Genomic DNA, 57671 nt, shown 5'->3' with positions numbered 1-57671 from the left:
ACCGTGCCGAACTTGTTGACGGCAACAGCGATAGCCTTCTCGACCGATTCGGTATCCGTCAGATCAGCCGACGTCAGCAGACGATCAGCGGATTCGATCGGATAAGCCGCATGAAGCGCCGCTTCGTCGACGTCGATCACCACCCGTCGGCTTCCGGTTTGCGCGAAAGCGCTCTCGACCGCACGACCAAGCTGGCCCGCACCTCCCGTTATCACGACAACCCGGCTATTGGACGCGCTCATCTCATTCCTCGCAAAAGAAAATGCGCTGCATCGAGCAACGCCGGCTAAAAATCGGTGCCACCGTCGATATTGACCGTCGCGCCTGTCACGTACGAAGCCCGGGCAGACAGCAGATAGACAATGAGATCGGCAAACTCTTCATGGCGCCCCGCCCGCTCGAGCGCAACCGACATGCCAGACTCGCGGCGTACCTGCTCATAGCGCGCCCTGCACTCGGGCACACCATATCGAGCCGCCAGTGCCCGATTGGTTTGCGCATCCCTGTCGATCACCCCTGGCGCGATGCAATTGGCGCGCAAACCCCGTGATCCATAAGTCCGAGCGATATTTTTTGCCACGCTGGCTACGGCACTTTTCATCGCCGTGTAGGCGACGAGACCCGATTTCTGCGCGCGGATCGAAACGGCAGACGTGAGAACAATAGCGCTATCGGGTGTTCCCAGCAATGCTGGAAGCGCTGCGCGACAACTGCGAACTGCCAGCATCAGGCTCTGCTCGAAATACGACGCCCAGTCGCTGTCGTCGAGTTCGTGCAGCAGCGCGCGTGTGCCCATGGGACCGGCGACAACGGCCAGACGATGCAGACCGCCGAAATGCGACACCGTCTGCGCCACGGCATCGTCCATGAAACCGGCGCTCCCAGCATCACCCGCAATGCAGAGAACCTCCACCCCGTTTGCCGTCAGTTCCGTGCGGATCCCTTCAAGCTCGCGCCGACGGCGCGCCACCAGAGCAAGCTTCGCCCCTTCCCGGCCAAGCACCCGTGCAGTGGCCGCGCCGATCCCGCTGCTGCCTCCGACAATCAACACAACCCGACCGCTGAGATCAAGTTCCATCTCAGATCTTGAGAACGGCACCGCCGTCGACGCACCATGTCTGTCCGGTGACCCAGCCCGCATCGGTGGATAGCAGGAAAAGGCAGGTGTTCACGATATCCTGCGTGGTCCCGATCCGGCGCAAAGGCAACGTCGATAGTAGTGCCTGAAGGCGCTCTGGTGGGACACTGGTGCGGGTCGCGGTGGTGTCCGTCGGGCCGGGCGCGACACCATTGACGCGAATATTCAACGGCCCCAGTTCGCGCGCCAAGCCGATCGTGATGGCATTCAGGCCGGTCTTCGCAATCTTGTAGTAGTTGCCTGCTTCGTACGCCGCAGTCGACGACTGGTTCACAATCGCCCCGCCGCCGCGCTCCACCATCAATTTATAGACCGCGCGCGTAACGATCAACGCTCCGTTCATGTTGACCTCCATGAACCGCTGGTAATACGCGTAGTCGACTTCGAGCAGGCTTTCGCGCCGCATCCCCGCAAAGATCGCCGCATTGTTGATCAGCAGGTCGACCCCGCCGAACACTTCGACCGCGCGTGCCGCCAGATTTGCAGCCGACTCGGGCGATGAGACGTCGGTCTTGACGAACAGCGCGCGGCCTCCCGTGCCGACGATTTCCTGTGCGACGCGCTGACCGTTTTCCTCGCTAATCTCTGCCACCACGACCGCGGCCCCCTCGCGCGCCAATGCGCGCGCGTAGGCTTCACCGATACCTTGTCCGGCGCCGGTCACGATCGCGATCTTGTTCTCAAAACGCATGTTGATTCTCCCGCCATTCTCATTCAAGTTTGAGATCCGCGGCACGGACCTCTGACCCAGCTTGTATGGTCGGCTTAACCTGACGACCGCAACTCAAGCAGATCGATATTGGCCTCGCGCGGCAAAGCCAGCACATCCATTACCGCCCTCGCGGTAATCTGCGGTGAAATCGGCTCGCCCGAGGACGCGTGATAGCCTTCCGCCTTCACGATCTCGCGATAGCGCGCCCGGCGCTCCTCAGGCCAATCCCGATTGAACCCGCTTTCACTCATCCGGCCCGAACGCAGGACCGTGATCCGGATACCCTGCCCTCGCAATTCCGTACGCAGCCCCGCCGACAGGGTTTCCATCGCGCTTTTGGTAGCTGCGTACACCGTCAGAAACGGGTAGGGGCGGTTCACCGACTCCGACGTGACATTGACAATGCCCCCTGCGCCCCGTGCCTTCATCAAAGGAATGGCTGCGCGGATGCAATAGATGGGACCGAGCAGATTTGCGCCGACCTCTTGCTGGAGCAGTTGATCCTCTGCCTCTTCGATCGTCTGCAGATGGCCTATCGCGGCGTTGTTGACAAGAAAATCGACGCCGCCGAAGCGCTGGTGTATCGCATCAAAGCTTCGACGTACGGCCGAAGGGTCAGAGATATCCGTTGGAAGGGCCACCGCCATCGCGCCCAACTCTGCGGCAGCCGCTTCCAGTGCAGCGACGTTGCGACCCATCATCGCCACACTGCCGCCCTCGCTTACGAAGGCCTCGGCGATACGTTTGCCAAGGCCACGGGCGGCGCCGGTCACCACAGCTACTTTGTCCCGAAAGCGCTTCAGTTGATCCGTGCTCATCGGCCACCCTCGCTCAACCAGCGGGCGGCCGCCTCTATGCGGCTCTTTTCCATCCGGCTCATGTCGTCCTCCTCCAGGCATGTCGTTGCATGATCGAGCGAGTTCAGATTGGATCCCACGGGGTGATCGCCATCGACGGCACGTTCTCATAGAAGTTGGACGCGAGCGCCGGGATCGCATGTTCTGCGATGGTCTCAGGCGTCCATCCATCACTTCTGTGCAAGGTGCGCAGGATGCGCGGTTGACTGAAGAGATAGATCTCATTTGCACGCACGCCGAATATCTGCCCCGACACGTCAACCGCCTGATCGCTTCCGAGGTACACGGCAAGCGGTGCAATCTTCGCGCTTTCCATCTTCTTGAGCTTCTCGATCCTGGCCATGTTTTCGGGCGTATCGGCTGGGATATTCGCCGTCATCGAAGTCCATGCCCACGGCGAGACGCAGTTTGAACGCACCTTGAATTTGGCCATGTCCATCGCTAGCGACTTCGAAAGGCCGACGATACCCATCTTTGCCGCAGCGTAGTTGGCTTGTCCGACGTTGCCGACCAACCCGCTCGTCGAAGTCATATGGATATAGCTTCCGGAAGCCTGGCTTTTGAAGTGCGGCGCGGCGGCGCGCGCGACATAGAATGAGCCATTCAGGTGGACGTCCAGCACGGCCCGCCACTCCTCTTCGCTCATATTGAAGAAAATGCGGTCACGTGTGATACCCGCGTTATTCACCACGCAGTCGATCCGGCCAAAGTGGTCGAGCGCGGCCTGAACAATGCGCTGCGCAGATTCGTTGCTGGCCACGCTTTCCACTGCCGCAGCCGCCTCTCCTGCGGCAGCCCGGATCTCTGCGACAACCTGTTCGGCGGCGAATCCGTCACTGTCCACTGCCCGACCGGTGTCGTTGACGATAACTTTCGCACCGTTCGCAGCGAACGCCTTTGCGAGATCGCGGCCAATGCCGCTTCCGGCACCGGTTACGACCACCACCTTCCCTTCTACCATTTTGCCCACCGCCCATCTCCTGTTTTACAGCGTATCAATCGATTTCGATCACACCGTTGTCCAACACGATCGTGTCACGCGCCACGACCCGCGCGCGAAGCCGCAGTGTCCGGTCGTCTATGTGCCACAGTTCAAACCGGATTTCCTCGCCCGGGTACACGGGCGCCGTGAAGCGTGTGGCAATCGCGCGAAGTCTCGTGGCGTCATATGACAGGGCCGTGCGTAGCACCGCGTGGCATGCCATGCCGTACGTGCAGAGTCCGTGGAGGATCGGTTGACCGAAGCCCGCCGCAGCGGCTATCTCCGGGTCCGCATGCAACGGATTCAGATCGCCAGTCAGCCGGTATAGCAACGCTGCCTGAGGCAAGCTTGAAATGTCTATGACGACGTCTGCTGGCCCCTCGGGCATCGACGGCAATGGATCAGGAACCGGATCCGAGACGCCGCCGAATGTGCTGAAGCCCCCATCCCCCCTTAGAAAGCTCACGTTGCGGCTCTGCGCAACCAGTTCTCCCGTTCCTTCATCGACGAGGTCTCTCAGCACGACGCCGATTGCACCGCGACCTTCACCCTTGTCACTCAGTGAATGCACGCGGTTTCTGGCGATCAGGCATCCCTGTGCGGGCACAGGCCGGATCATCCGCAGGGACTGCTCGCCGTGCACCAGCCTCAACGCATTGGCGCCCGTGCGCGGATCACGCCACCATGCACCTGGGGCGCCCATCACCGTGGCCATTGTCGGAACCGCGTGCAGGTCTTTCTCATACACGTAGCGCAACTGCCCGCGGTCTGTCGGCTCAGCACCAAGCCCCACACTCAGCGCATAAAGCATCGAATCACGAGCGGTGTAGGGATAGCGAACATCTTCGAATTTCCACGCTTTCACAACGTGATAGTCGATCATGGCTGTGCTCCTCTCGGTTTCGGGCAATCACGTAGTGGCTCATCATCTGCGCGCTGCTCGCCCTGCCAACGAGGAAGGCGCCGTTCAGCGAACGCCCGCGGCCCTTCGGTAGCATCCTCGGATGCATACATCGCCATCACTGCCGGATATTGAACCTGCAAACGCAACGCCTCACTCAGTCCGGGTTCGTCGAGTCCGCGCAGGATCGTCTGCTTTGTTGCGCGCACCGCCAACGGACCGCTGAGCAGGATCTCGCCCGCCCAACGACGCGCGACGTCGAGGGAAGTCCCGGTCGGCGCAACTTCGTTAACCAAACCGAGATGCTGGGCCTCGGCGGCATCGATGCGACGCCCCGTCAGTGCGATCCCCATCGCAGCCTTGAGGCCAATTTCCCGGGGCAGACGGTGCAGTCCGCCAGCCAGCGCGGCAAGCCCCACCCGCACCTCCGGCAACGCGAACTGCGCACGCTCATCTGCCACGATCACATCGCAGGCGAGCGCCAGTTCAAAACCACCCCCGACGGCCAGACCGTTGACCGCCGCCAGCACCGGCTTGTCGAGCTCGAAACGCGCCGTCAGACCGGCAAAGCCCGACTGCGGCATGCGCTGCCGCCCTTCGGCGACGCGAAACTTCAGGTCGTTACCCGCGCAGAACGCACGGTCGCCCGCGCCGGTGATAATTGCAACCCATTGGCTAGAGTCGCGTTGGAATGCGTCGAAGGCCGTGGCGAGTTCGTGGTGCGCTGGCGGATGCAGCGCATTGAGCACGCCGGGACGGTTTATCGTAATCAACGTCAGCCGGCCTTCCTGCATAACGGAGATAAACTCGTATGGCATGACGGCCTGGCTCAGACTTTTTCGAGGATATGCACCGCACAGGCGCTGCCAAGCCCGACCACGTGCGTGAGGCCAAGCCGGGCACCTTCCACCTGCCGCTGGCCGGCTTCGCCGCGCAACTGCGTCACGATCTCATAGATGTTCGCGATGCCAGTTGCACCAAGCGGATGTCCTTTTGACAGGAGTCCTCCAGAGACATTGACCGGGATGCGTCCACCGAGTGCCGTCTCGCCCTTGTCGATCAGGCTTGCGCCTTCTCCTTCCGGGCATAGGCCCAGGTTTTCGTAGTGGGGAATCTCAGCCGTGGCAAAACAGTCATGCAGTTCCACAAGATGCAGTTCGTCTGGTCCAATTCCAGCCATTTCGTACGCTGTTTTCGCCGCAAGACGCGTCACCGTGTTGACATCCTGCATCACCAGATTTCGCTCCGACCACGCGTCGCTCGCGAGGGCCGACGCCCTCACTCGCGCGGCTCGCCGCTCGAGCCCAAGTTCTCGTGCTTTCTTTGCGGACATCAGCACCGCCGCCGCCGCGCCGTCGACATTGACCGAGCACATTAGCTTCGTGTTCGGGTAGGCGATCATCTCCGCGTTCATCACTTCCTCGAGCGGCGTCTCTTTCTGGTACATCGCCTTCGGATTGAAGGTCGAGTGATGGTGGTTCTTTACCGACACCTTGGCAAACTGCTCAAGCGTGGTTCCATATTTACGGGCATGTTCCATGCCCATCATGGCGAAAACCGCCGGCATCGTTTCCGAACCGATGAGACCCTCGACCGGCAGCGGCTCATTACCCACCTTCTTCTTGACGATCATGCCAGGCTGCATTTTCTCGACGCCGATGCAAAGCACGACGTCATAGAGTCCCGCCTTGATTGCAGTCCATCCTTCACGCAATGCGGTCGCTCCGGTCGCGCACGCGTTGGTGCAATTGACGACCGGAATTCCGGTCTGTCCGATCAGTTGCAACGTGCGTTGCCCCGTCATGGTTTCGCCGATGTTCCCGCTATAGAGTGCCTGCACGTCTCCGATGGCAATGCCGCAATCATCGAGCGCACCTAGCGCCGCTTCGGCAGCCAGTTGCACGACGGTACGGTCGGGATAGCGCCCGAACCGGATCATGTCGATACCTACCACATATACGTCGGACATATCAGTCTCTCAAGCAGGAACAAAGAAATGGGCAAGATAGCCAAGCGCGTCGGCGTTGGCCGTTTCGGCGCCGCGAAATACCATCTTTACCGGCATTCCGAAGGCAAGCGCGCTTGCCGCAGGCTCGACCCCGAGCAGGTTGCCTTTGACGGACGTTCCGTCGTCAAGGTCAACCACGGCGGAGACGAAGGGCACAGCGATACCCGGATAACTTCGGTACACAATCGTGTAGTTGTACAGACGACCGTACTCACTCAACGCATAGTGCTCCATGAATCCCCGCACGCCGCAGCGCGCGCAGTTCTCGCGGGCGCCAACGAAACGCGCCCCGCACGCCCGGCATTTACTTCCTTCCAGATAAGCCGAGCCGTCCTCGCCTACTCTCGTGTACGAGGTGGCGGGCTTGAGGGCTTCGAAGCTGCAATGTTCCATGGTGTTCTCACTATTAATTGATCTACGCGAGCGTTGCTCTACCGTTCCTGATCACCTTGACGTCCCGGGCGCGCACACCGACTTCGAACCAGACATCGCGCGCATCGCGCCACAGGTCCACCGTAAGGAGATCCCCAGGAAACACGGGGGCCGAGAAACGAACTGAGAATTCGCGAATACAAGCGGGATCGTAGTCACAGAATGCCTGCAGGACCGCGCGGCATGCCATTCCATAAGTGCACAACCCATGCAGGATCGGCGTTTCAAAACCGGCCGCACGCGCTACTGCCGGATCCGCGTGCAGCGCATTCCGATCGCCGCACAGGCGATAAAGCAGCGCCTGATCGCGCCGCGTCGGCAATTCAATCGTGACATCCGGCTGCCGCTCGGGCGCGACGGTTATGGCCCGTGTATCGGGCGGGCCGCCGAATCCACCGTCCGCTCGTGCAAATGCAGTTCGGGTAAGCGTCGCGAGCATCTCTTTCGAGTCGGGGTCGCGCAGGACGGTCTCCCTCTGAATGACCGCCCCCTTACCTTCGCCCTTGTCGTAGACCGCGAGCACCCTGCTGTCCGCGATCACACTGCCGGCGACCGGAATCGGCTGATGGACGTTCAGTGCTTCTTCACCGTGCAGAGTCTTGCCGCGATTGAGACCAATCCGTTCGGGTGTGATCCCGGCGCCCCAAGCCGCGATCGCCGCGAATGTGGGCACGCTGCGCAGTCGCTCCTCGTAGACAAACGGTAACTCCCGTTGGTCGAGCGGATCGGCTCCCATGCCAATGGCGAGCGCGTATAACATCGTGTCCCGCTCCGTCCAGGAAAAATGCCGCCCCTCTTCCTTGAGAGCGAGCACGGCGGGGTACTGGATAGCCATGGATGCATCCTTCCTAGTGGCTCTTTTGGGCCGGCCCGTAGGCGTTGACGAAGTTGAGGTCCCGTTCCGGCAGCATGACTTCGCCCGCTGCCACGGCGGCGGCCAGGGCATGGGCGTCGAACTGTTCCGGCGGAACGATCCCCGGACCGATCTCCATCCGGATCTCGCCGACATAGCCACCGCCAGCCAGAAGCGTCTTGCCGGTCTGTTGGCCAGACAGATCGCTAACCATGTACAGCAACACCGGAGCGACGCGCTCGGGCGTAAAGACCTTCTTGTACTCGTCCGACACCATGCCGTCGATGAGCTGGCTGGCGGCCGCGGGCGCGATCGTCCAGACCCGGATGCCGTACTTCGCCCCTTCCTGAGCAAGCGAATTGGAGAAACCCCAGATCCCCGCCTTGGCTGCGCCGTAATTGGTCTGGCCGAACTTGCCCCGCAGGCCGGAGGTTGACGTCGTATTGACGATCACACCGCCGCGCCCCGACTCCTTCATCTGGCCGAAAACAGCCCGCGTCACACAGAAGGTTCCCTTCAAATGCACCCGAATTACCGCATCCCAATCCGCTTCACCCATCTTCAACAGTGATTTGTCGCGCAGAATGCCAGCGTTGTTTACGAGGATATCGACGTTGCCAAACGCCGAAAGCGCATCCTGGAGAATGCTTTCCCCGCCTTCAACGCTACCGACGTCCGCCACGCTCGCGACAGCCGAGCCGCCCGCTTCGCGAATGCCCGTTGCGACTTCCTCAGCGGGCTCCCGGGCATAGTCGTTCACGACAACGGCCGCCCCCTCACGCGCCAGCAACTGCGCATAGGCACGTCCCAGCCCAGCGCCAGCACCGGTCACTACCGCCACCTTACCGTCCAGCAAACCCATTTCGTCACTCCGTTGTTTGGCAACGCGGTGTCAGGGCGCGGGTGCGCGCCAATCGTCGTGAGATGCACGCGTGTCTGAGCAGCGCGATCCGTTCGCCTGCCCGCCGTTTAACCGGCCTGAATCTCGATCAGCTTCGTTTGTGTAAATTCATTCAGACCGTCCTCGCCCAATTCCCGACCGTAGCCAGAACGTTTGACACCACCAAACGGGCCATCTGAAAGCTGGGTGCCGGCACCGCCGTTGAGCGTCACGCCACCCGTACGAATCGCGCGAGCCATCTCGAAGGCGCGACCCACGTCCGCACTGATGATTCCACCCCGCAGACCAAAGCGTGAGTCATTGGCAATGGCAATCGCCTCATCGTCATTGTCGAAGCCGATCACGACGCCGACTGGTCCAAATATTTCGTCCTGTGCGATCGTGGATTGGCTTTCGACGTTGTCAAAGAAAGTGGGCTCGTAGTAAAAGCCCTTGATCAGATCTGCCGGACGCCGACCACCGGACATGAGCGTCGCTCCACTGTCAACACCCTGCGCGACATAGCGCTCGACCCTCTCACGCGCGGAGGCACGGATCAGAGGCCCCATCTGGGTGTCTGAGGCACGCGGATCCCCAACCTTCACCGCTCGTGCCATCGCTGCCAACTGTTTGACGAATTCCTTGCGCAGCGAGTTGTGCACAAGCACGCGCGTATTCATGGCACATCCTTGCCCTGCATGACTGGTGAATCCCCGCAGCGCCTGACCGAGGGCCATCTTGACGTTCGCATCCTCACGCACGATCAGGGCGGACTTGCCGCCCAGCTCCATGACGAGCCGCTTCAGTGTCGGTGCGCTCTGCGCGACAATGGCCGCGCCCACCTGGTCGGAGCCCGTGAAGGTCACCATGTCGACCCTGGCATCCGCTGTCAGTTGCTCACCGACTTCCTTGCCGCCGGTGATGACGTTCAGCACGCCCTTCGGCAATCCAGCCTCTGCCGCTGCACCAGCCAGCACCAGGGCCTCGAAAGGTGTAAAAGGCGATGGCTTCAGTACCACGGTATTACCGGTGACCAATGCAGCAGCAACCTTGACCACATTGAGGAAATACGGATAGTTGTAAGGCGTGATCGCCGCAACCACGCCAACCGGTTCGCGCACAACGAAAGCGGTCCCCAGCACAGTGCCGGATCCACCGCCTCGGGTCAGTTCCGGCGCAAGCGCCCGGATGTCCTGGCGCAAGGCGAGGTCCAGGATGCGCCGAAAGTGCTTCATCGGCACATCGAACTGGCGCGCTTTCGCATTCGACTGAACGGAACCTGCTTCAAGCACAATCAGATCGCAAATCTCTGCGGCTCGCGACTCCAGCACGTCAACCATTTTTTGCAGGTAGGCAACGCGCTCACGGATACTCATGATGGGCCACGAACCGGTGTCGAACGCCGTGCGTGCGGCGACAATGGCCGCCTCCCCATCGGCGAGTCCACCTAATGGCGCCATAGCGATCACTTCTTCGGTGGCCGGGTTGAACACCGGGTCTTCGTACCCCTCGCCGGGTGCAACGAACGCGCCATCGATATACAGCGCCCCAGGTTGCTGCAATGGCAAAATCAAAACTGTTCTCCTTGTCTTCAGGTGCAATCGACCGCAGTCGCATCCGATCCGGCCGCGAATCAGGTCTCGCGTTACTGACACACTAAGCCCATAGGCAAACTGCAGCGAAGCATCCGGCCATTCAGTCAGACGTGTGACAGGATTTTCTTGATGTCAGCGGACGTCACAGGCTTATCCGACGATGCGGAAGGGTTCAGACCGCCTCGCGAGATCGGTCGTGTGTCGACCGTTGCTGCCAGTTTCCGCAACGCACCCACCGTGCAGTTTTCACTCCCCAGGATTGAAAACGGGTCATAGCTAAACTCCCGCATCGCATTCAGGTGAGTGATCTTATTGATATCGGTTGAGGGAAGCGCACGGATGCTCTGCCAGAGGTGCTCCGGAGAATTGGGCCAGGTCGCGTCTGAATGCGGATAATCGGCTTCCCATGTGATCATGTCGATGCCGACGTCCTGCCGGTTGCGCAATCCGAATTCGTCGTCGATAAAGCAAGTAATGATGTGACGCCGAAAGACGTCGCTCGGTTTGTCCTTGCCGAAGTTCGCGCGTGTCCACGCGCTATGCTGCTGGTAAGTAAAATCGGCCCGCTCGAGCAGGTACGGTATCCATCCAATGCCACCCTCAGAAAGCGCCATGCGCAGACCAGGGTAACGGCGCCAGAAACCGGCAAACAGCCAGTCCGCCGCAGCGTTCGCAATTGAAATGGGCATCGACGTAATCCACGCATCGATCGGCGATTCGTCTGATGGATAGGGCGCGTTCCCGCCCGAGCCAATGTGGCAACAGATCACGACGGCATTTTCCTCGCACACCGCCCACAGCGGTTCCCAACATTCGTTGTGCAGACTCGGCAGACCGATCATCGACGGATTGTCCGGAAACGTGATCGCGTGACAGCCGAGTGCGACGAGTCGCTTCACTTCATCCACCGCGAGCTTGACGTCCCAGAGTGGCAGCATGCCGAGCGGGATAAAGCGACCGGGATGCCTGCCACACCAGTCGTGGAAATGCCAGTCGTTGTAAGCCTGAATCGTGGCCAACGCAAGTTCCTTGTCCTGCATTTTCTGGAAGCGCGCGCCTGCGAATCCCGGAAACGACCCAAAACAGATGGAGCCCAACACGCCGTTGGCGTTCATGTCTTCGATGCGGGCGTCGACGTCATAACACCCTTTGCGCACCTGATCGAAAGAAACCGGCTCGAACCCGTACTCCTCTTTAGGCCGTCCAGCGACAGCATTGAGCCCAAGACCAGGCGCGCGCTGCCCCTCGACCACCCAATGGTGCGCCCCGCCCGTCCCGCGAACCACTTTCGGCGCCCGCTCCCTGAACGCCGCACGGATGTGACGCTCGAACATGTCCTCGGGCTCGATCAGGTGATCGTCAACGCTAACCAGAATAAGATCCTGCAGTTCCATGTGCGTCTCCTGTTGTGTTTCATTGTCATAAACTGACTTAGATTCATTTTATTTACCAAACTCATGGATGTCAACGTCCGAGGCAAACAGCGGGTAAACATTAGGATGAGACCGAGAAAACAGCAGTGGACAAAAGCTGACAGTTCGTCCATTATAAAATCGTGATGTATCGAGACGTTGTCGCAAACCTGCCCAAGCGAACCCTTGATGACTCAACCTGCAGCGGAGATACGGATGCGCCGGGCAGTGCGCCAACTCCCATAGACCAACCGCGCGGCTCCTGCGAGGGCCATCGAACGCGAGCAAGCTTAAGACGACGACACATGGATGAGCACAAGATCTGGTCCCGTGGAAGACAGGACACCGTAACGGCGGCGATTGCCCGTTCCGCAATACAGTATCGCGACCGCACGTTTCTGGATTTCAGCGGCGAGCTGTATACCTATGGCGAAATTGATCGCGCCTCAACCCGTCTGGCACACGGCCTGATTGCGCTGGGCGTGAAGAAAGGCGACACCGTGGTCAGTATTCTCGACAACAACGTCGAGGCGGTGCTGAGCTGGTTCGCAATCAACAAAGCAGGTGCGATCAGTGTTCCAGTGAACACGGCCTACAAGGGAGAATTTTTGCGGCATCAGTTAAACGACTGCGGTGCGAAGATTGTCATTGCGGAGGATGACTACGCGAGACGCGTAGTCGACATCGAGGACGGACTCGATCATGCAACAACGTTGTTGCAGCGCCGCGGTTCGCTGGCCCAGGCGTCCCGCCTGCAGGTCGCCGAACTCGATTCCGCGTTTGATGAGTCATCGGAACCGCTCCCAGACGTAAATGCTCCAGCCGATCTTTCGATGCTCATCTATACAGCCGGAACAACCGGCCCGTCAAAAGGCTGCATGATCAGCCATAACTATGTGTGCAACCTGGGTAGACAGGTCGTGCAGATGGAAGACCGGCGCAGCGAAGACTGTAACTGGACCGCGCTCCCGCTCTTTCATATGAACGCCACGGGCGGCTCGATCCTCTCCTGCATGTTCGTAGGTGCGCGCGTGGCGATCTTTCCGCGTTTTTCGGTATCGCGTTTCTGGCCGGACATTCAACGCAGCGGAGCGACGGTAGCGAGTCTGCTTGGCTCGATGATTACCTTTCTGGCCGAAGCGGAAGACTCCGAAGCATCGCGGGCATGTTTTGGCCAGTTGCATACCGTGCGCGGTTCGCCATTCCCAGCCCAGTTGCAACGCAAATGGAAAGAACGCTTCGGCGTAAAAACCGCCGGCTCCAACAGCTACGGCCTGACCGAGGCCGCTCGTGTGGTTACCGGCTCACAATCTGACGAAGCCGCACCGGCAGGTTCATCAGGTCGTGCCAACGAAGACTTTGATGTGCGGATCTTCGATGAAGAGGACAACGAACTACCCCCCAATACCCCGGGTGAAATCGTCATTCGCCCGAGACGGCCCCATATCATGTTCGAAGGTTATTGGAACAGGCCTGCAGACACCATCAGGATCATGCGGAACATGTGGCTGCACAGTGGGGACGTCGGCAAATTCGACGAAAACGGCTACTTTTATTTCGTCGATCGAAAGAAGGACTATCTGCGCCGGCGCGGCGAAAACATTTCCAGCTACGAAGTTGAAACTGGCTTGCGCGCCCACCCCGACATTGCAGATGTCGCAGTGCACGCGGTATTCTCCGAGTCCGGAGAGGATGATGTAAAAGCCACGATTGTCCTGAAGGACGGCGCTGGCGTCACCGAAGAGGAGATATGCCTGTGGGCAATCGAGCGTCTGCCCTATTTCACGATTCCGCGTTATTTCGAGTTCCGGCCGGATCTGCCGCGCAATCCGGTCGGAAGAGTACTGAAGTACGAACTGCGCGCTGAAGGCTGCACCCATACAACGTGGGATCGTGAGAAGAACGGTATGCAGGTCCCGAAACGATAGTACGACACCGTCCGTTAGCTGAAGGCAACAGGGTGTCGCGGATCAGAGATTGAACATGCTCAGCCAGATACAAACTGAAAGCACAATCATCGTAGGTGCCGGCCAGGCGGCCAGCGAAGCGGCGGTATCCCTGCGGCAAAAGGGATACGGCGGCCGCTTGCTCATGCTCGGCGATGAAGCCCACCCGCCTTACCAGAGACCGCCGTTATCGAAAACCTATCTGTCAGGCGAGGCTGAGCCACAAGGGCTATATCTTAAACCCGCGACCGCCTATGAAAAGCTTGCCATTGGAATCCGCACCGGTGTGCGCGCCACGCATCTCGATGCCCGTGCGCAAAGCATTACCCTCTCCGACGGGACGGTGGAACCCTACAACAAGCTGATCCTTGCAACCGGCGGCCGCCCACGGCCGCTATCGCAGGCTGCCATGATGGGCGCAAAGAAGCTCCCGTCGAACCTGCACTACCTCCGGACGATCGACGATGTGGACCACATCCGGCGGCAACTCAGTCCCAACTTCCGGCTGGCGATCATCGGGGGCGGCTATGTTGGTCTCGAGGTTGCCGCCATTGCCAGTCGCCTGCGCGTACGCGTCACGGTGCTCGAAGCACTGCCTCGCGTGCTTGCGCGGGTCACCGCGCCTGAGCTATCGGAATTCTATGAGAAAGTACACCGGGAAGCTGGCGTCGAGATTCGCACGTCTACCCAGGTAGAACGTCTGGAACTCGATCCGTCGGGCGACGCCGTAAAAGCCATTGTCTGTACAGATGGCACGGTACTGCCGACGGATCTCGTCATCGTCGGAATCGGCCTGATACCCAACGTCGAACTCGCGGAACAGGCTGGCCTTGCCATCGAAAATGGCATTGCGGTAGATGAGTCCGGCCGAACCTCCGACCCGAACATATTTGCCATTGGAGACTGTTCCAGCCGTCCCAGTGGTCTGTACAAGCGGCGCATCAGGCTTGAGTCAGTGCCAAACGCACTCGAGCAGGCGCGAGCCGTCGCTGCCGTGTTATGTGGCCAGCCGTGCCCGGCCGAATCCGCACCGTGGTTCTGGTCCGACCAATATGAGCTGAAACTGCAAATGGTGGGCCTTTCGCACGGGTACGACAGGCTGGTGCTCCGCGGGGACCCGTCGTCGCGCTCCTTCATTGCGTTTTATTTGAAGGATAGGCGAGTTATCGCAGCGGATGCTGTCAACTCGCCCGCTGCGTTCATGTTCGCAAAGCGCATTGTCGGCCGGCAGCCACTGATCGAAAACCATGAAGCGCTTGCCGACGTGATGTTGCCGCTTCAAACGCTCTTCACTGAGCAAAACTCGTAGTCCATTTTATTTACGCCATGCCCACCATCAAATTTATCGAATACAACGGCAAGGAGCATGTCGTTGACGAAGAAGTCGGCCGTTCACTGATGCAGGCCGCAGTCGACCATTGTGTGCCAGGAATCGTTGCCGATTGCGGCGGAAGTTGCAGTTGCGGAACCTGCCACTGCTTCATTGATGAGGCATGGATTGGACATCTGCCGCAGGCTCAGGAAGACGAGAAGTCTCTGGTTGACGGTTTGCTCGAAGTCACTGTCGGCAGCCGGCTTAGCTGCCAGATCAAGATAACCCCGGAACTCGATGGCATGGTCGTACGCTTGCCGAAGTCGCAGTTCTGATCACGTCGCCTTGATCAGACATGGCGAAAACTGATGGAGACATCCAATGAAAATTATCGCCGACCGCGCCAAGTGTGCTGGACACGCGCGCTGCGCCGCCGTTTCTGAAGAACTCTTCGAACTCGATGAAAGCGGGTATATCGCGTTTGACGCCAAAACCGTTCCGCCCGGCATGGAAGCATTGGCGAGGCGCGGTATACGCGCCTGCCCCGAACGTGCCCTCGCGCTGGAAGGCGATGAAACGTCAGGCGGTCACGATATGTCGTGACCGGTCGGAACGCATATAATCACAACTGACACGGATTCAGTAATTCACCGTAGTGGTTAGACAATGCGCAACATCAGGGCACAGCGACATGAAAACAACCGATCTTGGTCAGTCAACCGACCCAACGGCAAACGGGACGGAAGGCAGGAAAGCGGCGCGGCCGCGAAACCTTTATGGGCAGTCCATAGGGCGCAAGGGGGCCGAAACCCGCGAACGGCTGCTCAAGGCTACCGTCGAACTTCTGGAAAAGCGCTCGCTTCGCGACGTGAGCGTAGCGGACATCACTGCGCTTGCCGGGACATCATCGTCAGGCTTCTACATCTATTTTTCCGATGTCGCCGCAGCCGCATTGGCGGTGGCTGAAACGATCTTTCAGATCACGCCAGAAATTGAAGCCCTTCTCGGCAAGGAGTGGACGGCGAGTGATGCGAAGGCCAATGCGTATTCGCTGGTCAATTCATACGTCAACTTCACCCGGCAGCATCATGCAATCCTGCGCGTGCGCAATCTTGCAGCCGACGAGGGAGACCGTCGTTTCGAGGACGCCCGGCATAATGCGGTCGCCCGCATTCATGAGTTGCTGACTGCACGCATTGCCGCGGCCGACAACGGGCTGGATCCATCCTCTGGCGCCTCGGCGGTGCTTGCACTCATGGAACGGATTAGCGCGATCTCGAGGCTGCCTCTGAGGCGCCATCATTCGCGGCCGAAGCTGATCGCTTCGGCTGCTTTTATGGTGGCGAGCGCGCTGGCCCCCACTGATCCCACCACTACCTAGTCAACATGGAAATTCTCGAACGCCAGGCGGCGATCAGCGGGGTCGGACTGATGCTGGCAGGACGACAAACAGGCCGCAGCGCGCTTGAACTGACGCTCGATGCCATAGAAGAGGCCTTAGGCGACGCAGGCCTCGACTATGACGATATTGACGGTCTCAGCTCCTGGCCAGGCATATCGTCGACGCCCGGAATGTCGCCGGTGACGCTGCGCGAAGTCAAGGAATCGCTGGACCTCAAGTTGAACTGGTTTGCAGCCTCTCCCGAAGCGCCGGGCCAGCTCAGCGCGGTCATGAATGCTGCCATGGCCGTCGCCACTGGCCAGGCCCGTCACGTTATCTGCTTCCGGACACTTAACCAGTACTCCGAGCAGGTCAAGGCGCGTGGCCGGAAAACACCCGACGTCGCGCCAGCTGCCCGCGTCGACGGCCTGATGTCATGGATCCGGCCTTTCAATGGCCTCTCTGCAGCACATCCACTCGCTCTTGTTGCCATGCGTCACATGCACGAGTACGGCACGACGCGAGAGCAACTCGGCGCCATTGCCGTCAATGGTCGCCGCAACGCAATGCTCAATCCGCGGGCGCTCTACCGGGACCCAATGAGTCTCGAAGACTATCTGGCCGCGAGAATGATCACCGAACCGCTCTGCCTTTACGACTGCGATGCACCGATCGACGGTGCAACGGTCGTCATTGTTTCAAGGCTCGATGCGGCCCGGACATTGCGCAAACCGCCACTGCAGATCGAGGCGATGAGTGGCGCTTTTTATGGACGCAACTCCTGGGACCAGTTCGGGGATCTGACGTCCATGGCAGCGAATGACGCCGGCCGACAATTATGGACACGTACCGCCCTCAAACCAGCGGACGTGCAGGTCGCCAATCTGTACGATGGGTTCAGCATTCTGACGCTGATCTGGCTTGAGGCACTCGGATTCTGCGGCAAGGGAGAAAGCGGTGCTTATGTCGAAGGCGCCCTGCGCATTGCGCGCGACGGCGAACTGCCGCTTAACACCGGCGGAGGCCAACTTTCCGCTGGCCGGCTGCACGGCTTCGGCCTGCTGTGGGAGACCTGTATTCAGCTCTGGGGAGAAGGCGGAGACAGACAGGTTGCCGGCAACCCTGAGGTGGGACTCGCTGCGGCCGGAGGGGGCCCTCTGGCCGGTTGCCTGCTGCTGACCCGGTATTAAGAATGCTGCGTCTTGCTACATTGCTTGTAAGACGCTCTCTGCCGGCGCCTTTGGATTCCAGACCACCTCCCAAGGATTGCGGTCGGGATCGGTGAAATAGAAGCTGTACAAGCCACCATCGCGAAACCGTGCTGGATTGGTTACCATTCCACCGGCTGCCGTGACCTCCTTTAGCGCGCCATCTACCTCGCCCTGCGAAGCGACATTCACTACGCAGACGATGCCGAACAACCCTGAACCTTCTGCAAGCCCCCCCTCCTCGGCAACGTAGTGTCGATCAATCATCGTCACTAGAACGTCACCAGCAAGATATTTTACCGAGGTGCGGCTCTGGCCACTTCCCCAAGGCTCCCATTTGAGCCCCTGCTCGTAGAAGAGCCGCGTTCTAGCGAGATCATCGACCGCAAGCATGACCATGGAAAGAGCCTGTCGCATATGACACTCCTATTTTTTTGATGAAATAACATGACTGCCAATGCAATGAATTCTTTGGTGCAGCGAAACGACAAGCTCGGAGACATCTTTCAGCGCCTCCAGGGCGTCGACCTTCTCCACTATCTGTTCGATTTGTTCCGGTGGAAGGAGTCCTTCGGTCAGGTCATAGAATTTGCGCTTTAACTCTGCATCTGATGCAGGACATTCCGGCAGCCCACGAGGCGCTCTCTGGTAGTAGCTATATTGCCTGCCATCGCGAAGAACGACCTCCACCTTCGCCCCGAGTGGATGCGCCCCGTTTTCTATCGCCATGGGATAGGGATGAACTTTCTCCGCCTGGCCAAGCAGTTCCGCATCTCCCCACATGCCCGGATCCAGGTACAACTGCAGATCATTGCTTCGCTTGACAAGACGCAGCGCGAGGCTGAACGCCAGACTGAACTGTGCACTGATGCAATCTGTCGGTCGCGTAATAGCCGCGCCATGCGGAATCGCCCAATCGGCCAGGCCCACATTGATCGCTGTCACGTCGGATGCTATGAACTCCCCAGTCACCATGATTTGAGTGAGGGCGTTAAGGGCCGCATGCGCCGTGCCGACAGCCGGATAAAGCTTGAACATCGTATCCAGAATGTGAAAGTGCCCAGTCCAGAAGCGCTCGATGTCGGGTGGACTACCATCGCCAAACAGCCGATAAATGCCTCGCTTGCCTTCGAAGACCGTCGCTGGTCCCGTCATGCCGTATTGCGCAAGCAGTGCAGCCTGTACGCCACTGCGAGATGCTGATCCTGCATGCAGCCGTTTGACCTCTCCGCCGCTCTGGTCATACTCCATCGTTCCGGAGGCGTCGCTTGCAGCAATGCTCAGCGCATGCGCTGTCTGCTCGATGTCTAGCCTGAGCAAACTGGCCGCCGCGCCTGCCGCCCCGAAGACGCCGCCGACCTTCGTTCCGTGCCACCCTAGCACAAGGGTGCTGCCGTGGATCGGCCCGATCGAGGCGGCCTGCGCCTGATAGCCCGCGACAACGGCGGTAATCAGTTCGCGCCCACTCGCGCGCACCCGTTCCGCAAGCGCCAGTGCCGCAGGAATCACGCACACACCTGGATGACCACAGTGGAAATGGCTATCGTCGAACTCGCAGCTATGACCGAATGTACCGTTCACATACGCGGCGTAAGCCGCTGATGTTTTCCAGCCGTAAAATCCAACCGTCGCCTCAGCGGTACCCCCCATCGCTTCTACCAATCGCCGTACGGGCTGCACCTGAGGCAGGGTGGCGCCCCTGATCTGAACGCCGAGATGGTCCAGAATGCATTGCTTCGCCAGTCTGACGACTTCCGGCGACAGATCCTCGTACTTCAGTTCGACGATCCACTTCCCTAACCTGCTTGCGATCACGTCCATTCTGGCTCATCTTCTAAAGTAAGACTTCGTAGTCACGCCCGCGCTCCCCGCTCCGGGATACGCTGACCCAGCGATTGAAAACTGTCTATTCGTCATTTTCTTGGATACTACCCGATACCCATGTACGTCGTCCAGCTCACGATTAGTCCAGTAAAGCCATCAATTCAAGACTGCTTCAGATTTATTTAGTTGACGATACGTCATCTATTTGGGAGAATCCCAGCACGACTTGGCGACAGGATTGTCCGCCACGAACAACTACACCTTGAGACACTGGAGGATCAGCAATGCACGCGTCGCCGGCATCTGGAGACACGAAATCGCACCTGCAGGAGATACCGGATCATGTTCCGTCCGAGCTTGTGCACGCGTTCGATTTCCGCACGGGACTTGGGAATTACCCGCACTCGACCGTAGCCGAGTTGCACAACGGCCCCCGGATTTTCTATTCACCCACGCATCACAACGCGATTCCGGGTCCAGGAACCTGGGTGCCTACCCGGGCAGAAGATATCCGCGCGGTGCTTCAGGATGCGGCCACCTTCTCGAGCGCGGTTTCCCGCTCGAACTCGTCGCTGAGACTGATACCTCTCGAAATGGATCCTCCCGAGCATCCGAAATTTCGGGCCATCATGAACCCGATCTTTTCCCCAGCACGAATGAAGGCATTAGAGGAGAAGGTTCGCAGCAGGGCAAAATCGCTCGTTGCGGCATGCGGCGCAAAGGGCGCCTGCGATTTCGTGGAAGACTTCGCCAAACCCTTTCCTGTCGGGATCTTCCTTGACATCATGGGTCTTCCGGCCGACAACATGACGCGATTCCTTGAGTGGGAAGCGCTGATCATGAGGGACAAATTCACGCGCGCCGGTGCCATGCAGCAGGTCGCGGCCTATCTGCAGGAACTCGTCGAAGCCCGTCGCAAGTCCCCCACGGATGATCTCATTAGCTTTGCCGTGACCGCCAAGGTCGACGGCCGGCCCTTGAGTGACGCAGAGGTCACCGGTATGTGCGTCCTGCTCTTTATCGCCGGGCTCGACACAGTCACGAGCAGCTTCGCGTTTCATTTTCGGCATCTTGCCGAAAATCCTGCCGACCAGGATAGTCTGCGCCATGATTTCACACTGATCCCCACTGCCGTAGAAGAGCTCTTTCGCGCCTACGCCGTTGTCAACACCAATCGTTATGCAACGCGCGATGTCGAACTGGGCGGAGTATTGATCAAGAAGGGGGACAACGTAACGTGTTCGACCATACTTGCATCGCGAGATCCGCGGGAGTTCGAGGACCCCAATAAAGTCCTTCTCACGCGCAGCCCCAATCCGCATAACGCCTTTTCGTATGGATCGCATCGTTGCATCGGTTCCCATCTTGCGCGGCGCGAAATCATCACCGGCATGGAAGAATGGCTGACGCAGGTGCCCCCGTTCCACATCAAGCCCGGCGCAGAGATCGTCACCCATGGCGGTGGCGTATTCAGCATGGAGTCATTGCCACTCGTCTGGTGACCCCATGCGGACCGACACTGAATCCACGGACGCGAAAGAACAGAGCGTGCCCATGAGCCGCGAAATGACGATCGGCTTTCATCGGTTTGCAGGAAGAGCGGGCTTGCCTCTGGCAGCAGACGTCGGCGGGAACGCAAGCGGACTTTGCATCGTCCTTTCGCCCGGTGGCGGCCAGACGCGCCACGCATGGCGACGCCTGGCAAAACATCTGGTTTCCCAGGGACATCGCGTCATCTCACTCGACCTGCGAGGACACGGCGAGAGCGCGTGGGCTGCCGACGGAGACTACTCGATCGAAGCATTCGTAGATGACCTCCTGGCCGTGCTCGCGACGCAACACGGGCCACTCGTTCTGATCGGTGCATCGATCGGCGGAATCGCCTCGTTACTCGCCGTCGCAAGGCATCCTTCGGATCTCATTCGTGGACTGGTGCTGGTTGATGTGGTGCCGAACATGCGGACGTCGGGACTTGAGCGCATTCGCGGATTCATGAGCGCAGGCGAAGCAGGATTTGCAGATATCGACGAAGCGGCCGATGCAGTCGCGCGTTATCTGCCTGACCGTCCGCGGCCGGCTTCGAGTGCGAGTCTCGCAAAGAACCTTCGGCGTGGCGAAAACGGCAGATGGTATTGGCATTGGGATCCCGCATTCCACGCTGGGTCCAGGCAGCGGAGTGAAGAAGGCATGTTGGCAAAAATGGAGTCGGCCGCGACCTCGATTTCTGTCCCCACACTGCTCGTTAGCGGCGCCCGCAGCGAGGTCGTCGATACAGCCGGCGCGACGCGATTGCTCCAGTTGATCCCTCACGCACAGTGGGTCAACGTTCAGGATGCCGCTCACATGGTCGCTGGTGATCAAAACGACGTTTTCGACGCCGAAATCGACGCTTTCGTCAGGCGGGTATCAGAAAACCATGGAGATGCGCAGCCGTGACGACGATCGACATCGAACACCTGCGAACCTGGGTGGGCCGACACGAAACCCGCAGCGAGGTGATCGCCCCCGTGCCTGCAACGCTGCTCGCCGCAACCCTCGACCGCCCCGACGTATCGACCGGGGCAGGCGACCCGCTGCCTCCACTGTTTCAATGGTTATATTTCCTCCCGGTCTGCCCGCAGTCACAGATTGACACTGACGGCCATCCGGTCCGGGGTGGCCTGCTACCCCCCGTGCCGCTTCCGCGCCGCATGTGGGCAGCAAGCACGATCGATTTCAGGTACGCACTGGCAATCGGCGATACGGTCATGCGTCGTACTGAGGTATCTGCGGTCAACCTCAAGGACGGTCGCAGCGGTCCGCTTGTCTTCGTGACACTGCGCACGTCCCACACCGACAGTCAGGGGCGTGAAGCAATAGCGGAAAGCCAGGAACTGGTGTACCGGCATCAGCCGGCGCCCGAGGATCTACCGGTGCCCCCAAAAGCCGCTCCTTGCGACGAAAGTTGGTCACGCACCGTGATTCCGGATCCGGTGCTGCTGTTCCGATACTCGGCCCTGACCTTCAACAGCCATCGGATCCACTACGACGTCGACTATGCGCGCAAGACTGAACAGTACCCCGCTCTGGTGGTTCACGGACCACTCTCGATCACGCTTCTTCTGGACCAGCTGCAGCGCGAGTTGCCTGAAAGAAGAGTCACCCATCTGGCTTTTCGCGCCGTGAACCCGCTCTTTGAAGGAATGGCATTCGACCTGTGCGGACGACCTGCACCAGATGGAAAGACAGTCAGACTCTGGACCCGGGACGCGCATGGTGCCCTGTGCACCGATGCAATCGCGCGAGTCGAATAACCCCTTAACTTGAAGAGGATGGTCTCCCCGTGCATGACGACAGTGATGAATTTCAGGAGATTCGCGATGGTGTGCGCTCGCTGTGCGCCGGATTTCCGGATGACTATTTCCGCAAGATCGACGAACAGCGCGGCTACCCGGAGGCGTTTGTTAACGCGCTAATTGGCGCGGGGTGGCTCTCGGCCATGATTCCCGAACAGTACGGCGGGTCAGGACTTGGGCTTGTCGCGGCGACCGTGATCATGGAGGAGATCAACCGCTGCGGCGGAAACGCGGGCGCCGTGCATGGGCAGATGTATAACATGAGCACCCTGTTGCGCAATGGATCGCCTGAACAGAAAGCACGCTATTTACCTCGTATTGCCTCTGGCGAACTGCGCATCCAGTCGATGGCCGTGACGGAGCCCACCACCGGCACGGACACCACGCAGCTCAAGACCACCGCCACCCGACGCGACGGCCGCTACGTCATCAACGGCCAGAAGGTCTGGATCTCGCGGGTCCAGCACTCCGACCTCATGATTCTGCTTGCGCGTACGACGCCGCTCGCAGAGGTCAAAAAGAAATCCGAAGGCATGTCCATCTTCATCGTCGATCTCCGCGACGCAATCGGCAAAGGTCTGACCGTTCGGCCGATCCTCAACATGGTCAATCATGAAACCAATGAACTCTTCTTCGATAACCTCGAAATTCCTGAAGAGAATCTGATCGGGGAGGAAGGCAAGGGATTTCGTTACATACTCGATGGCCTCAACGCGGAACGCACACTGATTGCGGCCGAGTGTATTGGTGACGGCCGGTGGTTCGTCGAACGCGCCACCCGCTACGCCAACGAACGTGTTGTTTTCGGCCGCCCGATCGGCCAGAACCAGGGCGTGCAGTTTCCAATCGCTCAGGCGTATATCGATGTCGAAAGTGCTGACCTCATGCGTTTCAAGGCAGCAAAGCGCTTCGACGCGCACCTGCCCTGCGGAGCCGAAGCCAACATGGCCAAATATCTGGCCGCAAAAGCCTCATGGGAAGCCGCCAATGTCTGCCTCCAGACTCATGGAGGATACGGCTTCGCCTGCGAATACGATGTCGAGCGTAAATTCCGCGAAACCCGTTTATACCAGGTTGCTCCGATTTCGACCAACCTGATATTCAGCTACGTGGCCGAGCACATTCTAGATTTGCCGCGATCCTTCTGAGGAACCTATGGACGCCCATGACCCATCCGTCGTGCTACCGGACCCCGCACGCGGGCAGCCCTTGTTGGCAGGGGTGGTCGCTTCTCCGTCTCCGTCTGACGGAGCGACTTCGCAATGGGGAAGTGCGAGGCGCGCATTTGTCCTGACGCTCCTTTGCATCGTCGCAGCGGTCAACCTTGCAGACCGGCAACTGATTACGATCCTGCTTACACCCATCAAGCGCGAATTCAATGTCAGCGATACCAGCATGGGGCTATTGACCGGAATGGCGTTCGCAGCGGTCTACGTCACAGCAGCACTGCCGATCGCCTATTGGTCCGATCGAGGCTCGCGCCGAACGATTATTGCTGCGTCAACGGGCATCTGGAGCCTGATGACCATGTTGTGTGGTCTGACCCAATCGTTTGCAGAACTAGCGATTGCCCGCATGGGTGTCGCTTTTGGTGAAGCGGGCTGTAACCCCCCATCACATTCGATCATTGCTGATCTGTACAGCCGCCGCAATCGCGCCAAGGCGATTGGCTTTTACAACGCCTCTGCGTCGATTGGCGTCGGTCTCGGGCTTTTCGCCGGCGGCGCACTCATTGCACATTTCGGATGGCGTATGGTGTTTGTGCTGGTCGGCGCGCCGGGTCTGCTGCTCGCGCTGTTCATCCGTCTCGCAGTACCGGAGCCGCCCCGGGGCCTGTCCGATCCGAATTTGATGATGGAACCCGCGTTGCCACTCCTCGAAACGCTCAGATGGCTGAGCAGACTTCGCGCCTTTCGTCTCCTCGCGCTCTCCGCAATGGCATGCGCGATTGTCAACTACGGCGTGCAGTCATGGGCAGCAACGTTTTTTCTGCGGGTACATGGTGTCGCAGCTAGCGAGATTGGCGCGAAGCTTGGCACCGCATCGGCAATCGGCCTCCTGGTAGGCACCATCAGCTCGGGAATCGTAGCGGACCAGCTGTCCCGAAGGGACCTCCGCTGGCACATGCGCATCGCCGCAGCAGGGATGGTGCTGGCAATCCCGTTCGGCGTTGCATTTCTGCTGACATCCAATCGCAATCTTGCATTCACCATGTATGGACTCGCGATCGGACTGCTGTCGGTCTGGGCAACGCCAATCCACGCGCTCACGCAAACCGTAGCGAAACCACGGATGCGTGCGCTGGCCGCCGCCATTGTGTCATTCTTTCTGAACGTGTTGGGGTACGGCTTGGGGCCGCTCGTGGTCGGTATCTTGAACGATCGACTGCAGCCCCGGTTCGGCAACGAATCCATTCGGTATTCCCTGCTTATCCTGCTCGCAAGCGCGATCGGCTCAGCAATCGTATGCGTGTCCACCAACCGGACACTTCTTGCCGACTATGCGCGCACCCAGTCACCGCTTGCATCGCCTGAAGTGCCACCGGCTAACGCATCGCTCGAAGAGGAATCGGCCGGATGAAACCCGCCACAGCAACGGACGCCAGTCGGGCGCGCTCCTACCTTTTTGTGCCCGGTGACCGGCCCGACCGCTTCAAAAAAGCGTTCGACACAGGTGCCGATGCAGTCATCCTTGATCTGGAGGACGCCGTTTCGGCGGGTAACAAATCGGCCGCACGCGACGCCGTCGACAACTTTGTTACGCCCGATAGTCACACTATTGTCAGGATCAACGCGCTTGATACGAAGTGGGCAGCATCAGATCTCGAGCTGTGTCAGCGTCCAGGCATTGTCGGCCTGATGCTTCCCAAAACGGAGAGCGTCGACGATGTGGCCGCTGTCGCCGCAAAGATCGGGGATCATGTGGCGATATTCGCCCTGATCGAAACCGCGCAAGGCATGGCGAATGTTCATGCAGTGTCACAGGCCGCAGCCACTAGACGCCTTATGTTCGGCACCATTGACTTTCAGCTCGACCTGGGAATTGGCGGAGACGACGCGGAACTGCTGCACTTCCGGTCCATGCTCGTGCTCGCTTCGCGCTGTGCAAGCCTTCCCCCACCGTGCGACGGCGTCACCGCGTCAATCGATGACGGTACCGCAGTAGCGAAGGATGCGCGGCGCAGTCAGCGGCTTGGCTTCGGCGCCAAGTTGTGCATTCATCCGCGGCAAATCCCACTGGTCAACAGGGCGTTTACTCCGGACGCTGATGCATGCAACTGGGCGAGGCGCGTGCTTGACGCGTCGGCCCGTGCTGGAGGATCAGCGATCGCGCTCGACGGGAAAATGGTCGATCGGCCTGTCGTGGAGCGAGCGCAGCGGATCATCGACGCCGCATCCAACCAAAAATCGTGAGTCATGCATTGGTTCAACCGCATTTGCCTGACCCCGGCGCCGCAGGCATGCAGGCGGTCGCCGGGATTCCCGAGAACCACCTGCATGCTGTGGCAACCTGTCAGGACAACAGCACGCCACCGTCAACCACGATTTCGCTTCCCGTAATGAACGAGGCGTCTGGTGAAAGCAGGAACGACACAGCCTTGGCGATCTCAACCGGCTCGCCCATTCTCTTCATGGCGGTCAGCGCCGCAATGGGATCAGTCTGCTCCTTCGCGCCCCGGGTCAGCGGCGTCAGAATGGGACCCGGTGAAACGGCGTTCACGCGCACGCCCCGAGTCGCATATTCGATTGCGACAGATCGGGTCAAGCCGAGTACGGCGTGCTTGCTCGCAGTATAGGCGTCCAGCCGACGCAGTCCGAGATGCGCATAGATGGAAGCGATATTCACGATCGCACCCCCGCCCGCCATTTCAATTGCCGGCAGTTGGAATTTCATCCCGAAGAACACCCCGTCGAGATTGACACCCATCACTTTGCGCCACTCATCGGCGTCAATGCTTTCCAGCGCATCGAACCGACCGCTAATACCGGCATTGTTCACTGCATAGTGCAACGCGCCGAAAACCTCCCTGGCTCTTTCGACCACCGCCTGGCTCTGCTCGAGCACCGACACGTCTGCACACATTGCGACCGCCTCGCGGCCCTGCTCACGGATTGAGTGAGCGACCGAGTCAGCGTTGGCGCCATTGACATCAACGACCAGCACGCGTGCGCCGTTCAGCGCCAGGTCATGCGCCACCGCCTCGCCGATACCCCCTCCGGCTCCCGTCACTACAGCGACCTTTCCCTCAAAGCTTGTTGGCATCATGTCTCCTTCCAGTTGTTCTGTTACCGATATGGCGACAACAGCGGTGCGTCAACGCAACGCGGCGATGATCTCCTCGGTGCTGCGCACAGTCCCGATCATGGGAAAGATGGTCTGCGCGGCGAACTCGTGCATTCCCGCAGCCACGCTACTGATTGCGTCTTCCGCAAACACGAGCTGGTATCCCAGCTCGTAGGCCGTTCGTGCCGTTGACTCCACACCCATATTGGTCGCGATTCCGGACAGTACCACTGTCTTTATCCCACGGCGACGTAGTTGCAGGTCCAGTTCTGTGCCATGAAACGCATTCCACTGGCGCTTCGTAATCACGATGTCGTTCGGCGCCACGCCGAGCTCTCCTGACAGATCGGCCCAGTCTGCGGGCAATCCGCCTGGTGGCATCGGCAGAGGCCGGTCCACCGTCTGCTTGAGCGCATCAGCAAAATCCGTGGCCCACGTCACCCGGGTGAATGCGACCGGCGCACCAATCTTCCGGAAACTTTGGGCCAGGCGCACAGTATTCTCGAGTACAGCGTTCGCCGAATGAGGCACAAACGGCACGCGCAGGATGCCTTCCTGAAAGTCCACTGCGACAAGCGCCGCATTCTCGACTACGAATTGCTCCACGATCACCTCGACAAAGAAGTCCTACCGGTTCAGGGAAAGAAAGTCGCTTGACTGCCCAAGCCAATCGGACAGCCGACAGTTCTCTATAACAACTGATGCATCGTCAGTTTAATATAGGTGCTTCCCACAATCTACAATTTTTACTTTTACCAGCATATTACCGCATGATATACCAATGAAAGCGATGGAACCGGAAGTTACGATAACAGAGTGATCATCATTTCTTAGAGGTGCCTTGGCGACAAGGCTAATCGGCGTCGCAATCCCAACGGAGGCAGAAGATGGCACTAAACGTAGGTTTCGTAGGTCTTGGCAACATGGGCGAAGGCATGGCTTCGAACCTTGTGAAAGCGGGGTTTGCGCTGACCGTGCGAGACATAAGGCCTGAGCCCGTCCAACGGCTGGTCGCACTCGGGGCGACTGTCGCATCAAGCAACTACGAGCTGGCAACCCGCTCCAACCTGGTGTGCGTCGCGCTGTTCGACGAGGCACAGGTCCGGTCGGCCTTCTTGCCTGACGGCGACGACCGGGGATTGCTTGCAGGCCTCGCTCGCGGCAGCGTCGTAGCCATTCACAGCACAGTCGCGCCCCGATTGACCAGACAGCTCGCGCAACAGGCCGCCGAACACGGAGTTGCAATTCTTGACGTCCCTATGACGGGTGGTGGCGATACCGCGGCCCGCGCTGGCAAACTAACCTTCTTCGTCGGCGCAGACAAGGCAGCCTTCGAACTGGCGCAACCAGCGCTCGCGGCAATGTCTCAGCATCTGTTCCATGTCGGCGGCGTGGGCACCGGATCGACAACCAAGATTCTGAGCAACTTCATGGCCATCTCCAACGTGCTGCTGGTTCGCGAGGCGCTTCGTCTTGCCCGGGCAGCTGGCATTGATGAGGAGGACTGGCTGTCGATAATCAATGCAGGGGGCGTCGGGTCAAGCTGGGTGAGCAACAACTGGGCGCGCATCCGCGAACAGGAAGACCACTACACAACCGGGCGCTCGGGCATGGTAGCCATGTCGAGCAAGGACATGCACCTCGCGCAGGATCTGGCGCGTGAGTTCGCCATCCCAACACCCACGCTTGACCATCTCGTCGAGCATGCGCTGCCGGAGCTGGGAAGCCATGGCCTTACACGCTAACCCGCACATGAGTAGCGCCGGCGGAACGGCAGCCGGGAAACTTTGCATCGGCGTGGACGTCGGCGGAACCTTTACCGACATTGTATTGTCGGACGGCCAGGGAGTCTGGCGAGCAAAGGCACCTTCCACGACAGGGGCACTTGGCGACGGCGTCATCGAAGCCTGCCGCCTCGTCGCACAGCGCGCCGGCCTCGGCATCGAGGAGATGTTGTCCCGGGTAGAACGCTTCGGGCTGGGTACGACCGCTGTCACGAACGATATTGCGTCGCGCACCGGGCGCAAGGTTGGGCTCGTTACCACGCGCGGGTTCGAGGATCTTGTGCCGCTGGCACGGGTGCGTCGCGTGCCGCGTAATGGCTGGCTGGTGCCACCGGATGCGCTGATCGAACGCGACTGGATTGTGGGCGTTGACGAGCGTATCGACTGCGACGGGGACGTGCTTCAGCCGCTCGACGCCGAGCAGGCAGTCGACGCGGCAAAACATCTGCGCGAGCGTTTCGGGATTGAGGCATTGGTCGTGTCGCTTCTCTGGTCGTGCGTCAACCGGGAGCATGAAAGCGCGGCCGTCACGCGCATCCGCGAGGTGCTGCCCGACCTTCCAGTGCTTTCGGGGGCCGAACTCTACCCTGTAGCGCGGGAATACGAACGAACCACGTTTGCGCTGCTGAACGCCTACACCTCCGGTTCGCTTGGCGGGATCGACGAACTCGTCGACGAACTGGCACGGCTCGGACTGCCGCAGCCGCCACTACTTGTCCATTCCGGTGGCGGCTCCATCACAGTCAGTGAAGGCCGCAGCATGCCAGCCATGCTGGCAGAGTCGGGACCCGCTGCAGGCGTGGTCGGGGCACTCGCCGTGTGCCGGGCCGCTGGTGTCGAGGACGCGGTCGCTTGCGATATGGGCGGCACTTCGTTCGACATGGCGATCGTGCGTCGCGGCGAACCGATGCGACGAACCCGCGGCGAACTGATGGGCATCTGGACCGCGATGCCGATGGTGGACATCGAGTCCGTCACGGCGGGCGGCGGCTCGCTTGCATGGGTAGACGCCCTCGGATTGTTACGGGTCGGACCCCGATCGGCAGGTGCCTACCCCGGCCCAGCGTGCTACGGCCGCGGCGGTATCGAGCCCACTGTGACCGACGCACTGGTCGTGTTGGGTTATATCGACCCATCAAGGTTTCTTGGCGGCGACATGGCACTCGATCCCGCCGCTGCTTCGACGGCTTGCGAACGCATGGGGCAGCTAGTCGGTTCAGATGCGAAGCAAGCCGCATGGGGCATCCAGGAAATCGCCAAGGTAGAAATGGTGCGCGCACTCAGAGCCCAGTTTGCGCAGCGCGGGCTCGATCCGGCGGCACACGCGATCGTGAGCATGGGCGGCTGTGGTGGCCTGTTCAATGCTCTGATCGCCCAGGAGCTTGGAATACAACGCGTGCTGATACCGGAGCTGACGTCCGTCCTGTCAGCCTTTGGCGCGGCCAATGCCGACATCCGGCGCGAACGCAGCGTCAGCATGAATCTGTGCCTGCCATGCGACGCGCAACAGGTCGAAGTGAAGATGTCCGAGCTGGCCTTTAACATACACGCCGATCTCGCGGCCGATGGCATCGCCGAATGCGACCGCTCCCTGATGTTCGAGGCTGATCTGCGTTTCATGAGGCAACAGTCGGAACTGAATGTGGCCTGCGTGGATGGGTTTAGCCCCCTGCAGCAGGAACGCATCATCGAGGATTTCAAGGCTGAATATGGCAGGCGCTATGGTCAGGGAGCGTTGATCAGCGGCACACCCGTCGAATTGGTGGCGCTGCGAGCGATCGGGTACGGCCGCACGGTGCGCGCGGGGCTCGCAGCCGATCTTCGCGACGGCGAGTCACGCCCGCCCTCGGTTGTCAGCAACCGCACCGTGTACGTCGGCAAACACGGATCTGACCTCCACGTACCGGTATTCGATGGTGCTGACCTGCTACCTGGTCAGGCACTGACTGGACCTGCACTGATCGATAGCCGCGACACCACAATCTGGATTCCCGCCAATGTGCGCGCGACAGTCGATAAGCACCGCACGATTACCCTGGAGATACCGAGATGAACCGGAAATCAGACGCGGACTTCGACGCGATCGCACTCGAGGTTTTCCGCAGCCGGCTGCAAGCCGTGGCCGAAGAAGGCGCCGTGACTATCGAGCGCACCGCCTGCTCCCCGACAATCTCGGAGTCGCGTGACTGTTCGTGCTCCGTGCTGAACGCGGCGGGCGATCTCATCGCCGGCGGAGGTGCGGTGGCGCATCATTTCGGCGCGTGCAGCCACGCGGTGCGCTGCACGCTGGCGTTGCACGGCGCCAACATTTCGCCCGGCGACGTGTTTATTGCCAACGATCCGCATAACGGCGGCGGCCTTCATTACATGGACGTGGTCGTCCAGCGCCCGATATTTCATGATGGCGTGTTGATTGCCTGGGTGGCGAACTCCGGCCACATGATCGATGTCGGCGGTATGACTTTCGGATCCTGGTCGCCGGCTGCCACCGAGTGCTTCCAGGAGGCACTCCGTCTTCCTCCCGTGAGGCTTTTCCGCCAGGGCGCGGAGGAACAGGACATATGGGCGATCCTGCGCAACAATGTGCGGGTACCCTCGCTGGTCGAGATGGATATTCGAAGCCTCGTGGCCGGCTGCCAGGTGGTGCACGACAAACTCGCGGCCATTGCGCAAACGATCGGTGCGGAACTGTTCACGGCCAGCGTGCGGTCATTGCGAGACATCGTCTCGCGAGAACTCAGGCGGCGCATCTCACTACTGGAAAACGGTGTGTATCGCCTCGTCACCTGGACCGAGTGGGGCGATGAGCGCTATCGGGTTCCCTGCACCCTGACGATACTGGACGAAAAGCTGGTTTTCGACTTCGAAGGTGCCGCCCCACAGTGCAAGCACTTTTTCAACTCAAAGCCTCACGTAATTCAGTCAATTGTCACGAGCGACGTCACGGACGTGTTCGCTCACGATCTGCCTCTGTCCGCAGCCATGTTCGACGCGATCGAGGTCCGTTGCCCACCCGGTACGGTAGTGAACTCCGCGCCTCCGGCACCCACTGCATCGGCCCATTTCGACGTCGCGCTCAACGCCAGCATGGCCGCTCATCAATGCCTGATGATGGCTGTTGCTATATCGGGCGCACAAGCGCCCGGGCAGCACCTGCTCTCCGGACCGGTCGCGCCGTCGTGCATGGGCCTGCACACATGGGCCTACAACACCGCCACCGGGGGGCAGGACGGCTGGCTCATGATTGAAGGTGCGATGGCGGGCGGATCGGCAGGACATGACCGCGACGGCTACGACCTGTTCAGTTTTATGGTGGCCCGTAAAGCCATCATCGAATCCGTCGATATCGAATCGTTCGAGTCGCGCTACCCGGCACTGGTTCTCGAGAAGCGGCCGCGCGCCGGTGCCGAAGGTGCGGGTCGATATCGCGCCGGCGCTGGCTGTCAGATGAGTTACAGGCCGCACAAAACGGCATCTTGGACGGGCGTCATGCTCGGCATGCGCGAGCGCCTGCCACTGTCCGGCTTCGCAGGCGGACTACCCGGAGCCAATACGCGCTTCACTCTCCATCGCGCCAACGGCCAGGTCGAGGCGGTCTCGGGTCATGCCGATGCCCTGACTCTGCGGGACGACGAGTGGTTCGAATTCCACCTTGGCTGCGGCGGCGGATTTGGCGACCCACTCGAACGGGACGCCGACGCAGTGGCGCGCGATGTCCGGCAGTCACGCATCAGCATCGCCGAAGCTGCATCGGTCTATGGGGTCGTTCTGGATGAGTCGGCGTTCCTGCCTGATTGCGAAGCGACACACGCGTGCCGCAAGCGGATGCTGAAGGAGCGGTTGGCGCGAGCCCATCCCGCGACAATTCCCCTTACCGGACATGCGCCAATCGTATCGCCCAAGCGCGGTCAGGGACGTCTGCTGTACCCTGGCGTCGAGCATCATGCTGGCATCGCCTACGCGGTCAACAGCGGCGCGCCACTCGCCGTCGCACCCGACGCCTGGACCAACGGATGCCCGAGACTCGAGGCGCAGCAAGAAGGCGGAGTGGTACTTTGCCAGTATCTCGATCCGATCACGGGCACCATCCTCATAGCGGACGCCCGGCTGGATGGGGAGCCATGCACGATCGAGGCACGGCCGCAGCATTGGATCGATTCGGTGAATGAGCAAGCGCCGTCTGAAGCGTCGTACGGCTAGAGCGTGTTAGGCACTTTGCATAATCGGTACAGCATGAACGAGCATGAGCATGGCGAAGACGACGAAGTGCAGGCCGGCCAGGGTTTCGGGCAGGCGCTCGTAGTCGCGTGCCAGCCGCCTGAAGCGGTTGAGCCAGCCGAAGCTGCGCTCGACTACCCAACGGCGGGGCAGCAGCACGAAGCCCTTCTTCGCCTCGGGCAGCTTGATGACCTGCAGCTCAATGCCTTCCTCACGGGCGGCCTGCGCAGCCGCGTCACCCGTATAGCCCTGGTCGGCGAATGCAAGTTTCACCGTCTGGCCAGTAACATGCTGGACCTGCTGGGCAAGCTCTTGCACCTGTGCCCGTTCCTGTTCATTGGCCGGCGTGATGTGCACCGCCAGCAGATTGCCCAGCGTGTCGACAGCCATGTGAACCTTGCTGCCCCGCTTGCGCTTGTAACCGTCGTAACCCGCACGCGGACCGCTTTCGCACGTAGACTGCAAAGTGCGTCCATCCAGGATAACCGCACTGGGCTGCCCCTGCCGGTCCTGTGCAACCCGAATGATCGAACGCAGATCGTTCACCATCGCCTCGAAGCAACCCGCATTCAGCCAACGTTGCGTTTGCTGGTAGACCAGTTCCCACGGTGGGAAGTTGGTCGGCAACATCCGCCATGCTGCACCGGCTCGCGCCATCCAGCGCAGCGCGTTGAACATTTCGCGCAGCTCGTATCGGCGCTGCGGTGCATCTTCGGTCATCAAGGTCAGGTACGGAGCGGCGAAGCTCCATTCCTCGTCCGAAACATCCGTCGGGTATGGCTTGCGTTCTGTCATCCCGCCAGGTTACCAGGTCTGACCGAAAGTGCCTAACACGCTCTAGGAGCAAGCCCAGTGGAAGGCCGGGCGCATTCGGCGTCCGGCTACGACCTTTGAGCCGAATGCTTGCGAATGCGAATCATCGCCTCCTGAACCACAGAGGCGACAAGCTGCCCTGCCTCCGAAAAGAAGCGGCCGTGTATCAATGCCCGGCCCTGCCCTGCCCAACTGCTTTCCGTCTCATAGAGCAGCCATCGTGAAGGATCGGCCGGTAAATGGAACCACATCGCGTGGTTCAGGCTTGCTACGAACAGATGCTCATTGGGCATATCGCTCACGTGGGGAATCAACGCTGCGTTAATCAACAGGTAATCCGACAAGTACGTCAAAACCGCCGCCCAGCCGGACTGGCCAGTGGGCATATCTCCACGCGCCCGTATCCAGATACGCGATGCAGGATTGCCCGGTTGCAACAGCAGATGTTCCCTTACCTCGATCGGGCGTATTTCGAGTTGGGGGTAAGTCGTCAACCTTCCCCTGCCATGTTCCGACACCTGCGTCTCATAGCATGCGGCAACCGCTGCCAGAGTCGGCAGCGATTCCGGCACAGGCGGTTCGGCCCGCCAGCCTGACTGATGCTGAAATCCATCTCCGGTCGCGCTGAAAGAGGCATCAGCCGACAAAACCGTGTTCCCGGACTGAAAAGCCATGATCCGACGATGGGATAGGCTGCGTCCGTCGTGCCCCTCTCGCACCTGATAGACGAGCGGTCGAATGGCCGAAGCGGGCAACTCGAACGAGGCGTGCAACGCGTGCGGCAGTCTGTCGGAAACAGTCTGTAGTGCTGCATAAAGAGCCTGCGCGAGGAGTTGGCCGCCGAATATAAACTGATTACGGTTGGTCTGGGCAGCCATGCTGGAGAAACGACCCTCACCGAGCGGACACAACGTCAGCAACTGCTGCAGATCTGGGACCGCAGCATTCTGTCGAGGCGAATCGTTTCGCAGAACCATAGCGTTGCGCGCGAGCGGGGTCTACACGAGTGCCGCAGCTTGGGCATGCCGCTGAAGTTCGTCGCGGAATTGTGGTGCAGCAATGGAAATCAGGCGGCGGGCCCGCTCGCCAAGGGACAGTCCGCGCAGATCGGCCACGCCATGCTCTGTAACGATCAGACCAGCGTCCGCGCGAGGGATGCTAGCTGGGCCCGACAGCGACCCGACAATCCGGCTCGCGATTTGCGGACCGGAGCCCGCCGTCGACGGCAATGCAATGATTGGCATCCCCCCTTTGGACCGATGCGCGCCACGCAGAAAATCCAGAACCCCACCCACAGCGCCCACGTATATTCCGCGCGCCACCTCGGTATTGATCTGGCCGGTCAAGTCCACTTCAAGCGCGGAATTGACCGCTACGAAGCGATCGATGGATGCCAGCACATCCGCCGCATGCGTATAGCAGACGGAGCGGAATTGAACCGATGAATTGCGATGAACAAAATCATGCAACGTGCGGCTGCCCATCGCCACCCCGGCGATGCTCACGCCCGCGTCGACCGTCTTGCGGGCATTCGTGACGACGCCTGCCTCGATCAAACGCGCGGCCTCATCGACGAGCGCTCCGGTATGGATGCCCAGTTCCCGATGGCTGCCCAGTTCGCGCAGCACCGTCTCCGGGATTGACCCTATACCAAACTGAAGCGTCGAGCCGTCCTCAATTACAGCTGACACCTGCTGCGCCACGGTCTTTTCGGTCTCCGTTGGATCACCGCGCGTCGATTCGAGCGGGCGCCTCGCGGTCACCACAGCAACGTGGACATCATCAGCGGACAAGCTATGCCGCCCATACGTCCAAGGCGCAAGCTGATTGATCTCCGCGACGACGAGCCTCGCCCGTTTGATTGCGGGAACCAGGTATTCATGAGCCAGTGAGAGACTGTACCGGCCGTCCAGTCCCGCAGGCGCCAGTTGCAACATCAGAACGTCGATCCTTAGTTTTCCAGAGGAAATCAGTTCGCCGATCTGGGAATAGTGGCAAGGCAAGACGTCGAGCTTTCCCTGCTTTGCAAGGATTCGATTCGCACCGGCCCCGCAATAGGACTGAAAGTGCACGCAATCCGTAAATTGCGGGTCGGCCGTCTCCGACCATGTCGCCCCGATAAAGGCCCGCAGACGGCCGACGCGGTGACGCTGCTCCATCAACGCGCGCGTCAACGTCACGGGCTCGGCGCCAGCCTGCCCCCACATCACCGTCTCGCCACGGCGTACCAGCGCACCAAAGTCGATTTCTGCAGCATCAACAATCTTCAAGGTGGACATCCCCACGCGTCGGTCATCCATTTGCCCTGACGCGACATATAATTGATGATGCGTCAGTTTATATCAAACCCGACACGAATCCCAGTGGAGACTCACAGCATGAACACAGCGCTCAGACGTGCGGCAGTCGTCGCTCCGCTTCGCACCCCTGTAGGCAGTTTTGGCGGGAGCTTGCGGCCCCTCACCGCCGACCAGTTGACCACGCATATCATCGAGGCAGTCCTCAAGCGCAGCGCGATAGACTACGCATCGATCGACGAAGTGATCGTTGCGCAGTCGTATTCATCCAGTGAGTCTCCGTGCCTCGGCCGCTATGGAGCGCTTGCGGCAGGACTGCCGATCGAGGTGCCTGGATACACGGTTGACAGGCGTTGCGGATCGGGTCTGCAGGCCGTCATCGATGCGGCCATGATGGTACAGACGCATGCGGCCGACGTCGTGCTGGTGGTCGGAGTTGAAAGTATGAGCAACATCGAATACTACTCGACCGACATGCGCTGGGGTGCCCGTTCCGGCTCAGTGAAGTTTCACGACCGACTGCAACGGGGACGGGAACGCTCGCAGCCGCAAGAGCGTTTCGGGGTGATTTCCGGCATGCCGGAAACCGCGGAGAATCTCGCGAGGGAATACGGCATTACTCGAGACGATGCTGACGAATTCTCAGTTTTGAGCCATCGACGTGCCGTCACTGCATGGGCCGAGGGCCGTTTCGATGAAGAGGTCGTGCCCGTACCTGTGCCACAAAAGAAAGGCGAGCCGATCATGTTTTGCAAGGATGAAGGCATCCGCCCGGACACGAGCGCGGAAACCCTGGCTCGTCTGAAACCAGTTCTGAAAGACGGTACGGTTACCGCGGGCAATGCCAGTCAGCAGAACGACGCAGCGGCAGCCTGCCTGATCGTCGCGGAGGACCGTCTGGCATCCTTAAAGATTGAACCTATGGCCTTCCTTAACGGGTGGGCAGCTGCAGGCTGTCATCCGGCTACAATGGGTATTGGTCCGGTGCCGGCGGTTGCCAAACTGCTTGCGCGGACAGGACTCACACTCGACAGGATGGACGTCGTCGAACTCAACGAGGCGTTCGCTGCCCAGGTTCTGTCCGTGCTCAAAGCATGGGATTGGCATGAAATCGACAAGCTCAATGTCAACGGCGGCGGAATCTCGCTCGGTCACCCGATTGGCGCGACTGGCGTACGGATGCTCGCAACGCTGCTGCACGAACTGAAGCGGCGCCGTGGCCGATACGGGCTTGAAACCATGTGCATCGGCGGTGGGCAAGGTCTCGCTGCGGTCTTCGAGCGTCCTTGACACCCACTCCACCTATCATCTGAAGGGAGGCTGCCGGCGCGACTTCTCGGTACGCCGCGTCTCCCCTAGCGCCGTTCGCAGGATCGGGCTGAAGCTATAGGAATCAAAGTAGTCCTCCCAGCGCACGATCTTGTCATTTTCTACAAAAAGCAGGGCAAATCCGGGGCACCAGAGTTGTACGTCGCCATGAGTCGTAAAGCGATACTCCATGCGCTGGATAACACCCTCCTCGAATGGCCACCAACGCACATTTTCTACCCTGACATTGGGCCAGATTCCGAATAGTTTCCGGAAGCGCTCATAGGCCGCCTCGACACCCAGTTCGCAATTATCCATCAACTGCCATAACGTCGAGTCATTGCTCCACGACGTCTTTATCTCTTCAAGGAAACCCAGCCATGACGTCGAACGGGCGCGTACTGCATCGAGACCGCGCATAAACCGCCGGTTAGACTCAATTTTCCTTCCAACCGTTTCGAGCTGGTCTGGGTCAACGGAGATCTCGACATCCACAACGTCCACCTCGGACTCCAGTTCGTTCCACCATGGCGGCTGCCGCCGTACCGGGTCCAGGCGTCGAGTCTCACCGAACGCAGTCCGCAGGAATGGGTCCACGGCGTAACTGTCCATATATTCTTCCATCCGGACGATCTTTCCCGACATCGGATGGAGAAAGTCCACCACGAACCCGGGGGAAAACACCTCCTCGCCGCCAGGCGTTTTGATCATATGTTCGTGGCGGTAGAAAAAGCCATCCTCGAACGGCCATGAGCGATTGTTCTGGTTCCGGACTGAAGTGCCCCACTTGGCGAAGAACGCAAGAATGCATTCGGTCCACGTCGAGGTGAGATCCTCGTTGTTGTTCAGGTCGTAGACCGTAACGTTAGCATCGAAGAAACGGTCAAGCTCGCTCGGCGTGGAGAAGAATTCGACATAGGATGTGGTGCGATTCGTGAACCGGTTCAATAGCGCGCGCCTGCGCTCGATCGCTGCGCCTACCTTTCTAAATCGTTCAGCGCTCGTTTGACTTTCCACCTTTGCACCTCGACGGTAGCGGCTAGCCCGGATAAATGGGTGGGTCGGGCGGCTTACTCAACGGATGGGCGAATCACATATGCCGTTACCCATCATTAGGCGAGACCTCGAGGGCTCACATTTCAACCGCGCCGACTGCCCTCAAGCTCGTACATGCTCCTCAGATCCCAGCTTGCGCCGCGTTTTTTTTTCCACAGCCCGAACCGACACGTTGCGCAGCAGGAAATGGGACAGCGAAGGAATCAGAATCAGCGCACCCACCATGTTCCAGATAAACATGAAGGTCAACAAGATCCCCATGTCCGCCTGGAACTTGATCGGCGACCACGCCCAGGTTACGACACCCGCAGCAAGTGTCACGCCTACCAGTGCCACTACCTTTCCGGTAAACCCAACTGCCATCCGGTAAGCACTCGGCAGATCCATTCCGGCTCGCTGCTGCGCTAGCTGAACGCTTAGCAGGTACAGCGCATAGTCCACACCGATGCCCACGCCCAGCGCGACGACAGGCAATGTAGCGATTTTGACGCCAATCCCAAGCACTACCATCAGTGCCTGACACAATACTGACGTCACCACAAGGGGAATGACCGCGACAATGGTTGCGCGCCAGCTTCGAAAGGTAATCAGACAGAGCAGGATGACTGCTGCGTACACGAACGCCAGCATGCGTTCATTGGCCTGCAGGACCGCGATGTTGGTTGCCGCCTCGATGCCCGCGCTACCGGCGGCAAGCAGGAACTGCCGGTCGCCGTTGCTATGCGATTGGGCGAATGATTCAGTAACCTTCACCACCTGGTCCAAGGTACTCGCCCTATGGTCCGCCAGGTAGGCAATGACAGTTCCAGCCGCACTGTCAGCATTCATCAGCTCCGGATCGTTCGTCTTCAGGTCGAACGTTGCCTGGGACGACAACGAAGCCTGACGGCTCAAGGTGAACCACTTAGGGCTACCCTCGTTGATGCCGGACGTTCCATAGCGCGCCATGTCGGCTGCGGACATCGTACCCTGCACGAAGGGTAGCGCGCGGAGCTGCTGTTCAAGGCGGTCTTCCTCTGTCAGCGTGGGAAAGCTGCTCATGCCGTCGGGCTTCGTCTTGACGATGACCGCAAAGACATCGCTAGACAAACCGAATTTCCGCGAAATGAAAGCGTTGTCCCTGTTATACCGCGAATCTGTGCGCAGTTCAGGAGCGCCGGGATCAAGATCGCCAGTTTGCAGATTCAGGCCAATCACAAACCCGGCTACGGTCAATCCAGCGGCAACGATGAGTGCTCCGGCCGCCCAGCGACGGGTCGTGAACCGATCGAGGAAACTCCAAAGGCGATCGGTGAAGACTGGCTTCTCGACAGACAGCTGCTGGGCGCGCAGGCTGCGATTCGCCGCTGCACGACTGACACCTGTGAAGGACAGAACCACCGGTAGAAGAACGAGGTTGGTAAAAATTAGCAGGCCGACACCGATGCTTGCCGTCATGGCAAGATCACGGATCACCGGAATATCGATGATCGTCAGAATCCCAAAACCGACCGCATCCGCCAATAGCGCAGTGAGCCCTGCGAGAAACAACCGTCGGAACGTATAGCGCGCAGCCACGTATTTATGCATTCCGCGGCCAACATCCTGCATGATCCCGTTCATCTTCTGGGCACCATGCGAAACGCCGATCGCAAACACCAGAAAGGGAACCAGTACTGAGTAGGGATCCAGTGAGAAGCCGAGGAGATTTACGATTCCGAGCTGCCAGACGACTGCGGTCAGCGAACAGACCAGCACGAGCACCGTGCTGCGCACACAGCGCGTATAAAAAAGGATCGCCGCAGCCGCAACCATTGCCGCAACGACAAAGTATCGGCTCATCTTGCCGATGCCATCAATCAGGTCGCCGACCAGCCTCGCGAAGCCAGTAATATGAATGCCGATTCGGTCCGACTGATGCGAAAGCACCTGTTTGTCCAGATCCCTCGAAAAGGCTTCATAATCCAGCGGCTCTCCAGTCACGGCGTTTTTTTCTATCAACGGCACCACGATCATGCTCGAGTGCTGATCGTTCGACACCACGCTGCCGACAATCCCCGCGAGCATCACGTTACGCTTGAGCTGATTCAGCGATGCGTTCGAACCGGTGTAGTCCTGTGGCATGACTGCACCGCCGCGATACCCTTCTTCCGTGATCTGTGTCCACCGCACCGATGGCGTCCAGAGTGACTTCATGAACAGCCGATCCACCCCGGGCATCAGAAACACCGCGTCGTTGATTTCACGCAACGTACGCAGATACTCGGGATCGTATATGTCGCCGTTCTTGTTCTCCACCACAATACGCACCGTGTTGCCGAGGCCGCGCGCAATGTTCCTGTTGTCGAGATAGTTGCGGATGAAGGGTTGCGATTGGGCCAACGTCTTTTCGAAGCTCGCATGGACCTTCAGGCGGATCGCCTGCGAACCCAGCAACGCAGTTAGCAACAGGGAAATCAGAACAATCGCGAGGCGATTGTTGAAGATCAGGCGTTCAAGGACATTGCCAGAGCGCGGATCAAACTCTTCGAGACGCCTGGTGACCGCTTGCTCGGCCGATGATTCCGTCCGATCGAATTGATTCATTGCGAAACCCCATTAGACTTCACTGTGCGTTCTGCACCTACCTGTTCCACATCGATGCCCTGCAATCCGGCGAGGACCAGAGATCGAACACCGAGCGCATCGATGGCCGTAAACAGCATGGGATGTGCAACCGCTTCTGGCTGGAAGGTCAGCCCCTGATCCCGGCTAACCAGCACGCTACCTGCGGCGCTGGCCAAAACGGTCATGCTGTCGACTACCGCCGCTGTCGTGAAGCTGTCCTTGACGGGTGTGTCGATATGCTGCCACGTGGCACCCCGGTCGGCGCTTCGATAGACCGTTCCGCGCAATCCAACCGCCACCATGAAGTTGTCCGTTCCAGCGACATCAAAGAAGCTCCCCTTGTACGGTGTGGACACGGCGACGAACGATTGGCGCTTCTCATCGTAGCGGTACACGCCGCCCTGCTCGCCGGCGATGATAAGGTCGTCGCCGATCTTCCTGATCACGTTCAGATTCAGAAAGTCCTTGTTATCTACGTGATCCAGCCATGGCAGCCAGTGCTTGCCGCCATCGTCCGTGGCCACGATCATGCCGAAGGATCCAACCGCGATCCCCTGCCGGGGATTGGCAAAGTAGACACTTAGAAACGGTAACGAAGTATCGCCCTGCGTGTTGAGCTCGACCTCCTTGAGAAACGACGCTGCGGATGTGTCGCCCAAAGCGATTCTCTTTCTGTAGTACGCAGGAAACGTGACAGCCGCAACGCGGTTATCGAGTTGCTTAATCCACGTTTGGCCACCGTCTTCCGTGTGCAGAATGACGGCGTCATGACCCGTCGCCCAGCCCTGAACCGGATTCACGAACTGCACGGCTACCAGATCGGTCTGCACGGGAACTCGGGCTTGGTGCCACGATCGACCTTGATCGTCTGAAAAGATGATCAGGCCACGCAACCCGACAGCGACGACCCTGGTCCCCGCATTCGCGATGGCCATCAATGGCTGACTCGTTAGTCCCCGGAAGCCGAACTGCTGGACCGCAGAAATATCCAGCGGATCCTCGAAGGCTTTGCTATCTGGTTGTGCGTATACCAGAATCGAGAGAAGGAGAGCCACCGTCGAAGCGGAAAAGTACGACCATAATTTGTTCATTCAGTACTCCGGAGTGCTTGTGCCAGCGTCGACATTGCGGGCTGCCGCCCCTAAACTTCAATGGCTGTCGCATTGCGCTCCTAACGCACGCCTGCGTTCATCAGGCCGGACGGCGTAAAACGCGACGTATCAGGCAACTTCGGACCACTCTTCTCGTACCCCGTGCCGAATTCACCGCCGAAGAAGTACGACCCCTTGGTCAAATCCACAAAGCTGTATCTTGCGTCAGTGAGGTAGGGCGCGACAGGGTCATAGATGACAGAAGGGAAATCGACGCCGATCCGGTACAGCTGCCCAGCGTGGTCGTACTCGTCAACTTCGTTGAGAATCCACGAATCTTCGTCGACATAGAAGGTCCGCCGCGACATGATGTGCCGTTGCCCCGACTTCAGTGTCGCCTCCACCACCCAGACGCGGTGCTTCTCGAAGCGAACCATATCCGGGTTCGGAAATTTTCCGGTGAGAAAGCCCGGTATCGCGGTAGACGGCATGAACGGCTTATAGACGTTGTAAGGGACATAGATCTCTTTCTTGCCGATCAGCTTGAAGTCGAATCGGTCCATCCGCCCGGAGAACATGCCCACCTCATCGTAGGTCAGCGCACCATCGAAGTTCGCTGCCGGCGTGTCATACGTAAATTCCGGCGCTGTACGCACGCGACGCTGACCGGGCGTGTAGAGCCAATTCAGTATGTCGGCCTGGCTATAGTCGAGCGAATAGGACAGGATCAGGTTATAGCCAACCTGTGAGGAGGGTGCATTGCCAATCTCCAACTGCTTCAGGTAGTACAGGTCGGGGACACTCGTTGAGCTCGGGTCGTAATACTGATTGCAATACGTTCCCGTGAAAGTGCCGAGCAGAGTACGGCCACCGTCGGGCTCCACAAGATATGATTCGTTGCGCACAACGCGGCCAGCTGACATCCAGTGAAGATAGAAATTCCACATCACCTCGTAGCCATTCTTCGGTATCGGAAATGGAATGCCGCCGTACGCACCACTTACGCCATCCCCTTCAATCGCGCCGACGAGATGCGACTTGGTGGCGTTCGCCACCGAGTTTTTGCTTACCCAGTCCGGATAGGGGGCAGTGCGATGTGTCGGATACACCTCAATCCGATAGTCCGGATATTTCTTGAACATGGCGATCTGACCCGCGCTCAGGTTGGACTCATGCTCCGCCATGTTCTTTGCGTCAATCGTGAGGATCGGCTTTTCGCTGGCGAATGGATCGGGATAAACGGTGCTGCCTGCCTTGTACCCTGGACCGGGCTCCGCCAGTCCGCCGCTATACGCCGGGATTGACCCGTCGGCGTTGGCCGCCTTCTCTGCACCGAAATCCGTCAACGTTGTACCGAGACTCTTCGCCGCATCAGCATCGACGGCCGCAAATGCGGTGCCGCCGCCCTGCAGGCAAACGAAAAGTGCGACCCAAAAACCTGTCTTCCGTTTCATTACGTGCTCCTCCATGGATTCACAACCGGGTAGCGACAGCCGTAGCCGGCACTCCTCTTTTTTCGTCTCCGACTCCCGCTTCCGCTCACGCACTCTGCCAGCGGAGAGCGAGTGGACAACCCTGGACCGTCTCCACCTTCCGGCGTCCACATCCGGCCACCCGTAAACTGACTATACGTCACTTATCACAAAATATCGACTAGCAATTTCGGCTTATTAAGGCCTTCCTGCCCTTTTAGCTGACATTTCGCCATCTTCCAGCCAGCTTGACAAATGCTCATCTCCGCACGTATAGGTCATGTCCGCGAGAGACTACTGTCCGCGAAAAGTCGGCGTGCGCTTTTCGATAAGCGCACTCACCCCCTCGACGTGATCGCCAGTCAGGTGACACAACGCCTGCGCAGTTGCGGACATCTCCATCACTGCCTCATATGACGCGGCGCGGCCGTGGCGCATCAAACTCTTGGCGAGACGCAACGCGTGCGGCGGCTGCACCGCGATTTGCTGTGCAAGTTGGAACGCGACATCTGACAGTTCGGCGGCCGGAACGACCTGTGAAACAAGGCCCCATTCCGCGGCGTTCCCCGCATCGATCAGCTTGCCGGTGTAGAGCATCTCAGCCGCCCGACTGTAGCCGACGACACGCTGAAGCAGCCAGCTCCCGCCATCGCCCGGGATCAAGCCAACTTTCAGGAACGTCACCCCAAAACGCGCGTCGTCCGAAGCGATGCGTATGTCGGCGAGACACGCCAGATCACAGCCGAGGCCGACCGCAGCGCCGTTTACAGCGGCAATCAGTGGCATTTCAAGCCCGTAAATTGCGGAGCTCAGCGCGTGAAACTCCCGTCGGTAGCTTTCTCGAATATCGACTCCATGACCCGCAAATGCCCCTTTCTTTTCCAGCATCGACTTCACGTCGCCGCCAGCGGAAAAGGAGCGCCCCGCACCCGTCAAAATGGCACAGCGTATATCGCGGTCACGATTGATTTCGTCACATACGATACGAATTGCCTCGCCGTCTCCAATAGCGCCCAACGCGTTCATGGACTCCGGACGATTTAGTGTAAGTAGCGCAACATGGGCACGTTTTTCAACCAGCAGCAGACTCATGAAAACCTCATCAATAGGCCCCACTTTTTAAATGAAGCCGCAATCTATTCCTTGCGGACTATCGACAGAAATTCGCGGCGCGTTGAAGGATCCGTACGGAACGAACCGAGCATGCGCGATGTGACCAAGTCAGTGCCTGCTTTATGAACCCCTCGCGTCGACATGCATTGGTGCGCCGCTTCGAGCATCACCGCGACACCCTTCGGCTGCAGCACCTCGTTCAAGGTATCGGCAATCTGCACCGTCATCTTTTCCTGGATCTGTAATCGCTTGGCAAAAGCATCGACAAGTCGCGCCAGTTTTGAAATACCGACAACGCGATGCTCAGGAAGGTATGCGACATGTGCGCGTCCGATGATCGGCACCATGTGGTGCTCGCAATAGCTCTCGAAGCGGATGTTCTTCAGGACAATCATCTCGTCGTAGCCGTCGACCTCAGAAAACGTTCGCATCAGCAATTCACGCGGATCCGCCTGATACCCAGCAAAAAACTCCTTATACGAGCGAACCACGCGCGCCGGCGTATCAAGCAAACCCTCCCGCGCAGGGTTGTCTCCCGCCCACCTGATCAAGACACGGACGGCCTCTTCGGCTTCCTGCATGGACGGCCTGGCGTGCAGGTCCACCTTCCCCTGCATCACATCACTCACGTTCTCTAAGTTCATATCCATACGTTGAGGCTCGTGCACTTTGATTGACGCTACCTGCAAATGTGAGACAGGCATTCGACCGTCCCGCATATAAACGGTAGAACCTAGAATGCCGCTTGAAGGGTCAGCGATACCCAGCCCCTGTCGTTGTAGAAATAGGTCCCGTTGCCACTCGTGTAGTAAGACGCCGTTCCCCCGTCAACCGGAGTGGTACCGCCATTGGTGTGAGCGTGATAGCCGTTGTACTGGAGCGTGACGTTGTATTTGTTTTTAATTAGCGCATGAATGCCGGCTGTATAGATAATTGCACCCTGACTCACCGAATTCCCAAGGCTGGCGGTATTCCCGTAGACACCATATTCAACGAATAGGGGCATGTCGATATCGACGTTAGGGAATACTTGCAGCCAGGTGGGGTCGAACAGGGCTGCAACCGAAACTGAATTTCTCGTGGAACATCCATCCCACTTGTTTCCTGTCGGACATCCCAGAGGGTTGCCTGTTCCGTTGTACAAAGCGCCGTTACTGGTAATCGATGTCAGATGCGTCGCTGCAATTTCCGCAGTGACGGAGCCGGTCTGCCACAGCGGCGTCCGCGTCAGCCCGGCAATGACATTCGCAATGACGTTGATCGTATCGCCCCGGGCACCCTGAGAACCCGCGAGGTCGCTCGGCAGCGGCCCAGTTGCGCTGTTGAGTGCCGTGTGCTGACGATATGACACCTCGAAGCCCGTGCTGTAGTTTCCGATCTGTTTTTCGAGACTCAATCCGTAAAGATGTACGTCGGTGGCGTAGGCGAGGTGATAGTTCGTTGCGCCGGTTGCGGGATTCACACCGAACAGCGGCGCCCAAGGTTGCGCCTCATCAAGGCGCCGATAGTACGCGTCAACTGTGCCGCGCAACCAGTCGGGGCTCCACGAGGCCTTGAAACCATAGTTGGGATTTGTGTTGCTTGGCGTATAGTCCGAACCGTGAGGTATGGAGCCGTCTATGTATTGCGGTCCATTGAACAGAAACCCAGCGGTGCCCAGATAGGTTCCCCCCTCCGGGTTCAGGTTGTGAACCTGCTCGAACAGGTACTGACCTTCTAGCGTGAATGTCGGCGTGACCTGGGTGCTTAAAAGAACTTGCGGTCGTGGAAGAGCCAGTTCCTTGGCGAGCGAACCGGGCTGACTCGATCCTTTGATGTTGTCAGCGGCATTCTGCGAATAGTCGATACCCTCCGCGCCAAAAAACAGTGCGTTTCCCCAGAACTCTGTCAACTGACCAACCTTGACGGTTGTGTTGTGTCCTCCAATGTCAAAGCGCCCAAATGTGAACGCATCGAGCAACTGGATTCCCTGTTCGTAGTACCGTTCGGTGTAACTCGTATATTGGTTGTTCGCGTATGAAAACAACGACGAGTATGGAACACCCGGTGCGAAATTGCCGGGGTTCGTGTTGACCCCATTGCCGTACGCAAAATCCTTGAATATCGACGCGCTTACGCGAAAGCCGTATTTGTCGTCGTAGACCGCATCGAACTCAGAGAGGTCACTGACGCGGTTCGTGACGACGTCGCCGGCATGCGCAAACTTGTAATCGGACTCCGCAAAGGCCGGATTATTTCCGATCTCCGGATTGATCCCCTGAGCACGCACCCCGAGGTTGTATGTCACTGTGTTGTCCCAGTTGACAACCCAGTCCGGATCGAGCGGCAATTCGACCGCTTGCACCGAACGAAGTCCACCGGTCAGTGCCAGACAGGCGACTGCGGCCGAACACGGGATTCGTAACGATGTGCGCCTACTTGCCTGGCAAGGTTTCATTCCTGTCTCCTGAATTGGTCTATTTATTCACCACGTTGTGACGGTATACAACGATCGAGCGGCGGCAAACCCGGCAAATGGCGTACTGCGTGCTGCACGCAGCTAACCCGTGCTTCGTAGCCGCAGTCTGATCAACGTCAAGCACCTTCCGGTCTCCGGCTCTCAGTCCACTGGATACGCGGCGAAGTCCCTGCGTCATCTCTGACCACTCGCTGCTGTTTCCTACGCCTGATAGCCACCACGACAGCCCATGCAGTCTGCCGCCTCGCAATCGTCACTTTCATGACACACCGTCAGTTTATTTTGCGTTTTCGTGGAGTGTCAATAGGAGGATACGCACCGATCAATCCGCAGACAGATACTTATGTTATCGCTATGTAGTTGTTTTTATGGTACTTTTCAGCCATTGCCGGCATGTGCGGACCTGCCTAACGGATATAGGGGATACCCGCAAGACAATCTTTTGTCCAACTCAGTCGTTGTGAAACTGATAAATTATCAGCTATATTCTGGCTCATGAGCGTTGAGACTGTCCGAGGCTTCCCGTCGAATACGTTCATGACGACACATGCGAGCGTTGGCACCATCGCGGTCGATTGAGGCAGTTTTGAATTAGCGAGCGAGGTAGGAAACTTGAAGATCTTTGTGGCGGTGAAGAGAGTCGTCGACGCGAATGTGAAGGTCGGTGTGAAGTCGGACAACACAGGTGTCGACATTGCGAACGTAAAGATGTCGATGAACCCGTTCGATGAAATCGCCGTGGAAGAGGCGGTACGTCTGCGTGAAGCGGGCGTGGCGACGGAAGTGATTGCTGTGTCGGCGGGTGTGACGCAGGCGCAGGAAACGCTGCGCACGGCGCTGGCGATCGGCGCGGATCGCGCGATCCTGATCGAGTCGAGCGAAGACCTGCAGCCGCTGGCGGTGGCCAAACTGCTGAAGGCGCTGATCGACAAGGAACAGCCTTCGCTGGTGATTCTGGGCAAGCAAGCCATTGACGACGATTCGAACCAGACCGGCCAGATGCTGGCCGCGCTGGCGAATCTGCCGCAGGCGACGTTCGCATCGAAGGTCGTGGTGGCGGATGGCAAGGCAACGGTGTCACGCGAGGTGGATGGCGGCGCCGAAACGCTGTCGCTGACGCTGCCGGCCGTGGTCACTACCGACCTGCGCCTGAACGAGCCGCGTTACGTGACGCTGCCGAACATCATGAAGGCGAAGAAAAAGTCGCTGGAAACGCTCAGGCCTGCCGATCTGGGTGTCGACGTGACGCCGCGCCTGAAGACGCTGAAGGTTGTCGAGCCGCCGCAGCGCTCCGCCGGTGTGAAGGTGGCGGACGTGAAGACGCTGGTCGAGAAGCTGAAGACCGAAGCCAAGGTGCTGTAAGGAGACGGACGAAATGACGAATCAGGTTAATCTTGTAATAGCAGAACACGACCACGCGTCGATCAAGGCATCCACGCTAAACACGATTGCAGCAGCACAGAAGATCGGTGGCGATATTCACGTGCTGGTGGCAGGGCACAACGCGCAGGCTGCAGCGGATGCGGCTGCCAGGATTGCGGGCGTTTCGAAGGTGTTGCTGGCCGACGCGCCGCAACTCGAAGTGGGCCTCGCCGAAAATGTCGAAGCAACGGTTCTCACGATCGCAAGGCATTACTCACACATCCTGGTGCCTTCGACAGCAGCGGGCAAGAACATTGCCCCGCGTATCGCCGCGAAGCTCGATGTCGCGCAGGTCAGCGACATCACCGCCGTGGATTCTGCCGATACGTTCGAACGTCCGATCTACGCGGGCAATGCGATCGCCACGGTTCAATCTCAAGACCCGATCAAGGTCATCACGGTACGCTCGACCGGTTTCGATCCGGTCGCAGCAGAAGGCGGCAGCGCAGCGGTCGAGAAGATCGCAGCCGCAGCGGACAGCGGCCTGTCGCAGTTCGTGAGCCGTGAAGTGACGAAGCTGGACCGTCCGGAACTGACCTCGGCGAAGATCATCGTTTCGGGCGGCCGCGGTTTGGGAAGCGGCGAGAACTACACCAAGGTGCTCGAACCCCTGGCTGACAAGCTGAACGCAGCACTCGGTGCGTCGCGCGCCGCAGTCGATGCGGGCTTCGTGCCGAACGACTATCAGGTTGGACAGACGGGCAAGATCGTTGCACCGCAACTGTACGTCGCGGTGGGCATCTCGGGTGCGATCCAGCATCTGGCCGGGATGAAGGACTCCAAGGTCATCGTGGCGATCAACAAAGACCCGGAAGCGCCGATTTTCAGCGTGGCCGACTACGGTCTGGTGGGCGATCTGTTCACGGTCGTGCCGGAGTTGCGGGAGAACCTCGGATAGCCGGGTAATCCAAAACGTCGGAAAGAAGGTATGACTAAAGGCGCTCATTTCGATGCGAACACGCGCAAGGAGGCTGCGGCGTGTGCAAACGCCGAAGACGCCGCAGTGTGGCGCTGGTTTTCCAACCTCTACGATCAGGGTCTGATACGTTGGTGCAAAACGAATCGAGGCTGGCTCATCAGCGTTGCTCACCGTCACGTAGCAACTACGGCGACTTTCGACGAAGGGATTCGGAAAGCCATGGCACGAACACAGGACACCGGTCACCAACGAACCAAGAAGAGTCGTACTCGCAGAGGCGAGGCGGAACTACGGTAAAGCCCGCCGCGTGCGCCAAGTAATCTGGCCCGGAGATCGATTCACTCGAACATGTACCCAATCTCCGTGCCTATATTCTCTGTTGCATGTTTAGAAGGATACCGTTCGTTCGACGGCGGACAGGCCCAGGCAAACGCTATGGTTTTACGCTTCCCACCGCAGTGGTAATTGTTTGATGGCGTTGATGCGACCCGACTTGACGATCACCTGTGAGTCACCCGAAATCGCGAAGCCAGCAATCCGCTGCAGCCATTCCTGCAAAAGAACACGCAGTTCGACGCGGGCGAGTTGCGCCCCAAGGCATCGATGGATACCCGTGCCGAACCCGCCATGGACTTTGTTTTGCCGATGAAAATCGACCGTCATGGGGTCCTGATAACGGCGCTCGTCAAGGTTGTAAAGCGTGGCCGGCAAAAGCACCAGATCGCCTTTGCGCATTGGAAGACCCTTGTATTCGAAGTCCTTGGTGACCATGCGCCCGAAGTTGGCAATGCCGTGTCGCCGCAACAGTTCCTCCACCGCGTCCGGAATCAAGGTTGGTTCCGCGACGAGTTGCCTGCAATGTTCCGGATTACGCGCAAGAAAATTCATGAAGAATCCCATTGACGAGACCACGGTATCGAGGCCACCGAACATCACGTTGGCCGTCATGCTCAGCACCTCGACTTGCGTCAGCCGACGATCATCAATGCGCGCCGCAAGAAGATAACTGATGAAATCGTCACCGGTCTGACCCTCACGCTCGGCAATGCGGTCCTGAAGATAGGCCATCATGGTGTGCACGGCGCGCATGAACGACTGAGGATCGGGATCTCGGGTAAGCCAGTCCGCAGCGGGTAGCAACAACTCGGCGTGCTCCAGCGGCAGTTGCATCATCGTAAGGAACGTATAGATTGGCATCCGCTGCGCAAACTGGGTCTGAAACTCGCACCCGCCCTGCTCGATGAATCCATCAATCAACTGTCGACTCAGGCCATGCATCTTTTCTTCAAGCTGCTGCACAGCTTTGGGCGAAAAGAACGGCTGCAGCAGCCCCCGATAGCCGGCATGCTCCGGCAGATCCGCCTCCCCCGGAAAGAACCTCATATCCCGCTCCTCACGAGACATGGCTACGCCCTTGTTCGAAAAGTGCTCGGTATCACGCCAGCCCTCGGCGATATCTTCAGCGCGCGTGAACACCCAATGCCCCTCGTTGCGCGGGGTATAGAAAATTTCCGGCCCCTCGTGCAAGCGCTTCCAACCCAGGTGAATATCGCCGTTCTCAGGTTCGACAGCAAAGTAGTCAAAATCCGTGACCAGATTCGCTGGAATATCCGGGACAACCTGTTCGCTATGCATGTGTCAGATCCTTAAGCAGATTCATACTGAACCACCGACATTGCGCTGGCCGCCGCAAAACATCAGGCCAGAAATCGTGGATGGCCCAACAGCGAATTGCCACCGCTATAGTTGAAGATCTGCCCCGTCTCGAAGAATTCATCACGCACCAGCATATAGGTCATCGCTGCGATGTCCTCCGGACGGGTAATCCTGCCCAGCGGCGTCAGATCGACGAAACTTTGCTCAAAAGCGTCGGGGTCCATGCCGAAATCGCGCACCCCTTTGCGCGAAAGCTCCGTCGGCACCAGGGACGGGATGATCCCGTTGATTCGCAAGCGTTTGTGGCGATATTCCACCGCGGCCCCCTGGACGACGCGATCGCCGGCCCGCTTCGACGCTGCGTAACCGACGATTCCTGACAATGGATCATAGGCCGACAGAGAGGAGATATTGACGATGGCCCCACCATCGACGATACCCTCAGCAACATGCTTGATGAACATGGCCGGCCCGATGAAATGCATCTTCGCCATGTGCATCAAATGCTCTTCAGTCAGGTCCTTGAATGGCACGCGAGGCGCAAAGCCTGCCGCGTTCACCGCAATGTCAAGACGACCGTAAGCATCCGTTGCGTGGGCAACCAGATCGGCAATCTTTCGGTGGTCGGTAATATCCGCTTCACGCGCCGAGCCGCCCAGTTCCCTTGCGAGAAGCTGCAGGTGTTCGGCACCTAGCCCGGAAACAACGACCTTTGCGCCTTCTGCACTCAGGCGCCGCGCCATGGCTTCACCCATTCCGCCCGGCGTCGATGCGCCGAGCACGATAGCAACCTTGTTCTCGAGATCCTTCACCTGGAATCCTTTCTGTGATGTGCTTCAGACCTTTCCCGGCGTGCGCTTATGCATCGGCAGCGGCCCATCCGGCCATTGTCGCTGGATCGAGTCGCGTCCCTCGCGGTAACGCTTTTCGACCAACTCCATCGAATAAGGGTGTGTCCAGATGAAAAACTCCTCCGTCTGGATCCCCTTGACCACAAGTTTTCCGACGACCTCCGGGCTCATCCCGTAAGCCTCGAGCGCTGCATGGTTCTGCTCGCTGCCCCCGAATGCGCTGCCGAGTTCCGCCGGACGATTACGCCCGGCGTCCCACAATTCCGTGTTGATGATGCCCGGACACAACACGCTAAAGCCAATGCTCTCGCCGTATTCCAGGCGAAATGCGTCGGCGAAACCGAGCACCGCATGCTTCGTGGCGACATAGGTCGCGACGCCTTTGGTCGGCGTACCGACCGCGTGATGCGAGGCCGTATTGCAGATCCAGGCTTTCGTGCCGCTGGCGAGAAAGCGCCTGCCGAACGCGCGACAACCATTAAATACGCCATACACATTCACTTCGAACTGCCAACGCAAATCGTCGTCGGCCGTATCGAATCCCGCACCTGTTGCAATCACGCCCGCATTGTTGCAGAGGATCTCAACGTGTCCCAATTCGCGCCACGCCAACTCGGCTAACTGCTCGACCGATTCTGAGCGGCGCACATCGCAGAGAAAGGGACGCGCCATCGTCCCCTTCGCTTCAAGTTCGGCGCATACCGCTTCAGCCCGATCCAACTGCACGTCAGCAACCACGATACCGCGGGCACCGGCATCGGCGAGCGCCAATGCAATTCCCCGGCCGATTCCGCTGCCTGCGCCTGTCACAACACAGCCCTTTTGCCTGATTTCCATGCTATCCCCGCTTAGCTCAATGCCGCATAACGAACGGCTGATTGGTGTCCGGCTTGCCACAGAACCAGATGGTTTTGGTTTGCAGCCATTCCTTGATTGCCTCAACGCCACCTTCCCGGCCAAGGCCACTGTGTTTATAGCCACCAAAAGGCGTCGCGTAGCCGCCGACCCGATAGGTATTCACCCAGACCGTGCCGGCCTGAAGGCGCTCCGCGGCACGCATCGCCTTTCCCATATCGGAGGTCCAAACGCCGGCGGCGAGCCCGTAGGGCGTATCGTTAGCAATCTGGTATGCATCCTCCTCCGTGTCGAACGGAATGACCGAGAGCACGGGACCGAACACTTCCTCACGGGCGATGCGCATGCCGTTATGCACACCGGTGAAGATGGTCGGCGCTACGAAGCGCCCTCCTTCTGCGCCAGGACCACAATACGGTCCACCACCGAGCACGCAAGTCGCTCCCTCCTGCCTCGCGATGTCGATGTAGCGGAGTACCTTCTCGTATTGCTGGGGTGTCGCGATTGGACCGACGTGAGTCCCTGCCAGCATCGGATCGCCGATATGCGCCGCCCCTGCCATCTGCACGAGACGATCGACAAAGCGATCATGAATCGAACGTTGCAGCAACAATCGCGAACCTGCGATACAGGTCTGGCCGCTGGCAGCGAAAATGCCAGCGATGGCGCCGACCACTGCGGCGTCGAAATCGGCGTCGTCGAACACGATATTTGGCGACTTGCCACCCAATTCGAGCGCGACATGTTTGAAATCACGCGCGGCGGTCTCGTTGATGATCCGCCCCCCGGTCTCCGAGCCGGTCATGGCGATTTTTGCGACGTCTGGATGCTCGACCAGCGCCGCTCCAGCTTCATTTCCGTACCCCGTGATGACGTTGACCACCCCGGGCGGAAAACCGGCTTGTCCAAATAGTTCGGCAAACTGAATAGTTGAAGCAGATGTGAATTCGGACGGCTTGACAACGGCAACGTTTCCAGCCGCCAATCCGGTGGCAAGTTTGTGTGTCAGCAACAGGAGCGGAGAATTCCACGGGGTAATCAGCCCGACCACGCCCATCGGCTCGTGGCGTGTGTAGGCGAGCATATCCGGCTTTCCTGTCGGAATGACCGATCCTTCGATCTTGTCGCACAGTCCCGCATAGTAGCGATACCAGTCTGACATGAGCCTCATTTGAGGCAGCATCTCGCTATAGAGCTTGCCGTTGTCGCGGACCTCTGCCGCGGCCAGCGACCCGGCATGAGACTCAATCAAGTCGGACAGGCGGACAAGGGCGCGGCCACGCTCCGACGGTTTCAGTGCATTCCATACCGGTAGTGCCGCCTTAGCCGCGGCGACGGCCTGATCCACATCTGCCTTGGTGCCTCGGGCAATCTCTCCCCAGACTCTGCCGGTATACGGGTTGTCCGTTGGAATGTATTGTCCGGATGCCGGTTTATGCCTGCTGCCTGCAATATACATGTCGTATCGTTGCACGTCGTCTGACACTTCTGCGTCCGCAGATATGGGGTTGTGGATCATCGCTCTCTCAGCTCACGGCAATAAAAAGGTTGCAACGGTACGTTGTCGGAGACGACGCCGAAGATGCGAGATGCACATCAGGCGAGTCGACTGACGGCCGCCGCGCTCGGGGAATACGAGGATCTATCGATTAGGCTTGAGTGGGTTCCAGGATAGAGGAAGCGTCGTGAGGACCAATGCTTCGCTAGCGATCGCCTGAACCTTCGCTCCCGGCAGAATGCGGAAATCCGGAATCCGCTTCAGCCATTCCTCGTACGTAATGCGCAATTGTTGACGGGCGATGTTCGATCCGATACAACGATGCGGGCCCGCGCCGAACGCGATATGCGTATTCGGCGCGCGGTCGATGTCGACGTTCAAAGGATGCTCGAATGCGCGCTCATCCAGGTTACTCAGCGGCATCGAAAGGATGACGTTGTCACCCTTGCGAAACAGCACGCCGCTGACTTCGACGTCTCGAGTAACAAATCGATTTGTGGCAATCTGGCTGTAGCGACGTAACAACTCTTCAATCGCGTTGGGGATCACGGAAGGTTCGCTCACTAGGCGCCGACGCAATGGCGCATCAATCGCGAGATGCCGGAAGTGAAGACTGGTTGCTCCGGCAATGGTATCCAGACCGGCCAGCAGAAAGAAGAAGAAAAGCCCGAAAATCTCCTTCTCGGTAAGCGGGCGGCCGTCGATACGCGCATCCAGCACGATACTGATCAGATCGTCGCCACGCTCGTTCGCACGACGCGCAATCAATTCCCGCTCGAACGACATTAACCAGTCAATTCCGGCCTTGCGCATCTCCGCGTCATAGCCGCTATGCAGGATCTTCCTGACGTTCCCCATCACCTCAAGGGTTTCTTCAACCGAGATGCCGAGAAAATGGCTGAAAATTCCTGCCGGCAGCTTGCGGGCGAGCAGGACGAAGTCCACTTGTCCGTCGTTCAGGACTTCTTCGATCACACGAATTGTGTGATCGCGCATATGCAATTCCTGTGTCTTCACGCGGGCTGGCGAAAACAGGGGATTGAGCAGCGAACGAAACTTGGTATGGTCCGGCGGGTCTGCCTCCACTGGGTAAGCAAACCATTCCTCCCCACCTAGCGCGCGATCGAAACCCGAGATCCGCTGACTCGAGAACGTTTCGGGATCCTGCATGATGGCCTGCACGTCCTTTCGGCGCGTGACCACCCAATTGCCCCACTGCGGGTCCTTCGCAGTGTGGGTAATGTAAAAAATATCTGGCTCGTTGTGGAACCGGTCGGCGTAGTCCCGCTGTGGGTCTTCGCCGACTGGGATCTGATAGAAATCCACATCCCGCACCAGATGGGCAGGAACATGCGGAGGAACCCGCAGGGTCGAATTAAGTTCGGGTTGATCTGACATGATATGTTCCGTCTCTCTCAGCTATTCCAAGGTACACAGGGCCACAACTCGGTGGCATACCTAGAGTGCTTTTTGATCACTTGCGTAGCGCTCTCCATCATGTAAAAAGAGAAGCTCCGCGTCGTATTTCTCAGCCATGCCTTCAAACGACACATCCATGCCAATGCCTGTGGCACGTCGCGGATCCGGCCTGAATGCACGTCACATCAAGGTCCTGCTTTGAATGACACGCATCGGCGGTGTAAAGCATCGGCCGGCGATAAGCCAGTTCGACCATCAGACTGTAATATCCAGCGGCTGAACTAACGCTTCAAAGAGCTACACGCCCCTGGCAATCTGCGCCGGCTTTGTAATCGGCACAGGCTTGCGGGTATGGCCAAAATCGAAACCCGCGTTGAGATAGACACAGAAGCGATCCAGAACCTTGCCATCGCCATCAAGAAGATGATTGTTCGTCTCTTTCATGACCCACTTCCACCTTGTAAATTCATGTTTTGCCCATTATCTACACCTACACCATCATAATAAATGACGATTCAACAGTTTTCTTCGGTACATACCCTAGCAAACGACACCGAAGCTTCGGCATCCGGAGCCTGCTGACGAAATCATTGATTCACAGCCTGCGGAAAAGGCACGCCTGCGAGTTTTGTGATCGACTGAGCGCCTTTGCCGTTGAATATGTGCACGCGCGAGATCCGCACTGAACCAGTTGTTGAACACGCCGACGAAGACATCAGGCGTATTAACCAGCAGCCTCCGATGCGGCCATCAGAGTAGATCTTCATAGCAGACGGAAAATGCTGCGTGCCGGCCGTAATGGAGAGTGAACCAAACCGGGGAGGTCGATTCACGCCACCCGGCGCGCATTCGGCGAGTTCGCAGCTACAGAGGTGTTGGTCAACCCTGCAAGGTTCTTAACCGTGAATTCTTCGTTGAGAACATCAATTCCGACCTGCGACAGGCAGCATCCTCCCTAGTCCGTCCATCGCATTTGTTGCTTCTTCGCCATGAGATGGCTGACCACCAGGTTCACCGCGGACTCGGCAATGCTGCTGATCGGTAGCCCTTTGTGATAGCGCACGCCATAGTTCACGAACGTACCGGCGGCTTTCTCGATGCAGAAGTACAGGCGGCGCGGGTTACAGTACAACGTCGAGTGCTCATAGCCTTTGGTCGCCAACAGCGTGGCATCCAATGCCTTGATCCTGAAAACCGATTGTCGGCCCTTTCCATGCCAAACCAGCCACATGGCGTGATCGATCGCTGTCTCAATGGCGATTTGCTCGTCGCAGGACGATTTGAAGATGTCAACGTTGCGACGATAAAGTCGTCAACTCAGGGATTTGTGCACCCCGATTGCGGGGAAAGCCACGCTCAGTATGGGTTTGCCGGACGCGAAATAAAATCGCCACTTCGCACAGATTCGCTTCGCTCTACGTCAACCACTGCCAGAACTGCATCACCCTCCCCGGCCGGGCCGCTGTCTCCGCCGGTCAACCTTGCTTCGGTGATCTGCCCCATGGTTTGCTCCCACCCTTGTGAGGCCGATCAACCCACACCGGACGAAACGCGCGTCGTGTCGGCGAGCCCCGTTACTATCTTCACTCCTCGATAATTGAGGATTTGGCCAGCTAGGCCCGGCATGATTCTCGCCCCCAGTCGCAGTCATGATCCGGGGGGTGTTGTCACCGGGCCTGGTGGGTGGCTGGTGATCGCTAATAGATCCTATGTGGGCAGGGGACTCGCCGGCGAACTGATATGTAGAATCAGCGCGTCGAGTCCTGTTCAATGGAGAACATCATGCGCACGGATC

General features: G+C 59.0%; 52 protein-coding genes (1 of these 52 running past the window's edge). 18 read left to right on the top strand and 34 right to left on the bottom strand.

All coding sequences use genetic code 11. The annotated features are described in order from the left end of the window. From P3T40_RS37210 to P3T40_RS37150, 13 genes are all read right to left on the bottom strand, one after another. On the bottom strand, positions 1–242 hold the start of the coding sequence (locus tag P3T40_RS37210) for an SDR family NAD(P)-dependent oxidoreductase (RefSeq protein ID WP_429272691.1). The gene continues 487 nt to the left of window position 1, outside the view; only the first 242 of its 729 coding nucleotides appear in the window; its start codon is at positions 240–242; its stop codon lies beyond the left edge, outside the window. A gap of 44 nt (positions 243–286) precedes the next feature. Continuing rightward, entirely contained in the window at positions 287–1078 is a 792-nt protein-coding gene (locus P3T40_RS37205) for an SDR family NAD(P)-dependent oxidoreductase (protein ID WP_429272690.1), read from the bottom strand. A 1-nt stretch (position 1079) separates the two neighbouring features. After that, positions 1080–1829 (bottom strand): SDR family oxidoreductase, encoded by a 750-nt coding sequence (locus P3T40_RS37200; protein WP_429272689.1) that lies wholly within the window; start codon positions 1827–1829, stop codon positions 1080–1082. 74 nt (positions 1830–1903) lie between these two features. Then, on the bottom strand, positions 1904–2668 hold the full coding sequence (locus P3T40_RS37195; protein WP_429272688.1) for an SDR family oxidoreductase: 765 nt from the start codon (positions 2666–2668) through the stop codon (positions 1904–1906). A 103-nt stretch (positions 2669–2771) separates the two neighbouring features. After that, positions 2772–3668: an SDR family NAD(P)-dependent oxidoreductase gene (locus P3T40_RS37190; protein ID WP_429272711.1), complete on the bottom strand. Its 897-nt coding sequence runs from the start codon at positions 3666–3668 to the stop codon at positions 2772–2774. 34 nt (positions 3669–3702) lie between these two features. Next, on the bottom strand, positions 3703–4572 hold the full coding sequence (locus tag P3T40_RS37185) for a MaoC/PaaZ C-terminal domain-containing protein (RefSeq protein WP_429272687.1): 870 nt from the start codon (positions 4570–4572) through the stop codon (positions 3703–3705). Continuing rightward, positions 4569–5408, bottom strand: a complete 840-nt coding sequence (locus tag P3T40_RS37180; RefSeq protein WP_429272686.1) for an enoyl-CoA hydratase-related protein — start codon at positions 5406–5408, stop codon at positions 4569–4571. Before P3T40_RS37180 ends, P3T40_RS37185 begins: the two co-directional genes overlap by 4 nt. Before the next feature lie 11 nt (positions 5409–5419). Further along, a complete protein-coding gene (locus P3T40_RS37175) occupies positions 5420–6559 on the bottom strand; it encodes a thiolase family protein (protein WP_429272685.1) in 1140 nt (379 codons plus the stop codon). Positions 6560–6568: 9 nt separating this feature from the next. Continuing rightward, on the bottom strand, positions 6569–6991 hold the full coding sequence (locus P3T40_RS37170) for a Zn-ribbon domain-containing OB-fold protein (protein WP_429272684.1): 423 nt from the start codon (positions 6989–6991) through the stop codon (positions 6569–6571). Between the two features lie 22 nt (positions 6992–7013). Continuing rightward, positions 7014–7865, bottom strand: coding sequence for a MaoC/PaaZ C-terminal domain-containing protein (locus P3T40_RS37165; RefSeq protein WP_429272683.1), 852 nt, complete (start codon positions 7863–7865; stop codon positions 7014–7016). Positions 7866–7878: 13 nt separating this feature from the next. Further along, positions 7879–8745, bottom strand: coding sequence for an SDR family NAD(P)-dependent oxidoreductase (locus tag P3T40_RS37160; RefSeq protein ID WP_429272682.1), 867 nt, complete (start codon positions 8743–8745; stop codon positions 7879–7881). A gap of 107 nt (positions 8746–8852) precedes the next feature. Continuing rightward, a complete protein-coding gene (locus tag P3T40_RS37155) occupies positions 8853–10337 on the bottom strand; it encodes an aldehyde dehydrogenase family protein (protein ID WP_429272681.1) in 1485 nt (494 codons plus the stop codon). Positions 10338–10462: 125 nt separating this feature from the next. Next, positions 10463–11752, bottom strand: coding sequence for an amidohydrolase family protein (locus P3T40_RS37150; RefSeq protein WP_429272680.1), 1290 nt, complete (start codon positions 11750–11752; stop codon positions 10463–10465). Between the two features lie 323 nt (positions 11753–12075). Here P3T40_RS37150 and P3T40_RS37145 point away from each other — a divergent pair, with 323 nt between their 5' ends. From P3T40_RS37145 to P3T40_RS37120, 6 genes are all read left to right on the top strand, one after another. Beyond that, positions 12076–13698: an AMP-binding protein gene (locus P3T40_RS37145; protein ID WP_429272679.1), complete on the top strand. Its 1623-nt coding sequence runs from the start codon at positions 12076–12078 to the stop codon at positions 13696–13698. A gap of 55 nt (positions 13699–13753) precedes the next feature. Continuing rightward, a complete protein-coding gene (locus tag P3T40_RS37140; RefSeq protein WP_429272678.1) occupies positions 13754–15025 on the top strand; it encodes an NAD(P)/FAD-dependent oxidoreductase in 1272 nt (423 codons plus the stop codon). Positions 15026–15042: 17 nt separating this feature from the next. Further along, a complete protein-coding gene (locus P3T40_RS37135; RefSeq protein ID WP_429272677.1) occupies positions 15043–15363 on the top strand; it encodes a 2Fe-2S iron-sulfur cluster-binding protein in 321 nt (106 codons plus the stop codon). 46 nt (positions 15364–15409) lie between these two features. Further along, entirely contained in the window at positions 15410–15631 is a 222-nt protein-coding gene (locus P3T40_RS37130) for a ferredoxin (RefSeq protein WP_429272676.1), read from the top strand. 88 nt (positions 15632–15719) lie between these two features. Then, a complete protein-coding gene (locus tag P3T40_RS37125; RefSeq protein WP_429272675.1) occupies positions 15720–16409 on the top strand; it encodes a TetR family transcriptional regulator in 690 nt (229 codons plus the stop codon). Between the two features lie 191 nt (positions 16410–16600). Further along, on the top strand, positions 16601–17599 hold the full coding sequence (locus P3T40_RS37120) for a thiolase family protein (protein WP_429272674.1): 999 nt from the start codon (positions 16601–16603) through the stop codon (positions 17597–17599). Positions 17600–17614: 15 nt separating this feature from the next. Here the strand turns inward: P3T40_RS37120 and P3T40_RS37115 are convergent, their stop codons facing one another. After that, positions 17615–18034, bottom strand: coding sequence for a VOC family protein (locus P3T40_RS37115; protein WP_429272673.1), 420 nt, complete (start codon positions 18032–18034; stop codon positions 17615–17617). Between the two features lie 9 nt (positions 18035–18043). Then, on the bottom strand, positions 18044–19438 hold the full coding sequence (locus P3T40_RS37110) for an MmgE/PrpD family protein (RefSeq protein ID WP_429272672.1): 1395 nt from the start codon (positions 19436–19438) through the stop codon (positions 18044–18046). 287 nt (positions 19439–19725) lie between these two features. Between P3T40_RS37110 and P3T40_RS37105 the strand changes: the two genes are divergently transcribed. From P3T40_RS37105 to P3T40_RS37080, 6 genes are read left to right on the top strand one after another with little or no spacing between them, the layout of a single operon-like run. After that, positions 19726–20943 carry a cytochrome P450 gene (locus tag P3T40_RS37105; protein WP_429272671.1) on the top strand — a complete coding sequence of 406 codons (1218 nt, stop codon included), beginning with the start codon at positions 19726–19728 and terminating at the stop codon, positions 20941–20943. A 4-nt stretch (positions 20944–20947) separates the two neighbouring features. After that, on the top strand, positions 20948–21877 hold the full coding sequence (locus tag P3T40_RS37100; protein ID WP_429272670.1) for an alpha/beta fold hydrolase: 930 nt from the start codon (positions 20948–20950) through the stop codon (positions 21875–21877). Beyond that, complete coding sequence (locus P3T40_RS37095; protein WP_429272669.1) at positions 21874–22734, top strand: FAS1-like dehydratase domain-containing protein; 861 nt, start codon at positions 21874–21876, stop codon at positions 22732–22734. The genes P3T40_RS37100 and P3T40_RS37095 overlap by 4 nt, the downstream gene beginning before the upstream one ends. Before the next feature lie 29 nt (positions 22735–22763). Further along, the gene (locus P3T40_RS37090; RefSeq protein ID WP_429272668.1) at positions 22764–23924 is read left to right on the top strand and encodes an acyl-CoA dehydrogenase family protein; all 1161 of its coding nucleotides are present in this window, start codon (positions 22764–22766) and stop codon (positions 23922–23924) included. A 7-nt stretch (positions 23925–23931) separates the two neighbouring features. Then, positions 23932–25356, top strand: coding sequence for a spinster family MFS transporter (locus P3T40_RS37085; RefSeq protein ID WP_429272667.1), 1425 nt, complete (start codon positions 23932–23934; stop codon positions 25354–25356). Beyond that, the gene (locus P3T40_RS37080) at positions 25353–26189 is read left to right on the top strand and encodes an HpcH/HpaI aldolase/citrate lyase family protein (RefSeq protein WP_429272666.1); all 837 of its coding nucleotides are present in this window, start codon (positions 25353–25355) and stop codon (positions 26187–26189) included. The genes P3T40_RS37085 and P3T40_RS37080 overlap by 4 nt, the downstream gene beginning before the upstream one ends. Before the next feature lie 100 nt (positions 26190–26289). On the opposite strand, the gene P3T40_RS37075 is transcribed toward P3T40_RS37080, so the two are convergent. Both P3T40_RS37075 and P3T40_RS37070 read right to left on the bottom strand, forming a co-directional pair. After that, positions 26290–27039, bottom strand: coding sequence for an SDR family NAD(P)-dependent oxidoreductase (locus P3T40_RS37075; RefSeq protein WP_429272665.1), 750 nt, complete (start codon positions 27037–27039; stop codon positions 26290–26292). A gap of 51 nt (positions 27040–27090) precedes the next feature. Beyond that, positions 27091–27666: a hydrolase gene (locus P3T40_RS37070; protein WP_429272664.1), complete on the bottom strand. Its 576-nt coding sequence runs from the start codon at positions 27664–27666 to the stop codon at positions 27091–27093. A gap of 281 nt (positions 27667–27947) precedes the next feature. Here P3T40_RS37070 and P3T40_RS37065 point away from each other — a divergent pair, with 281 nt between their 5' ends. Genes P3T40_RS37065 through P3T40_RS37055 form a run of 3 tightly spaced genes read left to right on the top strand, consistent with a single transcriptional unit; the run spans position 27948 to position 33044 of the window. Then, on the top strand, positions 27948–28805 hold the full coding sequence (locus P3T40_RS37065) for an NAD(P)-dependent oxidoreductase (protein ID WP_429272663.1): 858 nt from the start codon (positions 27948–27950) through the stop codon (positions 28803–28805). Next, positions 28789–30897: a hydantoinase/oxoprolinase family protein gene (locus tag P3T40_RS37060; RefSeq protein ID WP_429272662.1), complete on the top strand. Its 2109-nt coding sequence runs from the start codon at positions 28789–28791 to the stop codon at positions 30895–30897. Before P3T40_RS37065 ends, P3T40_RS37060 begins: the two co-directional genes overlap by 17 nt. After that, positions 30894–33044 carry a hydantoinase B/oxoprolinase family protein gene (locus tag P3T40_RS37055; RefSeq protein WP_429272661.1) on the top strand — a complete coding sequence of 717 codons (2151 nt, stop codon included), beginning with the start codon at positions 30894–30896 and terminating at the stop codon, positions 33042–33044. The genes P3T40_RS37060 and P3T40_RS37055 overlap by 4 nt, the downstream gene beginning before the upstream one ends. A gap of 6 nt (positions 33045–33050) precedes the next feature. On the opposite strand, the gene P3T40_RS37050 is transcribed toward P3T40_RS37055, so the two are convergent. The 3 genes from P3T40_RS37050 to P3T40_RS37040 all read right to left on the bottom strand — a co-directional run bounded on the left by P3T40_RS37050 (position 33051) and on the right by P3T40_RS37040 (position 36154). Beyond that, complete coding sequence (locus tag P3T40_RS37050; RefSeq protein ID WP_429272660.1) at positions 33051–33857, bottom strand: IS5 family transposase; 807 nt, start codon at positions 33855–33857, stop codon at positions 33051–33053. An 86-nt stretch (positions 33858–33943) separates the two neighbouring features. Beyond that, entirely contained in the window at positions 33944–34753 is an 810-nt protein-coding gene (locus P3T40_RS37045; protein WP_429272659.1) for an acyl-CoA thioesterase, read from the bottom strand. A 120-nt stretch (positions 34754–34873) separates the two neighbouring features. Beyond that, a complete protein-coding gene (locus P3T40_RS37040) occupies positions 34874–36154 on the bottom strand; it encodes an acetyl-CoA hydrolase/transferase family protein (protein ID WP_429272658.1) in 1281 nt (426 codons plus the stop codon). A 99-nt stretch (positions 36155–36253) separates the two neighbouring features. Between P3T40_RS37040 and P3T40_RS37035 the strand changes: the two genes are divergently transcribed. Continuing rightward, positions 36254–37462, top strand: coding sequence for an acetyl-CoA C-acetyltransferase (locus P3T40_RS37035; RefSeq protein ID WP_429272657.1), 1209 nt, complete (start codon positions 36254–36256; stop codon positions 37460–37462). Positions 37463–37477: 15 nt separating this feature from the next. Here the strand turns inward: P3T40_RS37035 and P3T40_RS37030 are convergent, their stop codons facing one another. The 7 genes from P3T40_RS37030 to P3T40_RS37000 all read right to left on the bottom strand — a co-directional run bounded on the left by P3T40_RS37030 (position 37478) and on the right by P3T40_RS37000 (position 47235). Next, the gene (locus P3T40_RS37030) at positions 37478–38497 is read right to left on the bottom strand and encodes a hypothetical protein (RefSeq protein WP_429272656.1); all 1020 of its coding nucleotides are present in this window, start codon (positions 38495–38497) and stop codon (positions 37478–37480) included. 141 nt (positions 38498–38638) lie between these two features. After that, the gene (locus P3T40_RS37025; protein WP_429272655.1) at positions 38639–41101 is read right to left on the bottom strand and encodes an efflux RND transporter permease subunit; all 2463 of its coding nucleotides are present in this window, start codon (positions 41099–41101) and stop codon (positions 38639–38641) included. Continuing rightward, positions 41098–42213, bottom strand: coding sequence for a WD40/YVTN/BNR-like repeat-containing protein (locus tag P3T40_RS37020; protein WP_429272654.1), 1116 nt, complete (start codon positions 42211–42213; stop codon positions 41098–41100). Before P3T40_RS37020 ends, P3T40_RS37025 begins: the two co-directional genes overlap by 4 nt. Positions 42214–42293: 80 nt before the next feature. Beyond that, positions 42294–43667: a DUF1329 domain-containing protein gene (locus P3T40_RS37015; protein WP_429272653.1), complete on the bottom strand. Its 1374-nt coding sequence runs from the start codon at positions 43665–43667 to the stop codon at positions 42294–42296. 312 nt (positions 43668–43979) lie between these two features. Then, positions 43980–44777, bottom strand: coding sequence for a crotonase/enoyl-CoA hydratase family protein (locus P3T40_RS37010; RefSeq protein WP_429272652.1), 798 nt, complete (start codon positions 44775–44777; stop codon positions 43980–43982). 44 nt (positions 44778–44821) lie between these two features. Next, positions 44822–45415, bottom strand: a complete 594-nt coding sequence (gene folE / locus P3T40_RS37005; protein WP_429272710.1) for a GTP cyclohydrolase I FolE — start codon at positions 45413–45415, stop codon at positions 44822–44824. Positions 45416–45531: 116 nt separating this feature from the next. Further along, positions 45532–47235 (bottom strand): DUF1302 domain-containing protein, encoded by a 1704-nt coding sequence (locus P3T40_RS37000; protein WP_429272651.1) that lies wholly within the window; start codon positions 47233–47235, stop codon positions 45532–45534. Between the two features lie 633 nt (positions 47236–47868). Between P3T40_RS37000 and P3T40_RS36995 the strand changes: the two genes are divergently transcribed. Next, positions 47869–48618 (top strand): electron transfer flavoprotein subunit beta/FixA family protein, encoded by a 750-nt coding sequence (locus P3T40_RS36995; RefSeq protein WP_429272650.1) that lies wholly within the window; start codon positions 47869–47871, stop codon positions 48616–48618. A 13-nt stretch (positions 48619–48631) separates the two neighbouring features. Beyond that, a complete protein-coding gene (locus P3T40_RS36990; protein WP_429272649.1) occupies positions 48632–49576 on the top strand; it encodes an electron transfer flavoprotein subunit alpha/FixB family protein in 945 nt (314 codons plus the stop codon). A gap of 462 nt (positions 49577–50038) precedes the next feature. On the opposite strand, the gene P3T40_RS36985 is transcribed toward P3T40_RS36990, so the two are convergent. The 7 genes from P3T40_RS36985 to P3T40_RS36955 all read right to left on the bottom strand — a co-directional run bounded on the left by P3T40_RS36985 (position 50039) and on the right by P3T40_RS36955 (position 57053). Beyond that, on the bottom strand, positions 50039–51232 hold the full coding sequence (locus tag P3T40_RS36985) for a cytochrome P450 (RefSeq protein ID WP_429272648.1): 1194 nt from the start codon (positions 51230–51232) through the stop codon (positions 50039–50041). Between the two features lie 62 nt (positions 51233–51294). Beyond that, on the bottom strand, positions 51295–52065 hold the full coding sequence (locus tag P3T40_RS36980; RefSeq protein ID WP_429272647.1) for an SDR family NAD(P)-dependent oxidoreductase: 771 nt from the start codon (positions 52063–52065) through the stop codon (positions 51295–51297). A 24-nt stretch (positions 52066–52089) separates the two neighbouring features. Then, positions 52090–52941: an SDR family NAD(P)-dependent oxidoreductase gene (locus P3T40_RS36975; protein WP_429272646.1), complete on the bottom strand. Its 852-nt coding sequence runs from the start codon at positions 52939–52941 to the stop codon at positions 52090–52092. Between the two features lie 16 nt (positions 52942–52957). Continuing rightward, positions 52958–54478, bottom strand: a complete 1521-nt coding sequence (locus P3T40_RS36970) for an aldehyde dehydrogenase (protein ID WP_429272645.1) — start codon at positions 54476–54478, stop codon at positions 52958–52960. A gap of 123 nt (positions 54479–54601) precedes the next feature. Further along, a complete protein-coding gene (locus tag P3T40_RS36965; RefSeq protein WP_429272644.1) occupies positions 54602–55855 on the bottom strand; it encodes a cytochrome P450 in 1254 nt (417 codons plus the stop codon). Between the two features lie 318 nt (positions 55856–56173). Then, entirely contained in the window at positions 56174–56320 is a 147-nt protein-coding gene (locus P3T40_RS36960) for a hypothetical protein (protein WP_429272643.1), read from the bottom strand. A gap of 511 nt (positions 56321–56831) precedes the next feature. Continuing rightward, positions 56832–57053 (bottom strand): hypothetical protein, encoded by a 222-nt coding sequence (locus P3T40_RS36955; RefSeq protein WP_429272642.1) that lies wholly within the window; start codon positions 57051–57053, stop codon positions 56832–56834. Positions 57054–57671: the final 618 nt, after the last annotated feature.

It is taken from the genome of Paraburkholderia sp. EB58 (assembly GCF_050436665.1).
In the GTDB taxonomy this organism is placed as follows: domain Bacteria; phylum Pseudomonadota; class Gammaproteobacteria; order Burkholderiales; family Burkholderiaceae; genus Paraburkholderia.
Note: the sequence above shows the minus strand (reverse complement) of the source record. Positions and strands in the feature narration are given on the sequence as shown.

What these genes read in the sequence shown, in the direction of transcription:
- P3T40_RS36965 (WP_429272644.1), bottom strand. Translation starts at nt 55,855, where the DNA reads ATGTCAGATCAACCCGAACTTAATTCGACCCTGCGGGTTCCTCCGCAT.
- folE (WP_429272710.1), bottom strand. Translation starts at nt 45,415, where the DNA reads ATGCAGGGGAAGGTGGACCTGCACGCCAGGCCGTCCATGCAGGAAGCC.
- P3T40_RS36960 (WP_429272643.1), bottom strand. Translation starts at nt 56,320, where the DNA reads ATGAAAGAGACGAACAATCATCTTCTTGATGGCGATGGCAAGGTTCTG.
- P3T40_RS36975 (WP_429272646.1), bottom strand. Translation starts at nt 52,941, where the DNA reads ATGGAAATCAGGCAAAAGGGCTGTGTTGTGACAGGCGCAGGCAGCGGA.
- P3T40_RS37065 (WP_429272663.1), top strand. Translation starts at nt 27,948, where the DNA reads ATGGCACTAAACGTAGGTTTCGTAGGTCTTGGCAACATGGGCGAAGGC.
- P3T40_RS37010 (WP_429272652.1), bottom strand. Translation starts at nt 44,777, where the DNA reads ATGAGTCTGCTGCTGGTTGAAAAACGTGCCCATGTTGCGCTACTTACA.
- P3T40_RS37135 (WP_429272677.1), top strand. Translation starts at nt 15,043, where the DNA reads ATGCCCACCATCAAATTTATCGAATACAACGGCAAGGAGCATGTCGTT.
- P3T40_RS37035 (WP_429272657.1), top strand. Translation starts at nt 36,254, where the DNA reads ATGAACACAGCGCTCAGACGTGCGGCAGTCGTCGCTCCGCTTCGCACC.
- P3T40_RS37110 (WP_429272672.1), bottom strand. Translation starts at nt 19,438, where the DNA reads ATGGACGTGATCGCAAGCAGGTTAGGGAAGTGGATCGTCGAACTGAAG.
- P3T40_RS37100 (WP_429272670.1), top strand. Translation starts at nt 20,948, where the DNA reads ATGCGGACCGACACTGAATCCACGGACGCGAAAGAACAGAGCGTGCCC.
- P3T40_RS37020 (WP_429272654.1), bottom strand. Translation starts at nt 42,213, where the DNA reads ATGAACAAATTATGGTCGTACTTTTCCGCTTCGACGGTGGCTCTCCTT.
- P3T40_RS37025 (WP_429272655.1), bottom strand. Translation starts at nt 41,101, where the DNA reads ATGAATCAATTCGATCGGACGGAATCATCGGCCGAGCAAGCGGTCACC.
- P3T40_RS37185 (WP_429272687.1), bottom strand. Translation starts at nt 4,572, where the DNA reads ATGATCGACTATCACGTTGTGAAAGCGTGGAAATTCGAAGATGTTCGC.
- P3T40_RS37055 (WP_429272661.1), top strand. Translation starts at nt 30,894, where the DNA reads ATGAACCGGAAATCAGACGCGGACTTCGACGCGATCGCACTCGAGGTT.
- P3T40_RS37200 (WP_429272689.1), bottom strand. Translation starts at nt 1,829, where the DNA reads ATGCGTTTTGAGAACAAGATCGCGATCGTGACCGGCGCCGGACAAGGT.
- P3T40_RS37000 (WP_429272651.1), bottom strand. Translation starts at nt 47,235, where the DNA reads ATGAAACCTTGCCAGGCAAGTAGGCGCACATCGTTACGAATCCCGTGT.
- P3T40_RS37205 (WP_429272690.1), bottom strand. Translation starts at nt 1,078, where the DNA reads ATGGAACTTGATCTCAGCGGTCGGGTTGTGTTGATTGTCGGAGGCAGC.
- P3T40_RS37150 (WP_429272680.1), bottom strand. Translation starts at nt 11,752, where the DNA reads ATGGAACTGCAGGATCTTATTCTGGTTAGCGTTGACGATCACCTGATC.
- P3T40_RS36970 (WP_429272645.1), bottom strand. Translation starts at nt 54,478, where the DNA reads ATGATCCACAACCCCATATCTGCGGACGCAGAAGTGTCAGACGACGTG.
- P3T40_RS37170 (WP_429272684.1), bottom strand. Translation starts at nt 6,991, where the DNA reads ATGGAACATTGCAGCTTCGAAGCCCTCAAGCCCGCCACCTCGTACACG.
- P3T40_RS37085 (WP_429272667.1), top strand. Translation starts at nt 23,932, where the DNA reads ATGGACGCCCATGACCCATCCGTCGTGCTACCGGACCCCGCACGCGGG.
- P3T40_RS37180 (WP_429272686.1), bottom strand. Translation starts at nt 5,408, where the DNA reads ATGCCATACGAGTTTATCTCCGTTATGCAGGAAGGCCGGCTGACGTTG.
- P3T40_RS37105 (WP_429272671.1), top strand. Translation starts at nt 19,726, where the DNA reads ATGCACGCGTCGCCGGCATCTGGAGACACGAAATCGCACCTGCAGGAG.
- P3T40_RS37165 (WP_429272683.1), bottom strand. Translation starts at nt 7,865, where the DNA reads ATGGCTATCCAGTACCCCGCCGTGCTCGCTCTCAAGGAAGAGGGGCGG.
- P3T40_RS37125 (WP_429272675.1), top strand. Translation starts at nt 15,720, where the DNA reads ATGAAAACAACCGATCTTGGTCAGTCAACCGACCCAACGGCAAACGGG.
- P3T40_RS37075 (WP_429272665.1), bottom strand. Translation starts at nt 27,039, where the DNA reads ATGCCAACAAGCTTTGAGGGAAAGGTCGCTGTAGTGACGGGAGCCGGA.
- P3T40_RS37120 (WP_429272674.1), top strand. Translation starts at nt 16,601, where the DNA reads ATGTCGCCGGTGACGCTGCGCGAAGTCAAGGAATCGCTGGACCTCAAG.
- P3T40_RS37145 (WP_429272679.1), top strand. Translation starts at nt 12,076, where the DNA reads ATGGATGAGCACAAGATCTGGTCCCGTGGAAGACAGGACACCGTAACG.
- P3T40_RS37140 (WP_429272678.1), top strand. Translation starts at nt 13,754, where the DNA reads ATGCTCAGCCAGATACAAACTGAAAGCACAATCATCGTAGGTGCCGGC.
- P3T40_RS37040 (WP_429272658.1), bottom strand. Translation starts at nt 36,154, where the DNA reads ATGTCCACCTTGAAGATTGTTGATGCTGCAGAAATCGACTTTGGTGCG.
- P3T40_RS37160 (WP_429272682.1), bottom strand. Translation starts at nt 8,745, where the DNA reads ATGGGTTTGCTGGACGGTAAGGTGGCGGTAGTGACCGGTGCTGGCGCT.
- P3T40_RS37015 (WP_429272653.1), bottom strand. Translation starts at nt 43,667, where the DNA reads ATGAAACGGAAGACAGGTTTTTGGGTCGCACTTTTCGTTTGCCTGCAG.
- P3T40_RS37190 (WP_429272711.1), bottom strand. Translation starts at nt 3,668, where the DNA reads ATGGTAGAAGGGAAGGTGGTGGTCGTAACCGGTGCCGGAAGCGGCATT.
- P3T40_RS37060 (WP_429272662.1), top strand. Translation starts at nt 28,789, where the DNA reads ATGGCCTTACACGCTAACCCGCACATGAGTAGCGCCGGCGGAACGGCA.
- P3T40_RS37050 (WP_429272660.1), bottom strand. Translation starts at nt 33,857, where the DNA reads ATGACAGAACGCAAGCCATACCCGACGGATGTTTCGGACGAGGAATGG.
- P3T40_RS37130 (WP_429272676.1), top strand. Translation starts at nt 15,410, where the DNA reads ATGAAAATTATCGCCGACCGCGCCAAGTGTGCTGGACACGCGCGCTGC.
- P3T40_RS37045 (WP_429272659.1), bottom strand. Translation starts at nt 34,753, where the DNA reads ATGGCTGCCCAGACCAACCGTAATCAGTTTATATTCGGCGGCCAACTC.
- P3T40_RS37115 (WP_429272673.1), bottom strand. Translation starts at nt 18,034, where the DNA reads ATGCGACAGGCTCTTTCCATGGTCATGCTTGCGGTCGATGATCTCGCT.
- P3T40_RS36990 (WP_429272649.1), top strand. Translation starts at nt 48,632, where the DNA reads ATGACGAATCAGGTTAATCTTGTAATAGCAGAACACGACCACGCGTCG.
- P3T40_RS36985 (WP_429272648.1), bottom strand. Translation starts at nt 51,232, where the DNA reads ATGCATAGCGAACAGGTTGTCCCGGATATTCCAGCGAATCTGGTCACG.
- P3T40_RS37080 (WP_429272666.1), top strand. Translation starts at nt 25,353, where the DNA reads ATGAAACCCGCCACAGCAACGGACGCCAGTCGGGCGCGCTCCTACCTT.
- P3T40_RS37175 (WP_429272685.1), bottom strand. Translation starts at nt 6,559, where the DNA reads ATGTCCGACGTATATGTGGTAGGTATCGACATGATCCGGTTCGGGCGC.
- P3T40_RS37195 (WP_429272688.1), bottom strand. Translation starts at nt 2,668, where the DNA reads ATGAGCACGGATCAACTGAAGCGCTTTCGGGACAAAGTAGCTGTGGTG.